A 57671-nucleotide genomic window follows, 5' to 3' on the forward strand; every position below is an offset into this window, starting at 1 on the left:
ATGCTCAGGTTGGAGGAAGTTTTCGACAGCCCGGTTTTCAGGCGCGACAGCCAGGAGCGTTTTTGTTCCGCCGCGACCGGCGCTGCAACGATTTCGGTTTCCGCTGCAGGCTCCACTTCCGGCGCGACCACAGGATCTGACGTCACGCCCGCCTCAGCCGGCGCCGGCGCGCTTGGCGCAACAACTGGAATGGCTTCTACGGCTTCAATCTGCGCCAATTCGGCTGGCGCAGAAGGTTTCGGCTGGGGTATTACTTCGGGTTTTGGTTTTTTCTTGAAGAAGCTAAACATCTGAGGCCTGATCTGTAAGGCGGTGAAATAGGGCGCTGCAGCAGCCTTTCAGGGCCGGCTGCACAAGAGGTACAATCCTAGCAGCCTGCCGGCCTTAAGGTGATCGGCTGCAAAAATAGCTGAGCGGCCCATATTTCACCGGCTTCTTGGTCAATAGCCAGGCTATTGACACTGCGAATCCGGCAAAACCTGGCCTCGCTCAGCTATTTTTTCGCTTCGATCCCTTAAGGCCGACAGGCTGCTAGGCATTCTATCAGAGCACAGGCCATCAAATCAGGGATAGCCCGGTGCACGGATGCGATTGACCGATTTCCAGCAAAATTTCCCTTCTTTATTAAAATTAATGAAAAAACCAAGCAGCAAAAAGCCGCCGAAGACGCCGGTGCACGCCATCAAACCGCCCTTGGCGCGCCAGGTCCGCATCATTGGCGGCGCCTGGAAACGCACGCCGCTCGCGGTGCTGGATAGCGAAGGCTTGCGGCCGACGCCGGACCGGGTGCGCGAGACCCTGTTCAACTGGCTGACACACTTGCTTTATGGCAACTGGAGCACGGTGCGCTGCCTGGACCTGTTTGCCGGCACCGGCGCGCTGGGGTTTGAAGCCGCCAGCCGCGGCGCGCTGGAAGTGACGATGATCGAGCACAACACGCCGGCGGCGCGCCAGCTGGAAGCCGCCAAGGCCAAGCTGGACGCCAGCCAGGTACGGATCCTGCGCAGCGATGCGGTAACCTGGCTAAGTAAGGCTAACATCGAGGCCGACAGCGCCCGCTTCGATCTGATTTTCCTCGACCCGCCCTACCAGCAGGGCTGGCTGGAAAAGGTGCTGCCCCTGTGCCAGGATTTGCTGGCGGACCAGGGTTTGCTGTACCTTGAATCTGAGTTCGCGCTGCAGGAAGACGATCTGCCGCCCTGGCTAGACGGCTGGCAGCTGCTGCGGGCGGACAAGGCCGGTATGGTGTTTTATCACTTGCTGAAAAGGCAAGACCATTCTGCCTGATGCAAATTCAGGCATAATGCGCGATCTGATTGGGGGAAGAAAGATGGTCACAGCAGTTTATCCAGGTACGTTCGATCCGCTCACGCGCGGCCATGAAGATCTGGTGCGTCGTGCATCCGGGCTGTTTGACAAGCTGGTGGTCGGCGTTGCCGACAGCAAAAACAAGAAACCGTTTTTCTCCCTCGAAGAACGGCTGTCGATCGCCAACGAGGTGCTGGGCCATTACCCCAATGTGCAGGTGGAAAGTTTCTCCGGCCTGCTCAAGGATTTTGTGCGCCAGCATGACGCCAACGTGATCGTGCGCGGCTTGCGCGCGGTATCCGATTTCGAATTCGAGTTCCAGATGGCGGGCATGAACCGCTACCTGCTGCCGGATGTGGAAACCCTGTTCCTGACGCCGTCCGACCAGTACCAGTTCATCTCCGGCACCATCGTGCGCGAGATCGCCACACTGGGCGGCGATGTCTCCAAATTCGTCTTCCCTTCGGTCGAAAAATGGCTGAAGGAAAAGCTGGACGCCCAGCAGCCCTGAGGGCATGCGCAGCGGCGAATCTCCAACAGGCATAAAATGGCGGCAAGGCGGGATCTTCTGCTCCCGCGGCAACTTGAGTAGAGTAGTGCAATGGCTTTATTGATCACCGATGACTGTATTAATTGCGACGTATGCGAGCCAGAGTGCCCGAACGGTGCGATTTACATGGGGCCGCTGATTTACGAAATCGACCCGCACAAGTGCACCGAATGCGTAGGCCATTTCAACGAACCGCAGTGCCAGCAGGTCTGTCCGGTTAGCTGCATCCCGCTGGATCCGGCCTGGCACGAATCGAAGGAACAGCTGCAAGCCAAGTACGAGCGCTTGCAGGTAGAACTGGCGGCGCCTGCCGTCAAGCCGCAGTAACTCCGCAGTAATCCTCTAGAACGCCAGTTCACCCTCGATGTCCTGCCCGATGCGCAGGACTGCGCCATTCCCCTCCCGCACTATCATGTTGACGCCGAAAGTGACGGCGCCCTCGACGCGCGGATTGGCGCGGTAAGTCAGCAGAATATCCATCGGATCGGGGCCGATTTCTCCGCTGGCCTGGTCGATGGCCGGCATTGGGCAGCGCGTGCATGGTTTTACAGGTTGCAGGCAGATCGGTCCGGCCCGCAGCGTTTCCAGAAAATCCTCTTCAAAAGCATCCACGCCATCGATCACGATGTTCGGCCGGAAACGGTTCATCGGCAATGGCGTCCGCCCCTGCGCCTGCAGTTTCCGGTTGAGGTCGTCCAGCGACCCCTGCGATATCAGCAGCATCGGATAACCGTCGGCAAAGCGGGTCGGCGCATCTGCATCGAGCGTCCACTTTTTGCTGGCCAGGCGCCTGGCCGCAGGGTCGAAGCGCACCAGCCTGCAGGGTTGGCCCAAGACACGCGAGAACCAGGCGGCAGCGTCGTCGCCGCAGTCATGGGCGCTGAGGTGGTCGTCCCAGACGGTCACCTCCAGCGATGCCGCCTGCGCGCGATCCAGCGGCGCGGTCGGGACCAGCAGCGGCGGCATGCCGGGCGCTTGCACGGTCATGGCGCCGTCCTGCAAGGCTGGCGCGATCAGGGCCATGGCAGGGTGGCTGCGCTGCGACAGGAATTGTCCGTCGCTGTCGATCACCATCCATTCACGGTCGTGCGCGTGCAGGTGGCTGAGGCCGGCGGCGGTCACGGTGGCTGCCTGCAGGGCAATGCCGGCGCAGGATTTGATCGGGTACAGCGTGAGCGTAGTGATGGTTGGCATTGGCATTTATTCCGTTGAGTCTGACAAGATGGCGCCCAGCCAGTCCTGGAATTCGGCGATCGTGGCTGCCTTTTCGGTATCGAAGGGCGAGACCGAAAAATAGTCGCCGCGCGCCGGGGCGGTGATATCGAACAGGCGCACCAGGCGGCCGCTGGCCAGGTGGTTGCGCACCAGGCAGCTGCGCGCGAGCGCGATGCCTTGGTCGGCCGCGGCGGCGTCCAGCAGATGCATGGGATCATCGTACACCGGGCCTGCCTGCGGTTCGCCCTGTCTGATGCCGGCGGCGGCAAACCACGGTTCCCAGCCGCCATGGTGGGCAAAGCGCAGCAAGGGATGGCGCACCAGTTCCTGCGGCGTGATGGCGGGATGGCAGGCAGCGAAGCGCGGGCTGCATACCGGGAAAATCACTTCCTTCAGCAGGCGTTGGTAGCGGAAATGCTTGTTCCCGGCACGGCCGTACCAGATGGCGACATCGGCATCGCTGAAATCGAGTTCGCTCAGTTCGTGGCTGCTGCGCAAGCTGATGTCGATATGCGGATGCTGCTGGTGGAACGCCGCCAGCCGCGGCACCAGCCAGGCGCTGGCGAACGATGGCGGCACGCTGACGCGCAAGGCTTGCGCCGCGCGCCGGCTTTCAACCCGGCCTATGTGCAGGGCGCGGTCCAGCGCCAGCAGCGCCTGCCGTACTTCTCCCGCCAGCAGGCGGCCGCCGTCGGTCAGCACCATCTGCCGGCCTTCGCGCTGGAACAGCTTGCGTCCGCTGCGCTGTTCCAGCGCGCGGATCTGGTGGCTGATGGCGCTGTGCGTCAGGTGCAGCTCTTCTCCGGCGCGGGTATAGTTGCCCAGCCGCGCGGCGGCTTCAAACGCACGCAAGGTCTGGGTCGGCGGCAGTCGCTCAAACATGAGTGTTCATTTTTAATCAATCGGTTAATTCCATTCACATATAAGGATAAAACACTTCGTTGGCCTCCGGGCAATTTGCTGTCTACTATCGTCATATCCAGTTCTTTTAGTGACCGACCATGAAGCTAACTACCCGCGTTTTCCTGATATTTTCTTCCGGCTATTTCATTTCCTACCTGGCGCGCGGCATCAACCTGCCGCTGGCGCCCTTGCTCAGCAGCGAGCTGGGATTGTCGCCGGCGCAGCTGGGGCTGCTGACCAGCCTGTATTTTTTCGCTTTCGCTGCTTGCCAGCTGCCGCTCGGCATCTTGCTGGACCGCTTCGGCCCGCGCCGGGTCCTGGCTTGCCTGTTGCTGCTGGCGGCAGCCGGCGCGGTGGTGTCGGCCAATGCCCATGGCTTCAGCGCCCTGCTGGCCGGCCGCCTGCTGCTGGGGGTAGGCACGTCGGCTTGCCTGATGGCGGGCCTGAAAGCGATCGTCGCCTGGTTTCCGCACGATCAGCTGCCTTTGATGAACGGCGCCATCTATGCGATTGGCGGCCTGGGCGCGGTCGCCACCGGCACGCCGATTGCCTGGGCCCTGGGCATCACTACCTGGCGCGTGCTGTTCGTGGTGGTTGCGGTATTGATCCTGATGATCGTGCTGGCCTTGTTTACGCTGGTGCCGGAAAAAGATGAGCAGCATCCGAAAAGCAGCCTGGCGGCGCAGTTGCGCGATATTGACGGCATTTTCCGCAGCGCGGTGTTCTGGCGCACGGCGCCCCTGGTGATGGCGAGCCAGGGCGTGTTCCTCGGCGTGCAGGGTTTGTGGGCCGGACCGTATCTGCGCGATGTCAGCCGGCTGTCGGCCGCCGCCGCGGCCAATATCGTGGCGCTGGCCGGCGTGGCGATGGTGCTGGGTGCGGTCGGCTCCGGCTGGCTGGCGCGCCGCTTGCAGCAGCGTGGAATTTCCCTGCATACCACCGCAGGCGCGGGAATGTTCCTGTTCATGCTGGCGCAGCTGCTGATCGTGCTCGGCGCGCCCTTGCCGGACTGGCTGCTGTGGGGTTTGTATGGTTTGCTGGGCACTTCCGGCGTGTTGTCGTATGCAGCGCTGGTGCGCGAATTTCCGGCGCATCTGGCGGGGCGCGTCAGTACCGGGCTGACCCTGGCGCTTTTTGCCGGCGCGTTTGTGGTGCAGTATGGTTTCGGTTTGCTGCTCAATGCCTGGCCGCACTATACCGGCAGTTATGCGGCGGCCGCGCACCGGATTTCATGGGCGATCGCCTTGCTGGTGCAGCTGGCGGCCGGCGCCTGGTATTGCCGGCGCCTGAAGAAGCCGGCTGCAGGAACAAGCTCGGCGGCTAACGCAGCATGAAAGACATCGCCGACAAGCTGTTCAATATCCTTACGGCGTACTGCACCGACGGTGCGGTGAATTCGACGTTGACGCCGTCGATCCGCTGCAGCAAAGGCAGCTGACAGAACAGGTCGGCCAGCGCCGGACTCTGGATTTGCAAGCGGCAGGTGATCGCTGGCGGCAGTACAAAGGGAAGAGCGGCTGGAAGATTGGCGAGCGCCGCCTTGGCGCCCTCGCTCAACAAGCTTAGTGAACGCTGCGGCGATAGCGAGGCGCCGCTGTTGCTGCCATCCGCGGTCTTGACGCTGACCAGCGTGGCTTGCGGAAACAGCGGCCGGTTCTCTTCCACGAAAACGTCGTCGCCGCTGCCGAAAATCACCGGCACGCCGAATTCGCCGGCGAGCGCGCCGTAGATGCCGGCTTCGCCCAGTTCCTGGCCGTTCAGCCAGACGCGCGCGAAAGCAAAACTGTTGATGGTGTGGGCCAGGATGCCGCGGCTTTGCGAGCGGCCATGGTAGCCGACCATCATCACGCCGGCGACGCCGCTGTCGACGCCGCTCATCATGCCCAGCAGGCGCGGCTTGCCGAGAATGGCGCAAGCGGCGGGATGCAGCAAGTCCGGCAGCAGGTTGCGGAAACCGCCATGCGAGTCGTTCACCAGGATCTGGCTGGCGCCGCCGGCCAGCGCGCCTTCGATGACGGCATTGGCTTCCGCCGTCATCAGGCGCCGCGCGCGTTCGTATTCGGGATTGCCGGCGCGCGTCTGCTCCGGATGGAATACGCCGGCTACGCCTTCTATATCAACGGAAATCAGGATTTTCATTATGCTGTTCTGGTAAGTGAATCAAGACTGGCCGGTGGCGGCATCGCGCAGCGACAGGCGCCGATGGCCATCGCGTCCGCTGACGCTTTCCGCCGCAAACAGCGCATTGACGATGGCTTGTTCGGTGCTGTCGACCACTGCTTCAAACAGCGGGTCGAGCAGGTTGTCGTGCAGGCAGGCGCTTTGCCGTAGTGCGCTGTCCGAGCGATGCGGCACGGTTTGCGCAGTGGAAAACGCCAGCGCCAGGTCGCCGCTGCCGTGGCCGTAGATCGAGCCGGTGCGCCCCAGGCCGATGCCGCAGCGGGTCGCCAGCCGTCCCAGCTGGCGTGCATCGAGCGGCGCGTCGGTCGCGATGATCATGATGATCGATCCCATCTCGGGCGCTTCCGGCACGGTTTTCCGCAAACGCCGCAGGCCGTTTCCGATATGCTGCCCAGCCAGCGTCAGCGCCGCCAGCTTGCCGAAGTTGGCCAGCACCAGCGCACCGACGCAATATGGCATGCCACCGACGCTTATTTGGCGCGAAGCCGAACCGATGCCACCCTTCAGATCGAAACACGACATGCCGCGCCCGGCGCCGACCGCGCCTTGCCCGAACTCGGGCGCGGCGCTGGCCAGCGCTTGCCGGTAGTGCTCGGCGCTGACCGCCATGGCCTGGATATCGTTCAGGTAGCCGTCATTGCATTCGAACACCAGCGGATTGAGCGTCGGTTCGCTGCGTCCGATCTCGGGATTGGCCTGGATCGCGGAAATCACCTGGGCAGTGGCGACGCTGCCGACCGACATGGTGTTGGTCAGGGCAATCGGAGTTTCAAGCACGCCCAATTCCTGCACCTGCACCAGCCCTATGCTCTTGCCGAAACCGTTGAACACGACCGCAGCGGCCGGCACCTTGTCGCGGAACGGATCGCCGCCGTGCGGGCGGATCACCGTCACGCCGGTCTGGATGGCGCCTTGCGCCAGTGTGGCGTGGCCGACCGTGACGCCGGCGACATCGCTGATGGCGTTCAGCGGGCCGGCCGGCAACCTGCCTATGTGAGGGAGGACAAGGGTCATCGTCTGTCGATTTTAGGGTCGAGCGCGTCGCGCAAGCCGTCGCCCAGGAGATTGAACGCCAGCACCGTGAAGAAGATGGCCAGGCTAGGAAAAATCGCGATATGAGGCGCGGTCATCATGTCGGAACGCGCTTCGTTGAGCATCGCGCCCCATTCCGGCATCGGTGGCTGCGCGCCCATGCCGAGGAAGGACAGGCTGGCGGCGGTGATGATTGAAGTGCCGATACGCATGGTGAAATACACCACTACCGCCGACACCGTGCCGGGGAAGATATGGCGCAGGATGATGGTGCGGTCGTTGGCGCCTATGCTGCGCACCGCTTCGATAAAGGTCAGGTGTTTCAGCGCCAGCGTATTGCCGCGCACCAGCCGCGCAAACGTCGGGATGCTGAAAATCGCTACCGCGAAAATCACGTTCGACATGCCGTTGCCGAGGATCGCCACGATGCCGATCGCCAGCAGGATGCCGGGAAAGGCGAACAGCACGTCGCAGATGCGCATGATGATGCGGTCAGGCCAGCCTTCGTAATAACCGGCAATCAGGCCGGCCAGGGTGCCGACCACGGCGCCTACTGCAACCGACGAAAAGCCGGCGGTCAGGGAAATCCGCGTACCCATCAGGATGCGGCTGAAGATGTCGCGGCCGAGGGAATCGACGCCGAACCAGTGCGCCAGCGACGGCCCGGCGTTCAGGGCATCGTAATCGAAATAGTTTTCAGCGTCGTAAGGCGTCAGCCAGGGCGCGGCAACCGCCACCACGATCAGGAACAGCACAAAGCAGCCGGCCGCAACCGCCAGGTGCTGCTTCTTGAACTTGCGCCAGAATTCGCTCCAGGGCGTGCGTATGGTGCTCGGCAGCGGCGCGGCGGCAATCGCGGCGACAGGATTGGATGGAGTAGACACAGGCGGCCTCACTTGTAACGGATGCTAGGGTTGATGACGGCGTACAGCACGTCCACCACCAGGTTGATGAAAATGAATTCCAGCGAGAACAGCAGGATTTCGGCCTGGATGACGGGATAGTCGCGCATTTCGACGGCGTCGATCAGCAAGCGTCCCATGCCGGGCCAGTTGAACACTTTTTCCACCACGATGGAACCGCCCAGCAGGAACCCGAACTGCAAGCCCATCATGGTGACCACCGGGATCAGGGAGTTGCGCAGGCAGTGCTTGAGCACCACGATGGTTTCCGACAGGCCCTTGGCGCGCGCGGTGCGCACAAAATCTTCCTGCAGGATTTCGACAAACGAGGAACGGGTAAAACGCGCCATGACGGCGGCCACCGCTGCGCCCAGCGCCAGCGACGGCAAGATATAGTGGCGCCAGCTGTCGGCGCCGATGGTAGGCAGCCAGCCGAGCTTGACCGAAAACAGTTCCATCAGCAGCATGCCCAGCGCAAACGACGGAAAGGAAATGCCGGATACCGCCAGCGTCATGCCGAGGCGGTCCGGCCATTCGTTGCGCCATACCGCCGAGACGATACCGATGACCAGGCCGAACAGCACCGCCCACACCATGCTGCTGACGGTGAGCCAGAAAGTGGGCCAGAAGCGTTCGGCGATTTCCATGCTGACCGGACGCTTGGTGCGCAGCGAAGTGCCGAAGTCGCCGTGCAACGCTTTGCTGAAATAGTTGACGAACTGCTCGTGCATCGGCTTGTCCAGGCCCAGGTCCTGGCGAATCAGCTCAACCGTCTGCGAGTCGGCTTCAGGTCCGGCCACCAGCCGCGCCGGATCGCCCGGCAGCAGGTGGACAAACAGAAATACCATGACCGCCACGATCAGCAAGGTCGGTATCAGGCCCATCAGGCGTTTTAATATATAGGGAAACATGGCATCCAGTCTGTTGCGATAAAACGCAGGCCGGACCGGAGCGGCCGGCCTGCGGGTCTTGCTTGTATTTTGCTTGTCTCTTGCTTATACCTGCTTGTGTCTCTGCTTATTTCAATTCGATTTCGTCGAAGTTGAAGGAACCGTCAGGCATGACATAAATACCTTTCAGGTTCTTGCTGCGTACGTACAACAGCTTTTCAGTCACCAGGAAAGCCCACGGCGCATCTTTCCAGATTTCGGTTTGCGCATCCTTGTAGAGCGTGGTTTTTTCCATGCGGTCGGTGGTGGTCAAGGCCTTGGCGATATCAGCGTCGACTTTTTCGTTCTTGTAATAGGCCGTATTGAACAGCTTAGGCGGGAACGATTCCGACGCCAGCAAAGGACGCAGGCCCCAGTCGGCTTCGCCAGTCGAGGATGACCAGCCGGTGTAGTACATACGTACCGGTGCGTTGGCCGCTACCGGTGCGCTTTCGACTTTCTCTACACGCACGCCGGCTTCCAGCGCCATGACCTTGGCCTTGATGCCGACCTGCGCCAGCTGCTGCTGCACGAACTGGATGATTTTTTGCGCGGTGGTGTGATTGTAGGCAGACCACAATTCTGTTTCGAATCCATTCGGATAACCAGCTTCAGCCAGCAACTGCTTGGCTTTCTTGGGATCGTATGGCCATGGCCCGGTCTTCAAGGCATAGTCGACGCCTTGCGGCAGCACGCCATCCTGCGGCGTTGCGTAGCCGCTGAAGGCTACTTTGACGAGCGCTTCCTTGTTGATCGCATAGTTGATCGCCTGCCGCACTTTCGGATTGTCGAAAGGCTTTTGCAGGGTATTCATCGAAATGTAGCGTTGCACGATCGACGGCGAGGAGATCAGATCCAGATTTGGCTTGCTTTTCAGCAGTTCGGCTTGCTCGAAAGGGATACGGAAGGCGAATTGGGCCTCGCCTGTCTGCATGACGGCGCTACGGGTATTGTTGTCGACTACCGGCTTCCAGGTGATGCTGTCGATCTTCGGATAGCCTTTTTTCCAGTAGCCGTCGAATTTCGTGACCTTCATATAGTCGGTCTGCTTCCATTCCACGAACTTGAACGGCCCGGTGCCGACAGGGTGGAAGCCGATATCCTTGTTGCCGTACTGTTTCAGCGCGGCCGGTGAAATCATGGCGGCGGAAGAGTGGGCCAGGGTATTGATGAATGGCGAGAACGGCTCTTTCAGCGTGATCTTGACTTCATAGTCGTTGACAATGTCGACCTTGGAAATGCGGTTGAACAGGTTGAAACGCTTGAGCTTGTTGTCCGGATTGATGACCCGCTCCAGGCAGATCTTGACCGCATCCGCCTTGAAGTCGGTGCCGTCCTGGAACTTGACGCCCTTGCGCAGGCGGATAGTGTAGACCAGGCCATCCTTGCTGACTTCGTAACCCTCGGCCAGCACATTGACTACCTTCAGGTCCTTGTCGAAACCGAACAAGCCTTGGTAGAACGACTTGATCGCCGCTTGCGACAAGGTGTCGTTGCTGTCGTACGGATCGAGCGTAGTGAAGGTCGAATCCACCGCCAGTGTGACGTCCTTGGCGGCAAAAGCGTGGCCGGCGGCAAACTGGGCGGTCAGTGCAACGGCAATGCTGGCTAATAGCTTGTGTTGAGTGGTGCGCATGTGTTACTCCCCTGGTTCAAAAAGTCATCGAAGATAAACAAACAGATAAGGCAGAAAACAACGTTAAAAAGCAGCTGAAATCCGGTGGGTTGCAACAAAGTGGCCCGGCCCCACCTGTTTCAGCGGTTCGACTATCGGCAAGTCGTCGATATTGCGGATCGGGCTGGGAATTTCTTCCGGCAGCATCTCGCGCAGGCGGTGGCGCTGCTTGGGATCGGCCACCGGCACCGCCGCCATCAGTTTCTTGGTATACGGATGCTGGGGATTTTCAAAGATCGCGCGGCGCGGGCCGATCTCGACGATCTGCCCCAGGTACATGACCGCAACCCGATGGCTGATACGCTCCACCACGGCCATGTCGTGCGAAATGAAAATGAAGGAAATCCCCAGTTCCCGCTGCAGGTCGAGCAGCAGGTTGACGATCTGCGCCTGGATCGAGACGTCCAGCGCCGACACCGACTCGTCGGCGATCACGATCTTGGGATTCAGCGCCAGTGCGCGGGCGATGCAGATGCGCTGGCGCTGGCCGCCGGAAAATTCGTGCGGATAACGCTGCGCATGCTCTGGCAACAGTCCGACCCGTTCCAGCAGCGCCGCGACTTTTTCCTGCGCGCCTTCGGCCAGGCCGTGCACCAGCAGCGGCTCCATGATCGAATAGCCGACTGTCAGGCGCGGGTCGAGCGAGGCAAACGGGTCCTGGAAAATGAACTGGATTTCGCGCCGCAGCGAACGCAGCTCCGAACGCGGCAGCTTGGCCAGGTCGCGTCCGCCGAATTCGACGCTGCCGCTGGTGATGTCGACCAGCCGCAGCAGCGAGCGGCCGGTAGTCGATTTGCCGCAGCCGGATTCGCCCACCAGCGCCAGCGTTTCGCCCGGATACAGGTCGAAACTGATCTGTTCCACCGCATGCACGCGCTGCTTGACGCGGCTGAAGATGCCGCTCTTGACGTCGAAGCGGGTAGTCAGGTTGCGCACTTTCAGCAGCGGCTGTTGCTGCGGATCGGAGCCAGGAATGCTGCGCACCAGCTTGGCTTCCGCTTCCATTTCAGGCGTGATGGCGGCACCGGCGATGGCAATCCGCTCAGGCAGGTCGGTGCCGTGCATGGCGCCCAGGCGCGGCACGGCCGCCAGCAGCGCGCGGGTGTAGGGATGCTGCGGCGCCTCGAAGATCGCATGTACATTGTTTTCTTCGACTTTTTCGCCGCGGCACATGACCACTACTCGGTCGGCGATCTCAGCCACCACGCCCATGTCGTGGGTGATGAAAATCACCGCCATCTGCATTTCATCCTGCAGCGCGCGTATCAGCTGCAGGATCTGCGCCTGTATCGTCACGTCCAGCGCGGTGGTCGGCTCGTCGGCGATCAGCAGCGACGGTTTGCAGGACAAGGCCATGGCGATCATCACGCGCTGCCGCATGCCGCCCGACAGCTGGTGCGGGTGGCGGTCGAGGATGCGGCGCGCTTCCGGGATGCGCACAGTTTCCAGCATGCGCAGAGCTTCGGCGCGTGCCGCTGCCATGCTCTTGCCCTGGTGCAGGCGTATCGATTCGGCAATCTGCTCGCCCACCGTGAACACCGGATTGAGCGAAGTCATCGGTTCCTGGAAAATCATGGCGATTTCCGAACCGCGGATGTGGCGCATGGTGCTCTGGTCGGCGCTGGCGAGGTCGACCGTGCTGCCGTCGCGCCGCTGGAAATTCATGATGGCGCCGCTGATGCGGCCGCCGCCGTAATCGATCAGGCGCATGATCGATTGCGACGACACCGATTTGCCCGAACCCGATTCGCCGACGATGGCCAGGGTTTCGCCGGCATCGATATGGAAAGACAGGTTGCGCACCGCTTCCACCTTGCGCTCGGAGGTGGTGAAGCCGACGCTCATTTGTTCTACCGTGAGCACGCGGCGGCCGGTTTGTCTGTTCATGGAATTGCTTCCTGTGGTTGGCTGCGTCATTTGTAGATCGCCGTTAGCGGCGCCGCGCCGACCTTGGCATAACCGCGATACATGCCTTCGGTATTGAACGGCAGCGCCACGTTGCCTTCGGCGTCGATGGCGATCAGGCCGCCGCGGCCCTGGTAGCGCGGCAGCAGGTTCATTACTACCTGTTCGGCGGCGTCCGCCAGGGATTGACCGGCATATTCCATGCGCGCCGAAATATCGTAAGCCGCCACCGTGCGCATGAACGCTTCGCCGGTGCCGGTGGCAGAAACGGCCACGGTACGATTGTTGGCGTAGCAGCCGGCGCCGATCAGGGGCGAGTCGCCGACCCGGCCGACGCGCTTGTTGGTAATGCCGCCGGTCGAAGTGGCCGCCGCCAGGTTGCCATGCATGTCGACCGCGACGGCGCCCACGGTGCCGAATTTGTTGTCCGGATCGATAGGTGCAATTTCGGCCGCCTTGCTGGTGGCGTCGTGATCGAGCAACAGCATGCCTTCCTGGTCGCGCGCGCGCAGCCACTGGGCATGGCGGGCTTCGGTATGGAAATAGTCGGGCTCGACCAGCTCTACGCCATGCTGGGCCACGAAGGTTTCCGCGCCGGCGCCTACCAGCAGGATGTGTTCGCTATGTTCCATCACCGCGCGTGCTCCCAGTATCGGATTGCGCACATGGCCGACGTTGGCGATGGCGCCTGCATCCAGCGTGGCGCCGTCCATGATCGCCGCATCCAGTTCGTGGGTGCCTGCATGTGTATAGACCGCGCCTTTGCCGGCGTTGAACAGCGGGCAGTCTTCCAGCATGCTGACGGCGCAGGCGACGGCGTCCAGTGCGCTGCCGCCGGCGGCCAGGATTTTCTGGCCGGCGCTGAGGATCTCTGTCAGGGCATCATGGTAGGCCTGCTCCTGCGCGGTATTCATGGCGCTGCGCAAGATGGTACCGGCACCGCCGTGGATGGCGATGGTGGCGACGTTGGCTGGAGTGTTGGTGCTGTTGTTCACGTTATATCGCTTTCGTTGCAGATTTCCTGGAAGCCGCTTTGTTGGCCTTGTTGCCGCTCTTGTTTGGTGTGCCGGGCTGGCGCCGGCCGTCCGGGTGATGCAGCCAGGGCAGCACCGCTTCCGTCATTTTCGACGCCGCATGCACCGAACGGTTGGCGCGATGGGCGACGGCGTCGCATACCGCCTGGATCAGGGCCAGCGCCGCCGCATCCGAAGTCGGCGACAACAGGCGCTCAGTCTGCGCGTACAGGGTGACATCGGCCAATGGCACCAGCGGCGAAGTCGGTGCATCGGTAAACGCCAGCACTTGCGCCGCACGCTCCTTGGCGCGGCCGGCCAGCGTCACGGTATCGGTGACATAACGCGGGAAGGCCAGCGCGATCACCAGGTCGCGCTGGTCCAACTTGAAAAACTGGCGTGCGGCCTGCGAGGGACCGCCGGGACTGGCCACCGACAGCACCGTGCGGCAATAGGGTTCCAGCGCGTGCGCCATGATGCCGGCCAGGAAAGCGCTGGCGCCGAAGCCGAGGATGAAGATCCGCTCGGCGTTGAGAATCATACTGACGGCCTGGTCGCAGTGCGCGGGCGACAAGGCGCGCTGGGTGGCTTCCAGGTTTTGCATGTCGGCCCGCAGCGCTGCGGCCATGATTTCTGCGCTGCTGGCGGGGCGCAATACTTGATCGCGCAATTTCTCGACCGGCGCCAGCGACGAGGCGAAATCCAGCACCAGCGCCGCGCGGAATGCCGGATAGCCGTCGAATCCCAGCGCATGGGCGAAACGGTTGGCGGTCGCCAGCGAAACGCCGACCGCATCGGCCAGTTCGTCGATAGTCATGGTGGCGGTATGGAACACGTTTGCGAGCACATAGTCGGCGGCCTTGCGGTGCGCTTTCGATAGTTCCGGATAGGCTTTGCCTATGCGCGCTGCGACCGCGCTTTCGCGTTGCCATGCGGTGATTGCTGAGTGTTGCACAGAGTGTTGCACCATCGGCCCCTTGGATTGATTTTTATAATTTGTGTAAATATATTTTCATTTTCTCGGCAAGTAAAGGAAATTTATTTTCTTTTTTTGAGGTGTGTATTTTGTGCCATCGAATGTGTGCGCAACTGGTGCGCGGATGGCGTGAAAATGCGGCTTTGCACCATTTTTGCCTGGCCTTTGTCCGCAACGGTGCATCGGAAACGAGAGGGGAAATGCGGGGAAACAGAGTTGCGTGTATTCTGCTGTGCAGGCGCAAAATGCAATTTATGACGTCGCCATAACGGAGAAAAAATGAGTGAAAAAGAAGAGATAAGCGCAGAAGGTCTGAGCCGACGGCTGATCCGCAATTTCAATGCCGTATCGCTGGAGCACGATGTGCGCGAGCCTTTGTACGATACGCTGTGCGCGCGCCTAGGGACGGGCACAGCGGCCCAAAAGCTGGGCGCCAGCGTGGATATCGTCGCCCCCGGCAAGGTATCTTGCCCCTATCATTTCCATTACGCGCAGGAAGAGATGTTTATCATCCTGGAGGGCAGCGGCACGCTGCGGGTAGCGGGGGAAATGCTGCCGCTGCGCAGCGGCGATGTGGCCTTCATCCCGCCCGGCCGGGAATATCCGCACCAGATAGTGAATACTTCCGACCAGCCCTTGAAGTACCTGTCGATCAGCACCAGAGAGCAGCCTGAGGTATGCGAATATCCCGATTCCGGCAAGTTCGCGGCGATGGTGTCGATTGGTGGAGAACGGGTTTTCGATGTGATACAGCGCAAATCGAATGGCCTGGATTACTGGGACGGCGAGCCTTAGGGTGGGCACCTGTGCCCACGCATGACCGCGATAACCGGAGTACATACTTGCGTGGCACCGGAATGGCATACACGTGATGTGAGTTTACGCGTGGGCAAAAACTTGCCCACGCTACTGGATCAGGCAGCCGCGTTGCTGTTCTGGTCGAGGCCGACATCGCTGTTGGCTGCATTGTAGATTTCCAGGTCCAGCAAACCTTCCTCCTTGGCCACCAGCACCGGCACCAGCATCTGGCCGGTGACGTTGGTCATGGTGCGCATCATGTCGAGGATACGGTCGATGGCGACCAGGTAGCCGATGCCTTCCAGCGGCAGGCCGGCCGAACTCAGCACCAGGGTCACCATCACGATCGCGGTGCCCGGCACGCCGGCGGTGCCGAAAGAGCCGAGCACCGAAGCCAGCATGATGATGAAATACTGCGACAGGTCCAGGTGCAGGCCGAAATACTGAGCCACGAAAATCGACGCGATCGCCGGGTAGATGGCGCCGCAGCCGTCCATCTTGATGCTGGCGCCGAGCGGCACCGCGAACGCGGCATATTCCTGTTTCACGCCGAGGTTATGCACCACGCTGCGCAAGGCGATAGGCATGGAAGCGAAACTCGACGAGCTGGTGAACGCTACCTGCATTGCAGGAAACGCGCCGCGGAAGAAGCGGATCGGGTTGAGGCGATGCGTGAGCAGCAGGCCGCCGTACACCACCACGATGTGCAGCGCGCAGGCGAGATACAAGGTGAAGACAAAATTCCCCAGCGGCAGCAGGCGCTCGAAGCCGTAGGAGCCGACCAGCGCAGCAATCAGGCCGAAGGTGCCGAGCGGCGTCATTTCCAGCACAAAGCGGGTGATCTGGATCATGGCGCTGCTGGCTTCGCCCATCAGTTCGCGCACCTGCTTGACCTTGTCGCCCAGCTTGACCAGCGCCATGCCGAGCAGCGCGGCGAAGAAAATCACTTGCAGGATCTTGCCTTCGGTCAGCGCCTTGAACGGGTTCGACGGCACCACGTCGAGCAGCACCTGGATCGGCGTCGGCACTTCGCGCACGGTGTAGTCGGCGGCTATCGCCAGCTGGCCCAGGTTCTGGCCGGGATTGGTGAAATTGGCGACCAGCAGGCCGACGCCCACCGCCAGCACCGCGGTGACGGCAAACCAGAGGAAGGTCTTGCCGCCCAGCGCCGCCACGCTTTTCATGCCGTGCAGGCTGGAAATGCTGTTGGTGACGGCGAAGAACACCAGCGGCACGGCGATCATCTTGATCAGCGTGACGTACAGCTTGCCGAGCGGGCCGAACCAGGTTTCGGCGGGTGCGCCTACCAGCCAGCCGGCCAGCGCGCCGAGTACGAAGCCGCCCAGCACGCGTTGCCAGAAGGGGATACGGAACCAGAGAGAAAAGATGTTCATAGGATAATCAGGAAATAAGGACGCGTCGTGCTGCGACACGAATGGCGAGAGTATGGCAGGCCTGGGGCAGGCGCGTAAACCGGGTGAGCCCGGAGTATCCGGGCTTGCCGGGCCTGCGTCCAATATATTTTTGCTCTATCCATATGCCTGGATGTTCTATTGATAACAATATGCGGCTATATTCTGGACACGGTCCTGATCGCTGTTTCCTCGCCGTTTCCCTATAATGAGGCAATCTTTTGCCTTCCGCCCGAGCCGTTGAAAAAATCCCGCCAGCCTCTTTACCAGCGTTTTGCCGAGCAAATGAAAGCTTCGCTGCAGAATGGCGTGCTGCGTCCCGGCGATCGCCTGAGTTCGGTGCGCCAGGCCAGCCAGCAGCACGGGCTGAGCATCACGACCGTAGTGCGCGCATACGAGCTGCTGGAAAGCAGCGGCCTGGTCGAAAGCCATCCGCAGTCGGGCTATTTTGTCAGGGCCCGCTTTCCCGCCGCCATGTCGCCGGCCCAGCAGCGGGACTCGCCAGACGAACCCGGGCGCTCCATGCCCTTGCCGGTATCGGCTGAAGTCGATGTCAGCCGCCACGTATTGGCGACGCTGAAATCGATACACCAGAACGACGCCAATCCGCTCGGTTCGCCCTATCCCGATCCAGCCCTGTTTCCGGCCCGCCGCATCAGCCAGTACAACGGCGCTATCTTGCGTAGCGGCGGTCCGCTGGGGGTGCTGGACGATTTGCCGCCCGGCCATCCTGAGCTGATCCGGCAGATCGTCAGGCGCCACCTGGAAACCGGGCTCAGCGTCGATCCCGGCGATGTAGTGGTCACGGTCGGCGCCACCGAAGCCATCAACCTGTGCCTGCAGGCAGTGGCGAAAGCTGGCGATACCATCGCGGTCGAGTCGCCGACGTTCTATGCGATGCTGCATGCGATCGAGCGGCTCGGCATGCGCGCTATCGAAATACCGACCGACCCACGCCTCGGAATGGATGTCGCCGAACTGAAGAAAATCATGCAGAACCAGCCGGTTGCGGCTTGCATGGTGATGCCGAATTTCCAGAATCCGCTAGGTTTTGAAATGCCGGAGGAAAGCAAGCGGCAGCTGGTGGAGCTGGGCTCGCGCTACAACATGCCCATCATCGAAAACGGCGTCTGCAACGAGCTGTATTTCGGCGCCGCCCATCCAAGTGTGCTGAAGGCTTACGACAAGCGCGGCATCGTGCTGTACTGCTCGTCGTTTTCCAAGAGCCTGACCTCGGCTTACCGCATCGGCTGGACCCTGCCGGGCCGGTACCGCGAGCAGGTGGAAAAACTGAAATTCCTCAATACGCTCAGCACCTCGACCTTGCCGCAACGGGCGATCGCGGCCTACCTGACTGCCGGCGGCTACGACCGCCACCTGCGGCGGGTGCGACGCACCTTGCAACAGCGCTGCGACATCATGAGCGCTTTCGTCGGCCGCTTTTTCCCGGCCGGCACACGCATCACGCGGCCGGCCGGCGGTTATGTGCTGTGGATAGAATTGCCGGCGGCGATAGATTCCATGGCCTTGTACCGGCAGGCGCTGGCGGAGGGCATCACGATCGCGCCGGGGCGGCTGTTTTCCACCTCCGACGCCTATCGCAGTTTCATCCGCATGAACTACAGCTACAGCTGGACGCCCGAGATCGAGCAAGCGATACGGCGCCTGGGCGAGATGCTGGCCGCGATGCTGGAATAGATCAGGCGGTTGCTGTTGCCTGGCTCTCGTCCAGGGCATCGAAAATCGCCATTCCGAACGGCGTCAGGATTGCGCGGCCAGTGCCGTCTTCGTTGAGTATGACGCTGACGATTTCGGCGCTTTCCAGCGCGCTCAGGTGGCGCCGCAAAGTGCTCATCCGCTGTTCCACCCGCTTGCTCAGTTTTGCCAGCGACATGCCGGGTCCGGCGCTGTGAGCGCGCTCATCGCCGGTCTCGGCATGCAGCGCCGACAAGATCGCCAGCACCGCGTCGTCAAGTTGTTCGTCCCAGTCCATCATGCGCAGTCGTTCATGATGTCACGCCGCCAACTGCATGGAACGGCGCAGCAGCACCGGGATCGATTTCGAAGTCGGTGTGCGGGCTTTGTCGGCAAAGCTGTTGAGCGGCACTAGCGGGTTGGTTTCCGGATAGTAGCTGCTGATGCAGCCGCGCGGGATATCGTATTCGACCAGCAGGAAACGGTCGGCGCGGCGTTCGATGCCGTCGTCCCAGACGCCGACCAGATCGACCCAGTCGCCCGGCGCGAAACCCAGCATCTGGATATCGAGCAGGTTGGCGAACACCACGCGCCGCTGGCCGAACACGCCGCGATAGCGGTCGTCCAGCCCGTAGATGGTGGTGTTGTACTGGTCGTGCGAGCGGGTGGTCATCAAGGTCATCAGTTCAGGACCGTATTTGCGGCGCGCCTGGTGGATCGGCGTGTCCTTGGGAATCGCGTGGACCATGAACTGGGCGCGGCCGCTGGCGGTTTTCCAGACCCGTTCGCGCGAGGCCACGCCGAGGTGGAAACCGCCCGGGTGCTTGATGCGGGCGTTGTAGTCCTTGAAGGCGTCGTACACTTTTTCGATATCGTCGCGGATCAGGGAATAATCCTTGACGTAGTCCAGCCACTGTATGCGGCTGCTCTTGAGCGTGGCATGCGCCAGGCGCGCCACGATATCGATTTCCGACAGGCAGGTCTTGGCCACCGGCTTGTTGATGCCGTAAGAGATGTGCACCATGCTCATCGAATCTTCCACCGTCACGCCTTGCGCGCCGGTTGCCTGCATGTCGATTTCAGTGCGGCCCATGGTCGGCAGGATCAGGGCTTCCTTGCCGTGGATCAGGTGGCTGCGGTTCAGCTTGGTGGTGATGTGCACGGTCAGCGCGCAAGACTGCAGCGCCTCCCAGGTGCGCGGCGTATCAGGCGTCGCCATGGCGAAATTGCCGCCGAGGCCGATGAAGACCTTGACCTGGCCTTGCAGCATCGCTTCGATCGTGCCTACGACGTCGAGGCCGTGTTCGCGCGGCGGCTTGAAGCCGTACACTTTTTCAATGCGGTCGAGGAAAGCGGCGGTCGGTTTTTCATCGATGCCGACAGTGCGGTCGCCCTGCACGTTGGAGTGGCCGCGCACCGGGCACAGGCCGGCGCCGGGGCGGCCGATGTTGCCGCGCAAGAGCATCAGGTTGGACACCATCTGGATCGTCGCCACGCCGTGCTTGTGCTGGGTCAGCCCCATGCCCCAGGTGGCGATGACGTTCTTGCCGCGCACATAGACCTGCGTCAGCCGTTCGATGTCGTCCCTGCCGACGCCGGACTCGGTGACGATGTCGTCCCAGCTTTCGGCGCGGATGTCGGCTGCGAATTCTTCAAAATAAGCGGTATGCTCGGCGATGAACTGGACGTCGATGACGCGCTCGCCATTGTCTTGTTGGGCCAGGTCGTCAAGCTCCAGCACGCGCTTGATCACGCCCTTGACCAGCGCCAGGTCGCCGCACAGGGTAGGGCGGATGAACATGTTGCTGATGCTGGTGCCGGAGCGCGACAGCATGTCGGACGGGTGCTGCGGGCTGGAGAAACGTTCCAGGCCGCGCTCGCGCAAGGGATTGATGGAAACGATGGTGGCGCCGCGCTTGGCGCATTCGCGCAGCTCGCCCATCATGCGCGGGTGGTTGGTGGCCGGATTCTGGCCGAAGATGAGGAAGGTGTCGGCCAGGTCGAAATCGTCCAGCGTCACCGTGCCCTTGCCGACGCCTACGGTCTCGGGCAGGCCGACGCTGGTCGGCTCGTGGCACATGTTGGAGCAGTCGGGGAAGTTGTTGGTGCCGTACTCGCGCACGAACAGCTGGTACAGGAACGCTGCCTCATTGCTGGTGCGGCCTGAAGTATAGAACGACGCCTGGTTCGGATCGTCCAGTGTGTTCAGGTGATCCGACATCAGGCTGAATGCGTCCTGCCACGAGATCGGCTGGTATTTGTCGCTGGCGGCGTCATACACCATGGGCTCGGTCAGGCGGCCGTGTTCTTCCAGTTCGTAATCCGATTGCAGCAGCAGCGCGCTGACGCTGTTCTTGGCAAAAAAATCGGCAGTGACGCGTTTGGAAGTGGCTTCCGCCGCTACTGCCTTGACGCCGTTTTCGCAGAATTCGAAGGTTGATGCGTGATCGCGGTCCGGCCAGGCGCAGCCGGGGCAGTCGAAGCCGTCCGGCTGGTTCTGCGCCAGCAGGGTGCGCACGCCGCCGCCCGGCACTCTTTCCTTGAGCAAGTGCAACGCCACATATTTGAGGGCGCCCCAGCCGCCGGCGGGGTGGTTGTACTGCTCGATCTTCTGGTTGCTCATTGTTGTTCCTTGCAGCGCTGCCGGACGCCATGGCCTCGCGCAAAACGCGCAGGGTCAGGTCGAGTGTAGCCAGGGCTTTGCTGCAGTAGCACATACAGTAGGTGCAGTAGATTTAGAGCACAGTTACAAATATTGACGATACTGTACTTTGCATGCTTTTGCCTGAACCGGCAGGGGAGGCGATCTAGTCAGACAGGGGAAGCGCAGGAGGCAATGGACTGGCCCGCAGATCCGGCGGCAGCAAAGTGGCGATCCAGTCGATAAATACTTGTACCCGGCCCGACAGGTGGCGGCGGTGCGGATACAACGCATAAATCGGCATGGCGCCGGCGCGCGCCTGCGGCATGACTTCCAGCAGTTCGCCGCTGTCGATGTGGTCGCGCACATCGTAAGCCGGCACCTGGATCAGGCCCATGCCGGCCAGGCAGCAGGCGATATAGGTCTCGGCATTATTGACTGCCACCCGGCTAGGCATTTCCAGGTTGACGATGACGCCGTCCTGGCTGTACTCCCAGAGCGCGGTACGGCCCGTGGTAGGGGAAATATAGTTGATGGCCCAATGCCGCGCGAGGTCGGCGGGGTAGTTCGGCATGCCGTGTTTTTCCAGGTAGGCAGGGCTGGCGCAATTCATCAGTTCAAACTGGCCCAGCCGGCGCGCCACCATACTGCTGTTTTCCGGCTGGCCGACGCGCAATACGCAGTCGACGCCTTCCTGTATCAGGTTGATGGCGCGGTCGGTGCAGCGCAGTTCCAGTTCGATGTCGGGATACAGTTTAAAGAATCCCGGCAAGGCCGGGGCGATCATGCGCCGCGCCAGGCGGCTGGGCACGTCGACCTTGAGCTTGCCGCTGGCCTGCGCCGGCGCTTGCTTGAAGAGTCCTGATATTTCTTCAAAGTCAGACAACAACTGATAACAACGTTCAAGCAAGGCGCTGCCATCCTGCGTCAGATGGACCCGGCGCGTGGTGCGCTGGAGCAGCCGCGCACCAAGGCTGGCTTCCAGTTGCTGCACTGCCGCGGACACGGTCGCGCGCGGCAGGCCAAGGTTATCCGCGGCTTTGGTGAAGCTGCCGGTCTCGGCCACGCGCACGAATACCTGCATGGTTTCTACTCTATCCATGATCCCTCTTTAATGTATGGATGCTGGATAGTCTAGAGAATTTCGATGATTTTGTACTGTGTTTCCCGAACAATGACCGCTTTTCTGACATTTGTTCACAATAAAAGCGCCGTCATTGCCGAGTTTGCCTCTGTGGCGTTGCCAATGGGAATTGGTCCTGATTCATGGATAGTCTATGCGGATAGTTCGTCTTTATCCGCACCCAGGCTGCCGATAAACTCTTTGCAACTATTCAATTATTGCGCCGCGGCCTACTGCGGCCTGGGTAGTGTTTTATTCATTGATGAGTCGTCACGCAATCTAAAGGATAGAAAATGGATCACAGCTTGAAAGATAAAGTCATACTGATAGGCGGCGGCGCTAAAAATCTGGGCGGCCTGATTTCCCGCGATTTGGCCCAGGCGGGCGCCAAGGCCATCGTCGTCCATTACAACAGCGATGCCACCAAGGCAGCTGCCGATGATACGGTTGCCGCGGTCAAGGCCGCCGGCGCCCAGGCGATTTCGGTGCAAGGCGATCTGACCCAGCCGGCCAATGTCGCCAAACTGTTCGATGCCGGCATCGCTGCTTTCGGCGGTATCGACATCGCGATCAATACCACCGGCATGGTGATCAAGAAACTGATCGTCGATGTGACCGAAGAAGACTACGACAAGATTTTCGACGTCAATTCCAAAGCTGCTTTCTTCTTCATGCAGGAAGCCGGCAAAAAATTGCGCGACGGCGGCAAGATCTGCACCATCGTCAGTTCCCTGCTGGCGGCTTATACCGATTCATACGCCATCTATCCCGGCTCAAAAGCGCCGGTGGAGCATTACACGCGGGCGGCTTCGAAAGAATTCGGCAGCCGTGGCATTTCCGTGACGGCGGTAGGCCCGGGACCGATGGAGACGCCGTTTTTCTATGGCCAGGAAACCGCAGATTCGGCTGCCTACAACAAGGCGGCTGCGGCGTTGGGGAAATATTCCAAGACCGGATTGACTGATATTGAAGACATCTCTCCGCTGATCAAATTCCTGGTGACTGACGGCTGGTGGATTACGGGGCAGACAATTTTTGCCAATGGCGGTTACACCACCCGCTAAGCGCTTGCGGGAATGGGCGGCAAGGTATGTCCAAACCAAAGCCTGCCGGGCAAGCTTGCCTGGCAGGCTGGTGCGGAAGCGCTCCCGATACTCCAGCGATTAAAAGAATTGATAGCCGGCGCGCACGAAGAACGCGCGGCCGATCGCGTCGCCATAGCGTGCATCGTAGCCGTACTGGAAATTGTCGGTGACGTTGGAAGCCGGCGGGTCGGTGTTGAACAGGTTCTTGATGCCGGCCGTCAGCGTCAGGTTCTTGAAGCCGGTGTAGCTGCCTGATACGTTGTAGCGCGTATAGGAGCCGATCTGGCGGTTGCGGTAAGCTTCGGCAACCTGGCTGCCGTTCTGGTCGCGGTAGCCGGTGGTGTAAACCTGCTGCACGGCGGCGCTCCATGGACCTCGGCTCCAGTTGAAGGTGGTCGCATGGCGCCAGCGGAAAATCACGCCGCCGTTGGCGTAGAGCGCCAGGTTGTTCAGGTAGTCGCCGCCGGCTTCGGTCTGATAATCGTATTGGCTGACATAAGTGCCGTCCAGCGACAGGCCGAAATTGCCCCAGGCGGTCTTTGGCAGGCGCCATGCAAAGCCAAGATCGAAACCCGAGGTATGCACATTGCCGAGGTTGACGTTGGTGCCGATGATGTGACTGAGCGAGCCGTCCGGATTGCGCACGAACTTGTCGGCGTACTTGACCGGGTCGGCAAAAATGTCGTTTTCGGGAATCACCGAAATCTGGTTCTTGATCTTGATATTCCAATAGTCGGCAGAAGCGGTGACATTTGGCAGCGGTTCGATCACCAAACCGAGCGTGAAAGAGTTGGATTTTTCGGGCTGCAGGTTTTTATTGCCGCCCTTCATTTTGAAAAATTGCTGCCCGCAATCGCGTGCGGCAATCCCGTCCGGCGCAACGCTTCCTCCGGGGCAGAGAAGCGGATCGTTGTATGGCGCAGCTGTATATGTTTTTGCATTCGGATCGTTCAATTCATACAGGCTGGGGGCGCGGAAACCGGTGCTGTACGAGCTGCGGAACATGATCTCCCTGGCCGGCTGAAAGCGCAGCGCGACCTTGGGATTGACGGTGCTGCCGACATCGCTGTAGCCATCGTAGCGCAAAGCCAGCTGCGCTTCCAGAGTCTTGGCCACCGGGACGTTCAGTTCGGTGAACAACGCTTTCACGTTGCGGCTGCCGGATGCCGACTTGGAATCTTGGGAACCCGTGCTTTCCACCAGATCCGAAAGTGCGTGATTGACATTGAAGTTGGCCTGTTCCCTGCGTAATTCTCCACCCAGCGCGAAACCGACAGGCCCCGCAGGCAGCTGGAACAGTTCGCGGCTGGCCGTGAAGTCGAGCGAGGTCACCTGTGTCTTGGCGTCCAGGGTGACGCCGCGCACCTGCGCACGGTTCAGGTAGTCGATGCCGGCGGCGCTCTGTGCACCGAAGGGATTGAGGATGCCGTTCAGCAGTCCCTCGCGCACCATATTGCTGTCCAGGTAACCGCTGACCAGGGCATCGCTCGCCTTGCTCATGGCATACGCCAGGCCGGTCTTGTAATCCCAGCCGCCCAGCGTGCCATCCAGGCTGAGCAGCAAACGATCGGTGCTGTTTTTGGATTCGCCGACGCGCTGGCCCGCATCCACCGAACGCCAGTTAACCGACAATGGGCCGCCGCTGGCGCTGCCAGGGGTAATGCCGTTGCCGGGATAATAGGGGCTGTTGGGATTGATGAGGTAGTCGCTGCCGTCGCCGCTGCCGTCGCCGCCGAATACATCGCTTGCGACATAGGTTTTTATCTTGTTTTGCGCATGCAGGTATTCAATCGATGCGGTATTGTCGGCATCCAGCTTGAAAGTGCCTTTGCCTATCACGGCGATTTCTTCGGTCTTCGGCACGATGCCGATCACCGCCTGGCTGTTGTAGCGGCAAACACCGCCCTGGGCAAACGCATAAGGCGGCTTGCAGCCGGAACCCGCATACGGGTTGCCGGACTGGCCGGCATCAATGTCGTAGTAGTTGGCCGGATAGGAATTGCCGCTGCCGATGTTCATCCCCAGGCCAGGATTCCGTCCGCCCGGTGCGGCGAAGCTGCGGTCGCTGGCTTTCACCGCATTCTGGCTGTGATAGTCGACCACGCCGAAGAAGTTATAGCCGTCCTTGTCGAGGTCGCCGATGCCGCCTGACAGGTTGAAACGCTTTTCCGCGCCGCCGCTTTGTTCGGGCGCGATGCCTTCCACGCTCAGGTTGAGGCCGGTATAAGAACGCTTGGTGATGAAGTTGATGACGCCGCCGATGGCGTCGGTGCCGTAGATGGCGGAAGCGCCGTCGCGCAGGATTTCAACGCGGTCCAGCGCGGCCACGGGGATCACGTTCAGATTGACTGCGGAGCCGTCGAACGCGGCGTTGGCGAGGCGGCGGCCGTTCAGCAGGACCAAAGTCTTGTTCGGACCCAGCCCGCGCAGGTCGGCCGCCGCGCCAACCGTCCGGCCGGCGCCGACATTGGCGCTGGTCGTGTAGTTGGTCTGGTTGCCTGAAATATTGGACAGCACTTCGGCCGCGGTGGTGGATCCCAGTTTGGTGAAATCGTCGGCCTTGATGACAGTGACCGGCAGCGCTCCTTCTGCGGCTACGCGCTTGATCGACGAGCCGGTAATCTCGACGCGCTGCATCTGTTGCGGCGCTTCCTCTTCCTTCTCGCTCTCCTGCGCCTGCAACGGCTGGGCCAGCAGGCCCAGGCCGACAGCCAGGCTGCCTGAAAACATCATGCGCAGCGAGTGCTGCAGTCTCCGTTCCTTCATCATGATCAGACCCTCCCCATGGATTAAATTCAGAGTTGAAATCGTTCTTGTTTTGTTCCTCGGGCTGGCAGGTCTCCCGGACAGTCGAGTCGTGGCGAGAAGTATTGCAATTGAGTGCTTTTATGGCAATAAATACTGGAAAGTTAAGCTGAAACTTAGAGGGGGAGCAGGGGAGGGGGAAACAAGGCCTGGTTCAGGCGAGTAATGGCAGCAGAAGGGATAGCGGAAACAGACCGGGCGCTACTGGAGCGCCCGGATTTGCAAATCAATGCATGAGGATGGCGGTTGCCGTTTAGACGTTGAACAGGAAATTCAGAACGTCGCCGTCCTTGACCACGTATTCCTTGCCTTCGGCGCGCATCTTACCGGCTTCCTTGGCGCCTTGCTCGCCCTTGTGGCTGATGAAATCGTCATAGGCGATGGTCTGGGCGCGGATGAAGCCGCGTTCGAAATCGGTGTGGATCACGCCCGCCGCCTGCGGGCCGGTGTCGCCGACATGGATGGTCCATGCGCGCACTTCCTTGACGCCGGCGGTGAAGTAGGTCTGCAGGCCGAGCAGCTTGAAGGCGGCGCGGATCAGGCGGTCCAGGCCTGGTTCTTCCATGCCCATGTCGGCCAGGAATTCATGCTTGTCGGCTTCGTCGAGGTCGGCGATTTCCGATTCGATCGCAGCGCAAATTGCCACGATGGGCGCATTCTGCGAAGCAGCGTAAGCGGTCAGCTGGTCCAGCAGCGGGTTGTTGGTGAAGCCGTGGTCGGAGACGTTGGCGACATACATGGCAGGTTTTGCGGTGATCAGGCACAGCGGCTTGATCAGGGCCATTTCTTCGGCGTCGAGGCCGCAGGCGCGCACCGGCTTGGCCTGGTCCAGTTCCGGCATTAGGCGTTCCAGCAGGGCCACCAGCTTGGCGGCATCCTTGTCGCCGGAGCGGGCTTTCTTGTTTTCGCGGTGGATGGCTTTTTCAACCGTGCCCATGTCGGCCAGCGCCAGTTCGGTCTGGATCACGTCGATGTCGTCCAGCGGATTGATCTTGCCGGCCACGTGGATCACGTTGTCGTCTTCAAAGCAGCGCACCACGTTGACGATGGCGTCGGTTTCGCGGATATGCGCGAGGAACTGGTTGCCCAGGCCTTCGCCCTTGGAGGCGCCAGCCACCAGGCCGGCGATGTCGACGAATTCCACCGTCGCCGGCAGGATGCGCTCCGGCTTGACGATCTCGGCCAGCGCCTTGAGGCGTGGATCCGGCACCTCTACCATGCCGACGTTCGGCTCGATGGTGCAGAAAGGATAGTTCTCTGCAGGAATGCCAGCTTTGGTCAGGGCATTAAAAAGGGTAGATTTGCCGACGTTCGGGAGGCCGACGATGCCGCATTTGAGACTCATGGAAAAACTTTCTAGATCAATTGATTACAGGTGTTGATAGGGGTTGCGGCTCAAGATTTATTGGGTCCGCAAGGGCAAGACCTGTAGTTGTTAGACTCGCAACAAAGCCAAAGAAATCGGGAGTGTTCCCACAAATTCGTATGGATTTTGTTCAAAAAAGATGACTATTGTAACTCTGTCGGAACGCCTTCTACAAAGGCTAATCAATAGTCTCGACCGGCGCGTGCTTTAAAGCCGGGGAAGCATCCTTCTGCGGCAAAAGTTCAGCGGCTGGATTTCGCATGGAAAGCAGATAGGCAGGCAGCCTGTTTACAGGTTTGAGCGCAAATATCTCGACCCGGCGGAAAATAACAGCCGCGGTAATGCTGACCGCAATTGAAACCAGAATGATCAAAGAGATATGGGGGCCGTCGAGGGTTCCCAGCTCGGAAAATTTAATGGTTAAAAAAGAGGTGAGCGAAATAATCACACTGAAATGCACGAGGTATAAAGGGAACGAAATTTCACCCAGGAAGCGGGAAAATTTCGACGAAAAAAAGCCGACGGTCCAGTTCGATGTGTAAAAACAGAACACGAGGGCCGCTGCAGTCACGGCGTTTATATTGATGTATTGCCAAAAATTCGGATATTTTTGTGAAAATGTGTAGGTAATCGCAATGGCTATCAATATTGCGATGACAGCGAAATTCCAGCTTCTGGACGCCCGCAGCCGGTCGAAGACGCCATTTGCGCGGTACTGCGCGAACAGTATCCCGATAAAAAAAAGACAGTAAAACGATTGGGCGACAAGCAGGAAAACAATCAGTGCATACAATATCCTGATCGGGGCTTTGAGCCGGGTAGAAAGATACAGGTACAGGAAGACCAGCAGTGAGCCGACCAGCTCGATGGACATCGTCCAGAGAAACGGATTGTATGAAACGCTATTTGAATGACCGGCGTAAACTAGGTAAAACGAATAGCGCAGCAGGGAAATCAGATGTGGCTCAAAAAGTATGAATGCACCGAGCCAGTCTTCCCTATGGATAATCTTCGCCGCGGCGACACTGTAGTTGGCCCCGGCCAGCATCAAGACATACACGATTGCACAAGAAAGCAGAATCGGGACGGTCAGGCGAAAGTAGCGTTTGATGAGCAGCGAGTCCAGCAGCCTGAAATCCGTTTTTTTTAAGAAGCTGGAGGAAAGCGCATCGCCGGAAAGAATAAAAAAGACCGTCACGGCCAGGCCGCCGTTGAGCAGAAAATACAGAAAATGACTGCGAAACATCGGCACCAGATTCCCGAATGTCTCGTTGGTCAGGTGGAAAAATAACACAATGAGTGCGGCCCACCCTCGGATGCCATCAATTTCTTGAAGTCGATTTTTCATATCGTAAGCAACCGCTCCGGCGGGCGGCGATGGCGTCATTTGGCGGTATGCAGCTGCATGGTCGCGGCTTCGAATTTGCCTTCGCACAGCAGGGGAATGATTTTCAGGCTGTCGGCAATCGCTTCTTCGATTGGCACTTGCTCGTCCTTGCGTGGCCGGTGCAAAACGAAATCGACGACCGCCTGCTGCAGGCTGAGCGTGCGCGGATGGCCTATGCCTAGCCGCAGGCGCCAGTAATCCTGGGTGCCGAGCGCGGCCGTGATGTCTTTCAAGCCATTGTGTCCGCCGGACGATCCGCCTTTTTTCAGCTTGGCGCTGCCGGGCGGCAGATCGAGCTCGTCGTGCACCACCAGGATTTCATCCGCGGCAATCTTGTAGAAGCGCGCCAGCGCGCCGACCGACTGGCCAGAGCGGTTCATGAACGTCTGCGGTTCCAGCAGCCAGACTTCCTGGCCGGCGATATTGGTCTTGGCGGCCAGAGCGTTGAAGCGCGCTTCCCGGGCCAGCTTGCGGCCGAGGTCGTTGGCCAGGTTGTCGACCAGCCAGAAACCGGCGTTGTGGCGCGTTTGCTCGTATTCGGGGCCGGGATTGCCGAGGCCGGCGATGAGGCGGATAGACATGTGTTATTGATTTTCGTATGGATGGCTTGCGCAAATTATAGAAGAAGACAGCCTCCAACAATAAAAAACCCGCCACGAAGGCGGGTTTCAGGTAGCTGACTACGGCCAGAAAACCGCTCTGGCCGATAGGTTTGCTATTACTTCTTGTCGGCAGCCGGTGCGTCAGCAGCTGGTGCTTCAGCAGCAGCAGGAGCGTCAGCTTCGACCTTGCCGGCCGGGATCGATGCAGTAGCGATCGTCACGTTTTCCTGCGATACGGCAGCAACGCCCTTAGGCAGCTTCAGGTCAGCCAAGTGGATCGAGTGGCCGACTTCGATGTTGGTCAGGTCGACTTCGATGAACTCTGGCAGGTCGGCTGGCAGGCAAGTCACTTCCAGTTCAGTGAAAACGTGGCTGATGATGGCGCCGGACAGTTTCACTGCAGGAGCGATTTCTGCATTGACGAAGTGCAGAGGCACTTTGACGTGAATTGCTTGTTTTGCATCGACGCGCTGGAAGTCAGCGTGCAGGACCAGTTGTTTGTATGCGTGGACTTGGAAGTCGCGCAGCAGGACTTTCTGCACCGCGCCATCGATTTCGAGATCGAGGATCGAGGAGTGGAAAGTTTCTTTTTTCAGCGCGTGGTACAGCGCGTTATGGTCCAGCGAGATATTGACCGGCGCGTCGGAACCACCATAAACGATACCTGGTGTTTGGCCAGCATTGCGCAGGCGGCGGCTCGCTCCGGTCCCCTGCTCTTTGCGTACAAATGCGATTACTTTCATTTTGAAGCTCCATTGTGTGCCGGATAGAAATCCGGCGGTAAAAACCCTCCGCGACCAGAGGGTTTTGTTAGCCCGCTACGTCCGCCTTTCGGCTGGCGTGGCAGGGAATACGAATTCAGTCCACTAGGACTCGGCAAACAGCGACATCACCGAATCGCCCTTGGTAATGCGCTTGAACGTCTCAGCCAGCAAGCTGGCGCACGACAACTGGCGAATCTTGCCGCAAGCCTTGGCTTCCGCCGACAGCGGGATGGTGTCGACCACCACCAGCTCGTCCAGCGGCGAATTGACGATGCGCTCGAGGGCAGGGCCGGACAGCACCGGGTGCGTACAGTAAGCCACTACCTTCTTGGCGCCGCGTTCTTTCAATACTTCGGCGGCCTTGGTCAGGGTGCCGGCGGTATCGACCATGTCATCCATGATCACGCAGTTGCGGCCTTCGACTTCACCGATGATGTTCATGACTTCCGACACATTCGCCTTCGGCCGGCGTTTGTCGATGATCGCCAGGTCGCAGTTCAGGCGTTTTGCCAGCGCACGGGCGCGCACCACGCCGCCGACGTCCGGCGATACGACCAGCAGGTCGTCGTAGTTCTTGCTCACCAGGTCGCCCAGCAAAATCGGCGAGGCGTAAATATTGTCGACCGGGATGTCGAAGAAGCCCTGGATCTGGTCAGCATGCAGATCCATGATCAGGACACGTTCGACGCCGGCTTCCTGCAACATGTTGGCGACTACCTTGGCTGAAATCGCAACCCGCGCCGAACGCGGACGGCGGTCTTGCCGCGCATAACCGTAGTAAGGAATCGCGGCGGTGATGCGGCCAGCCGAAGCGCGCTTCAGGGCATCGACCATCAACATGATTTCCATCAGGTTGTCGTTGGTCGGCGCGCAAGTCGATTGCAGCACGAATACATCCTTGCCGCGCACGTTCTCGTTGATCTCGACCATGACTTCGCCGTCGGAGAACTTGGTGACGTTGGCTTTGCCTAGCGGGATGCCGAGTTGCTTGGCAACTCCAATAGCTAGTTCCGGGTTTGCGTTACCGGTAAAAACCATCAGGTTTTCGTTTGCCATGGAGTTCCCTGGATACAGTCGTTAAAAAGTTGAAAAGCCGACAATGCCCGACTATTCTAGTCTTGCGTTGGCGGCTTAGGTATTCGCTGTGTGCTGTTGTTGTATTTCTGAAGCGGCTTGCTGCTGCTGCCGCTGTAAGAACTAAAGTAACACTATTTCCTGCAGGACACTCTCGTCCGTATCTAATGGCAGGGGAAGAAGGATTCGAACCTTCGAATGCTGGAATCAAAATCCAGTGCCTTAACCAGCTTGGCGATTCCCCTACGCAACTTGTTGTCTACCATAAATCCGCGCTGCATTTGATGACGGCGCTTGAATCTGATGCTAAACCGAATTCTGTCTTACTTTAACGATCCAGCAACCCTGCGAGCGGATGTTCCTGCATCGCCTTGGCTTTCCATGCTTTCCAGCGATTCGGCACCAGTTTCAGTACCTCATCTGCCTGTTCTTCTTGCGTAAAACCGCAAAAAACACATGCGCCGGATCCGGTCATTCTGGCATCTCCATGCTTGCCTAGCCATTTTATGGCATCTGCAACTTCCGGGAACTGCCTGGCGGCCACGGGTTCCAAATCGTTTTTTCCGAAGAGCTTTTTGCTAGCTATCGAAAAGTCCGTCATTTTGACGGGTTTCGTACTCCTTGTCAATTCCGATGATGAAAAAATTAATGCGGTCGGAATTGTTACGCCGGGCTGAATTATAACGAACCATAGCCCCGGAGTGTCAAGCTTTTGCAGGCTTTCTCCGATTCCTTCTGCAAACGCATTTCGCCCGAACAGGAAAAACGGCACATCGGCGCCCAGCTGCAGGCCCAGAACCATCAATTCTTCGCGCGACAGGCCGCCTTGCCACAGGTGGTTGAGGGCCATCAGCGTGGTGGCGGCGTCGGAAGAACCGCCGCCCAGCCCGCCGCCCATGGGCAGGTTTTTTTCGATGGCGATATCTGCGCCGGGCGCTGCGGCCCCGGTTCTGTCATGGATCGCATTTTGCAGCAGCCTGGCGGCGCGCACGATCAGGTCGGACTCTTGCGGCACGCCCGGGATTTCCGTGGTGCGCCGGACCTGGCCGTCGGCGCGTACTTCAAAATGCAAAAGATCGCTGAAGTCGACCAGCTGGAACACGGTTTGCAGCAGGTGATAGCCGTCCGGGCGGCGCCCGGTGACGTGCAAAAACAGATTCAGTTTGGCCGGCGCCGGGCAGTTATTGAGCGTGCGGGTCGTGGCAAATTCGGGCAAATTCATTGCAGGTTTCAGTGTGGTTGGCGGCTGTCGATGACGATACGGATGGCAACCTCACCCGCTTGTGCGGTATTGCGCGCCAGGTCTATCCGTTTCGGATAACTTTCGGCGCCATTGTTCTGGTCCTGCCAGTTGGTGTACTGGATCAGCCACTTATCCGCGGTAGTGACGCTGAAGCCGTCGTCGGCGGCCGGGGCTGCGCTGAAGCGCTGGCCGGCGGCGTTCTGGCCGAAACCTTGCAGCCAGTCGCGCAGGCCGGCGACCGGCAAGGGCCAGCCCAAGGCCTGCACCGTCAGTGCGTCGACATCGCTGGCGCTGCGCGCAGGCTGGCCGCTTTGCTTGAGGGTGGCCTGGTCGGCCGCGATATTGATGGTGGCCAGGGTTTGTCCCAGCGGCGAGAGCAGGGTGATGACGGTTTCCTGCTTGCCTTGCGCCCAGGTGAAGCTGCCGTGCACCGCCTGCTCCTTGCCGTCTTGCTGATAGCGTATCGACAGGCGGCCGCTGACATCTATGGCCTGGTGGTATTGGCGCGCCGCACCGCTGGCGACGCTAGCGGTGTTGGACGACTGCGGCAGCGTGCTGCAGCCGCTGAGCGCCATGATCGCCAGCGCGGCGGCAAGCAGCGCGCCGCGCCGGATTGCCGGCAATATGTGCCCCGGGTTCCCGCCTGGCGCCCGCATCATAATTTGGCGCCCAGTCGCACCAGGGTGTTCTTTAGGGCGTCGTTTTGCGGATCTTTCTGCAGCACTTCGCGCCACAGTTTTTGCGCATCGGTTTTTTGTCCCTTGACCCACAGCACTTCACCCAGGTGCACCGCGATTTCCGGGTCGGGCAGCAAGCCGTAGGCGGTGCGCAGCCGGGTCTCGGCTTCGCCCAGGTTGCCCAGGCGGTATTGCACCCAGCCCATGCTGTCGACGATGAACGGGTCCTGCGGCGCCAGCGTCAGCGCTTTCTGGATCAGCGTCAGCGCTTCCGGCAAGCGGATATTGCGGTCGGCCAGCGAATAACCGAGCGCGTTGTACGCCTGCTGGTTATCCGGCGCCAGCGCGATCAGCTTGCGCAGCGCGGTTTCCATGGTGCTCAGGTTGTTCAGTTTTTCTGCCGCCATCGCATAGTCGTACAGCAAGTCAGGGTTGTCGGGCTGCGTCTTGAGCGCGGTTTCCAGGACCTTGAACGCTTCTTGCGGACGGTTGGCTTCGCGCAGCAATTGGGCTTCGACCTGGGTTACCTGGGTTTTTTCGCGTTCGCCGTTGGTGTCGATTTCGGCCAGCACCCGCCGTGCGCCGTCCAGGTCGCCGCGCTTGGACAGCAGTTGGGCGCGGCGCAGCTGGGCGTCCAGGTAAGCGTCGCCCGGCTCGACTTGCGCCAGCCATTTCAATGCGGCGTCGGTGTCGTTCCGGTCTGCCGCAATCTGCGCCAGGATCAGCAATGCCTGGGTGTTGTCGCGCGCTTCGTCCGGATGTTTGCTCAACTGATCGATGTAGCTGACCAGGTAGCGTTCGGCAGCCTTTGTGTCGCCGATCTGCGCATTCAGCAGGCCTAGCGCGAGCAGGGTGGTGGCGTCCTGCTTGTCGTTCTTGAGCAGGATTTCAAACTGGCTGCGGGCTTTTTCGTACTGCTTCTGGTCGATCAGGGTGCGTGCATAGGCCACCCGTACTTCGCGCGAGTTCGGATATTTCTTGAGGAACTCGGTAAGGACGCGTTCGACTTCGGTGCTGTCCGCCGCGACTTGCGCGCTGGTCAGGATCGCCAGTTCGGAATCGGGTTTCAGGTTCAGCGCAATTTTCGCTTCTTCCTGGGCGCGCACGCTGTTGCCGCCGCTGAAGGCTTGCTGCGCCAGCGCCAGGTGCGCTTCCGACATCGCTGTGTAAGGCGTGACCAGCTGCTCGAGCAGCGTAAACGCGCCGGCCTTGTCCTGCGCCCGCGCCAGCAGGCGCTGGATCTGCAGCATCATGACGCCGCGCGCTTGCGGCGGCGCATCTTGCAGGCGCTTTTCAAGGATAGGCTTGGCTTCCGCCAGGTTATTGCTGAGCATGATGAAGCCGAGGTAATACTGGGTCGCCTCTTCGGAATCGGGCGCCAGTTCACGCCACAGGCGGATGGCGACCAGCGCCTCGTTGGCCTGTTTGGCGCTCAGCGCCATTTCCGCTGCGCGCCGGGCCAGGCGCGGATCGCGCGTCTGCTGGGCGGCTCCCAGCAGGGTGACGTAAGCGGATTGCCAGTTGCCGCGCTGGAAAGCGACTTCGGAGCTAAGCACCTTGAACAGGATTTCCTTGGTCAGCGGCACCGCCGGCAGGTGTTCTTCCGGCGGTTTGACCGGCGTTATCCGGGTTGCTAGCTTGCGGCTTGCGATCTGCTCGGGACTTGCTGCAGGAGTCGCCGCAGAGGGCGTGCCGGCGGCGGCAGCAGGATTTGTGGCATCGTTGCCTGGCGTTATACCGGCGCAAGCCGACAGCAAGGAAGAGAGCGTTACAATGGCAAGGGTTTTTTTCAAGGGATATATCCTGGCTTTCAAAGGTAATCTTGATTTTACGCCCAACCAGAGAGCAATGCGCAGTGGCTGCCTCTGGATTTGTTTCAAAAAGTACATAGAAAGTACATTAGCCGATTATGCCATTTCATTCCGGACGCGCTGTTCCAACGATGCCTGACGATGCCAGAATTACCTGAAGTCGAAGTGACCCGCCGCGGCGTTGCGCCGCATCTCGACGGCCGCATCGTGACGGCCGTCACCTTCCGCCACCGCGGCTTGCGCTGGCCGTTCCCGCTCGAGCTGCCGGCGCTGCTGGTGGGCCGCGAGGTGCGCGGCACCGGCCGCCGCGGCAAATACCTGCTGCTGCGTTTCGACCACGGCACCGTGATCATCCATCTGGGGATGTCGGGCCACCTGCGCATCCTGGAGCTTGGCGTCGAGCCGCAAAAGCATGACCATTTCGACCTGGTAGTCGGCCGCCGGCTGCTGCGGCTGACCGACCCGCGCCGTTTCGGCGCGGTGCTCTGGCATGCCGATGCCGACGGGCCGCTGGAGCAGCATGTGTTGCTGGCAGGCCTGGGCCTGGAGCCGCTGGAAGATGTTTTTTCGGCGCAGATCCTTTATCAGAAGACACGCAACCGCAGTGCGCCGATCAAACAAGTGCTGCTGGCCGGCGACATCGTGGTCGGGGTCGGCAATATCTATGCTTCGGAAAGCCTGTTCCGCGCCGGCATCAATCCGAAAACCCCCGCCCATCGCATCAGCCTGGCCCGCTATGAACGGCTGGTTGATGCCATTCGGATAATTTTAGCGGCGGCAATTGAGAAGGGCGGCAGCACTTTGCGCGATTTTATTGGCGCCGATGGCCAATCTGGCTACTTCCAACAGAGTTATTTCGTCTATGATCGTGCTGGGTTGCCATGTAGAAATTGTGGCGCCCTGATTACGCAGATCAAACAGGGGCAGCGTTCGACGTTTTATTGCAAAAAATGTCAGAAATAATATTAGAGAACATAGGCGAGAGAGATAGTGAGCAATCTAGTCCAAAAATTCCAGGAATACAGTGAGTGGCGCACCGGCGTCGCCGGCGCATTGCGGCGTTACCAGACATGGGCCAGCGCCTCGAAATTGTCGGACGTGGCCAGCGAGCAGCGCATCAGCCGCGCCTTGGCGCGCCTGACCGACGACAAACTGTCGATCGCGTTCGTGGCGGAATTCTCGCGCGGCAAATCGGAACTGATCAACGCCATCTTTTTCGCCGACTACGGCCAGCGCATCCTGCCGTCGGCCGCCGGCCGCACCACCATGTGCCCGACCGAGCTGCTGTACGACGCTTCTTTCCCGTCCTGCATCCGCCTGCTGCCGATCGAAACCCGGGCCGAATCGCAGTCGACCAGCGACTACAAGGGCGCGCACCATGTCTGGACCGTGCTGCCGCTGGACATCTCGTCCACCGACGGCATGCTGGAAGCGTTCAAGCAGGTCAGCCTGACCAAGTGGGTGCCGGTGGAAGAAGCCAAGCGCTACGGCTTGTACGACGAAGACGATCCGGACGCCGCGCTGGCGATCGACGTGCTGGGACGGGTCGAGATTTCCCAATGGCGCCATGCCATCGTCAACTTCCCGCATCCCTTGCTGAAAGAAGGGCTGGTGATCATCGATACGCCGGGCCTGAACGCGATCGGCACCGAGCCGGAACTGACGCTCAACCTGATTCCCAACGCCCATGCGGTGCTGTTCATCCTGGCGGCGGACACCGGCGTCACCAAGAGCGATATCGACGTCTGGCGCCATCACATCGGCAGCGGCGCCGGCCGCATGGTGGTGCTCAACAAGATCGACAGCATGTGGGACGAATTGCGCTCGCCGTTCGAAGTCGAGCAGCAGATCAGCAAGCAGGTCTCGAGCGTGGCGCATACGCTGGGCTTGTCGGAAGCGCAGGTGTACCCGGTTTCGGCCCAGAAGGGCCTGGTCGGCAAGATCAACGGCGAGCCGGAGCTGCTGAAGAAAAGCCGCTTGCCGGCCCTGGAAAACGCCTTGTCGCGCGAACTGATCCCGGCCAAGCGCGACATCATCCGCTCGCAGCTGATCGGCGACATCCATGACCTGACGGTCACCAAGCAAGCGCTGATGTCGGCGCATATCCGCAGCGTGGTCGAGCAGTTGCTGGAGCTGAAGAGCTTGCGCGGCAAGAATACTTCCATCATCAGCCACATGATGAAGCGCATCGATATCGAGAAAAAGGAATTCGACGAAAGCCTGCTCAAGCTGCAAGGCACGCGCATGGTGTTTGCGCGGCTGTCGGCCGGCGTCTTCACCACGCTCGGCATGGGCTTGCTGAAAGAAGAAATCCGCAAGACGCGCGAAACCATGGAAGGCAGCATGTTCACCGCCGGCTTCCGCCACGCGGTCAAGGAATTCTTCGACAAGTCGCAGGAAAACCTGATGCTGTCGGGTCAGAAGACCGACGAAATCTCGGAAATGATGACCATCATGTACCGCAAGTTCTCGACCGAACACGGGCTCGCGCTGTCGACGCCGATGTCGTTCTCGCTGGACAAGTACCGCAACGAGATCAAGGTGATCGAAACCGCCTATCACCGCCAGTTCGGCACCGTGACGCTGGTGAAGACCAGCCAGGTAGTGCTGATGCAGAAGTTCTTCGATTCGATCGCCTCGCGCGTCAAGCAGAGTTTCCTGCAGGCCAACCGCGACGTCGACGCCTGGCTCAAGGTGGTGATGGCGCCGCTGGAAGAACAGATCCGCGCCCACAAGTCGCAGCTCAAGCAGCGCACCGATTCGATCGAGCGCGTGCATGTGGCGATCGACAGCCTGGAAGAAAAAATCCAGTCGGTGGAAATGCTGCAGAAGGAATTGACGGCGCAGAGAAATACGCTGGTGGCGCTGGAAGCCGATTTAAGAAATGCGCTGGGCTCGGAAATGGCGCCCACGAAAGTTGCGGTATAGATGAAACGTGTAGTTATCGACAGTAGCAGCGAAGCGGCCGGCCAGTTGGCCGACCCGTCTTTTTCGGCAGCGGTGATCGGGTGGCAGAAGCAACATGGCCGCCACGCCTTGCCGTGGCAGCAGACGCGCGACGCCTACCGCGTCTGGCTGTCCGAAATCATGCTGCAGCAGACCCAGGTGGCTGCCGTGATTCCCTATTACCAGCGCTTCCTTTCGAGTTTCCCCGATGTGCAGGCGCTGGCAGCGGCGCCCAGCGAAGAGGTGATGGCGCACTGGAGCGGGCTGGGTTATTACACGCGGGCGCGCAACCTGCATCGCTGTGCGCAACGGGTAGTGGCTGAACATGGCGGGATCTTTCCGCGCGATCCGCTGCTGCTGCAAGACTTGCCCGGCATCGGCCGTTCCACCGCGGCCGCCATCGCCGCATTTTCTTACGGCGTGCAGGCCGCCATCCTGGATGGCAACGTCAAGCGCGTGTTTGCGAGGGTGTTCGGCATCGACGGTTATCCCGGCGCCAAGCCTGTCGAAGATGCGATGTGGCGCCGTGCCGTGGCCTTGTTGCCGGAGCAGGGAGTGGAATCGTACACCCAGGGTTTGATGGATTTGGGAGCGACGCTCTGCACACGCAGCAAGCCGTCTTGCCAGACCTGCCCGCTGGCGCAGCGTTGCGTCGCGCTGGCAACCGACCGGGTCGGCCAGCTGCCGGTGCGCAAGCCGAAAAAAGCGATTCCCGAAAAACATACCGGCATGCTGGTGATCTTTGACCGGCATCAGGTTTTGCTGGAGCAGCGTCCCGACAGCGGCATCTGGGGCGGCTTGCTGTCGTTGCCGGAAATGGCGCCGGGAATTTTATCGAAAGCCGATTTCGATGCTGCTTTAAATCGCGCTACCGCGGCCTTCGGTCCGGTCGCATCGTGCGAGCCGCTGCAGCCGTTCACCCACGTATTCACGCATTTCAAACTGCAGATATCGCCTTTCCAGATTGCGCTCGAACGGCGGCTTGACGGCGTTGCCCAAACCAACTACGTCTGGTATCCGGTGGAAAAGCTGGCGAGCGCGCCGCTGCCGGCGCCGGTCAAGAAACTGCTGCTGGCAGTATTCCGCGAAGCAGACCTGTTCGCCTGATCAGATGATGTTGTGCTGTAGCAGGTATTGATGGACTATGCCGAGCCGTTCGCGGCCGTCGGTCAGCTCTAGCAGTTTCTGCCGCGCTTTCAGGGGAATCGGCAGGATTTCGCACCAGCGGTTGGCGACCCAGCCGGCGTTGTCGAACTGCAGCGGCAGCGCAAACGGGCTGGCGAAATTCTCGCCGTGCGCGCTGCGGCCTTTCTTGTTGATGTCGTCGATCACCAGTTTCAGCGTGCCGGCGCATTGCAGATGGGTTTCGTCAGGCGTGGTCGCCGGATCGGCGTCAATCAGCGTCACCTGCGCCTCCAGGCGCTGGTCGGCAAGCACACGCTGCTGCACGATGCGGAAGCGCTGGCTGCCTTCGGTGCGCAGCATCATCACTCCCAGGTCCTGCATGTCCCACTCGATGATCCTGGTCAAGCAGCCCACGCTCTCCGGTTCGGCGGCATTGCCGACTTCCTTGCCCGATTTGATCAGCACCACGCCGAACGGCTGCTCGGTCCGCATGCATTCGCGCAGCATGTCGAGATAGCGCGTTTCAAACACCTTGAGCGGCAGCACGCCGCCGGGGAACAGCACCGCGTTGAGCGGGAACAGCGGTATCCAGGAATTATTTTCGGGCATAGGGTGACGTCAACTGCGGAGGAAGTGAGCTGCGGATAAGAGGGGATGCTAATTGTCGCCGGCGCGCCTGAGCAGTTCGCGGTGGCGCCGCACCACGCGTTCGGAGACCTGGAAATATTCGGCCAGCCGCTCCACCATGTAGACCGAGCGATGCTGGCCGCCGGTGCAGCCGATCGCCACCGTCAGGTAGCTGCGGTTGTCGTCCTTGAACGAGGGCAGCCATTTTTCGACAAAATTGCGGATGTCGCCCAGCAGGTCGCCGACTTTGGGCAGGGCTTCCAGGAAGTCGATCACCGGCTGGTCGCAGCCGGTCAGCGGGCGCAGTTTGGCGTCGTAATGCGGATTCGGTAACATGCGCACGTCGAACACCAGGTCAGCGTCCAGCGGCACGCCGCGCTTGAAGGCGAACGATTCGAACAGCAAGGTCAGCGGCGCCGGTTCGGTATCGACCAGTTCCTTGATCCAGCTGCGCAAGCGGTTGGCGCTCATGTTCGATGTGTCTATGGTGTGGCCGATGCTCTCGATCTCGGCCAGCATCTCGCGCTCATTCAGGATGCACTCGGTCAGCGTCAGGCGGTCGGCCGGATTCTGGCCGGGGCGCAAGCGGTGCGACAGCGGATGGCTGCGGCGGGTCTCGGAGAAGCGGGCGATCAGCGATTCGGTCTGGGCGGTCAGGAAAAACACCTTGACGTCGTGCCCTTCGGCTTTCAATTGCTGGATGTCGGAAGGCAGGCCGGCCAGCGAGTCGGCGCTGCGCGCATCGGTGGCTACCGCCAGCATTTGCGCGCCTTCATCGAGGCGGGTGGCGACCAGGCCGCGCAGCAGGATAGGCGGCAGGTTGTCGACGCAAAAATAACCCGCATCTTCGAGCACGCGAAGAGCGACCGATTTGCCGGAGCCGGAAATGCCGGTGATGAGGATAATGCGCATTAGCGAATGATACCGTAAGTCGAGGCTTTTATCGGAAGCCCCGCAAACGGATGTCAGAGATCGCTGTCGCTGTCCATCGCAATACGCTGGCGGGCGATGAAATCTTTGAGCGTGTCGATGCCGCGCAACTGCAGGATCGTGTTGCGCACCGCGGCTTCCAGCAGCACCGCGATATTGCGGCCGGCGGCTACCGGGATGATGACTTTGCGGATCGCCAGCCCCAGCACTTCCTGGGTATGGGCGTCGAGCGGCAGGCGCTCGTAGTTTTCTTCCAGCGTGGCGCGCCGCACCAGGTGCACGATCAGCTTGAGGCGCATCTTGCGGCGCACTGCGGTTTCGCCGAAGATGGTCTTGATGTCGAGCAGGCCCAGGCCGCGCACTTCCAGCAGATTTTGCAGCAGGTGCGGGCAGCGGCCCTCGATCATGTTGGGTGCGATGCGGGCGAACTCGACCGCATCGTCGGCCACCAGGCCATGGCTGCGCGAGATCAGCTCCAGCCCGAGTTCGCTTTTGCCGAGCCCGGATTCGCCGGTGATCAGGACGCCGACTCCCAGCACATCCATGAACACGCCATGCATGGTGATGCGTTGCGCCAGTTTTTTCGACAGGTAGACGCGCAGGTAATCGATCACCTGTGCGGCCGGCAGCGGCGTCGAAAACAGCGGGATGTTCTTTTCGTCGCAGATTTCGAGGATGTCCGGCGGTGTCGCCAGTCCTTGCGCGATGATGAAGGCAGGCGGCGCGCCGGCCACCAGTTCAGCGGTCTGGTAGACCCGCGAAGTGGCCGAGAGGCGCTGGTAGTATTCTGTTTCCTGGTGGCCGAAGACCTGGATCCGGCCTGGATGGATCAGGTTCAGGTGGCCCACCTGGTCGGCGGCCGAAGCCGCATCGCCGGAAATCAGCCGCTCGCCGCCCGGGAAACCGGCAAACCAGCCCAGCTGCAGCGATTCGCGGTTTTCGTCGTACAGCTGCTGAATCGAGAGGGGCGTGGAAACTGGCATGGTCGGCGTCTGACGTGGTTAGTAGGTTAGATCGCCCTGAGGGCGACTCAGACAGGATGATGTCTTATTCTAAATTATGTCGCATTTTCCGTGCCCATGGGCTGCCAGGCCACGATGTGCGCATGCACCGATGCCGGATCGGGATCGCTGCTGAGGAGGGCGCGGAAGGCGTCGCTGGAAAACATCTCGGCGATTTCCGACAGGATTTCCAGGTGCTGCTGGGTGACGTTGTCGGGAATCAGCAGGAATACCAGCAAGCTGACCGGTTCGCCATCAGGCGATTCAAACGGGATCGGTTCGGCCAGGCGCACAAAGGCAGCCAGCGGCGCTTTCAAGCCTTTTACGCGGCCATGCGGCACGGCGACGCCGTGGCCGAGGCCGGTGGAACCCAGCCGTTCGCGCGCAAACAGGTTGTCGGAGACGGTAGAGCGGGCAATGCCGCAATTGTTTTCGAAGAGTAAACCGGCTTGTTCGAAGGCGCGTTTTTTACTGGAGACTTCCAGATCCAGCGCTACATTTTGTGCAGGCAGGATTTTTGCAAGATTAGTCATAATACAAATTGGTATGCGGCACAATACGGGTGGTTGTGTCTAAGTCATTGTAAGCCACCACTAATATAGCCGCAGCATTTCGGAAACATGCCAATTTCGGGTCTGAGCGCTGCTGGCCGCCTAGCGCGACCGCAACTGTTATGGCTGTCATGACAGCGTCTCCCCGATTTCGGCCCAAGTCAGCATAGCCCGGGCTACGGTCTTAATGGCACCCAACCCGGATTATAGACTTGATTCAGGCCAACAACACCAACTTGCGGTCATGGTCTTGCCTAGGGCCTGTTGACCTTCAATTTGGGAGATGCGTTCAAACCAAAACGTGTGCTGGCAAGGCGTGTGGCGCAGCTGGGGCTGGTGCCCCAGCAAGCCATGCAACGCGGCCAGCGCACGTTTTGGTTTGAACCCTCCGGGAACGGCTGCAGGCGTCGCATGCCGTTGTTGCAGGGGGCGGCCATCCGCATCCTTGCCGTAGCACCGCTACGTCGCGTCGCTGCGCCTAGGCACGCAACGCCTGCCGCGCGTTCGCACTCCCAAATTGAAGGTCAACAGGCCCTGACCGGATTATGGCGTTTACTTAACTTCGAAGCGCGCAAATATCAGCCAGACGTCGCCATTGCCCTTGTTCTGCGACAGGCGAGGCACGTAGGATCCCATCAATTTGGCTCCCTTGACGCCCAGCGACACCACCGGCAGGGCTATCGGGAACGGGAAGCCGCCGAAATAATCCTGGCGGCTCATCAGCATGGCGGTATAGCCGGCGCCGACCTCAACCGGGGTCTTGGGCACATTCCAGATCCATTCATAGGCATAACCGGCCATGATCTGCGGCTTGCGGTGCGAGTCGCGGATGGCGAACAGGTATAGCGATTCATCGTTGCCGTCGGCGTTGCGGATGGTGCGGCCGCCGCCCAGGCCCCAGGCTTTTTCGTTCAGTTCCTGGAGCTTCTCTTCGGTATAAGTACGGCGGCCATGATAGGCGTAGCCTGACAGATATACCTCCATATCGCCATTGTTGGCGATATTGCTCAGCCGGTCCTGGGTTTGGGTGAGGGTTTTGCTGAACCAGCCGGTAGTGTCCGGGGTTTCCTGCGCTTGGGCTGGGGCAGCCATGGCGACCAGTGCGGTCATGCAGGTGAGCAATGCGGTCCGCTTGAGCGCGGAAAAACGATAAAAAGTTGTCATAAGCAAAAGAATCCTTTACGGCGAGGTCGTACGGTAGACGTTGATCCCCTGGACGTCAATATTCCCGACCCAATTATTGTTATTTAGTTATTTAAGTGATGTCTTTTCGCTACGCTTTGTAGCAAAGCGTAATATCTGTAGCAAATCGTAAATTATTGCCTTGCCTGGCGCCAATTCAACGGTGGCTGCGATGTGGAGAAATTGCTGCGCCAAGGATTGATGTCGAGACCACCGCGCCGCGTATAGCGCGCATATACAGACAGCTTTTGTGGCCGACAGTTGCGCATCAGGTCCATAAATATGCGTTCTACGCATTGTTCGTGGAATTCATTGTGGTCGCGGAAGCTGATCAGGTACTTGAGCAGGCTTTCCTGGTCGATGGCGGCGCCGACATAATGGATCTGCACGCTGCCCCAGTCCGGCTGGCCGGTCACCAGGCAATTCGATTTCAGCAGGTGCGAGACCAGTGTTTCTTCGACCACAACCTGGTCCGGGTCGCTTTTCAGCAGCGCCGGATTCGGCTGGTATTCGTCGACTTCGATGTCCAGGCGGTCCAGCAGCAAACCTTGCGGTTCCTGCAGCTTGAGTTCGGCGAAGGTGTCGGCGGTGGTCAGGGCGACATGCACCGGCGCGCCGAAACCGGCCGAGATATCGGTGCGCAGCAGCTGCAGCAGCGCATCCTTGTCGGCCAGCCTGGTCTGGTTGAAGGAGTTCAGGTACAGCTTGAACGACTTCGATTCGATGATGTTGGGGGAGTCCGCCGGCACCGTGAAAGTAGCGATCGCCACTTGCGGCTTGCCGCGCAGGTTGAGCCAGGACACCTCATACGCATTCCAGATATCGACGCCGAAAAACGGCAATGTGCCGCTGATGCCGATTTCTTCGCGCTTGCCCAGGCGGGCAATCGGAAACAGCAGCGAAGGCTGGTACTGGGACTGGTAGGCGGCGGGTTTGCCCAGCGGCGAGGCGTCGGGCGTGTTCGGGATAGTCATGGCTTCTGCTTGTGCTTAAAAGCAGTATTTTGCCAGATAAGCAGGCCGCCCCTGATAAGCGCCGCTTAATGACGCGTATCAAGGGCATGGCCGAGCGCGTCAGCCGAGGAACAGTTTATAGACCGGATTGCTGGTCTCGTCCCAGTAACGGTAACCGAGGCTGGAGAGGAAACTGCGGAAGATCTTCATCTCTTTTTTCGGCACCTGCAGCCCGACCAGGATGCGGCCGACATCGCCGCCCTGGCTGCGGTAATGGAACAGGCTGATGTTCCAGTCGGGCGCCATCGAATTGAGGAAACGCATCAGCGCGCCCGGACGTTCCGGGAACTCGAAGCGGTACAGCAGTTCGTTTTCCGCCAGCGGACTCTTGCCGCCCACCAGGTGCCGCACGTGGACCTTGGCCAGTTCGTCGTGGGTCAGGTCGAGCGTGCTGAAGCCATGCTTCTCGAAATTCTTGGCGATCAGCTTGGCTTCTTCGCCGCTGGAAGTCTGCACTCCGACAAACACGTGGGCGACTTTCTCGTCGCTGATGCGGTAGTTGAATTCGGTGACGTTGCGCGGCCCCACCAGTTCGCAGAAACGGCGGAAGCTGCCGAACTGTTCCGGGATGGTGACGGCATACACCGCTTCGCGCAGCTGGCCGATGTCGGCCATTTCGGCGACGAAGCGCAGGCGGTCGAAATTCATGTTGGCGCCGGAGGCGATGGTGACCAGGGTCTGGTCCTTGACCGGCTTGCGCGTGGCCTTGGCGCGTTCGACATAGGCCTTGGCGCCGGCCACCGCCAGCGCGCCGGACGGCTCGAGGATGCTGCGCGTGTCCTGGAATACATCCTTGATCGCAGTGCACACCGCATCGGTATCGACCAGGATCACTTCATCGACGTACAGGCGCGCCAGGCGGAAGGTCTCTTCGCCGACCAGCTTGACCGCGGTGCCGTCGGCGAACAGGCCGACGTCCGGCAAGGTGACGCGGCGGCCGCTCTTCAGGCTGCGCGCCATGGCGTCGGAATCGGTGGTCTGCACGCCGATGATCTTGATCTCGGGCCGCACCGCCTTGACGTAGGCGGCGATGCCGGCGATCAGTCCGCCGCCACCGATCGGTACAAAAATCGCGTGGATAGGGCCGGCGTGTTGGCGCAGGATTTCCATGCCGATGGTGCCCTGGCCGGCGATCACGTGCGGATCGTCGAAGGGATGGACAAAGGTCAGCTTGAGTTTCTTTTCCAGCGTCAGCGCGTGGTTGTAAGCGTCGGTGTAGGAGTCGCCGAACAGCACGACCTCGCCGCCGCGCGCCCGCACCGCGTCGACCTTGACCTGCGGCGTGGTGGTCGGCATCACGATCACGGCGCGGCAGCCGAGCTTGGCCGCCGACAGCGCCAGTCCTTGCGCATGGTTGCCGGCCGAGGCGCAGATCACGCCGCGCTTGAGCTGGGCCGGGGTCAGGCTGGCCATCTTGTTATAGGCGCCGCGCAACTTGAAACTGAACACGCTTTGCATATCCTCGCGCTTGAAATAAATCTGGTTCTCAATCCGCTTCGACAGCGTGGGCGCCAGTTCAAGAGGGGTTTCGACCGCGACGTCGTAGACGCGGGCGGTGAGGATCTTCTGCAAATAATCTGTGGTCATGTCGTTGTCAAATTGGAGTGCCGAGCGGGCTCGGCAGCAGGATCAGGCCGGGAGAAACAGCGGATCATTATAATGGACGGCTTTTAATCGTCACCAGGTTTTGTCGGCGCCAGTGTAATAAACGATATGGCCTGCGCTGTATATGACTGGCGCGCCGCATCTGCCGTCTCTTGAATTGCTCCCTATGATCGAATCCGCAGTTTTATGGTTGCTCAAGACGCTCGCCGTGCCCACGGTCGGCCTGACTTCCGTCTTCATCATCAGTTTTGTCGCCGCCACCTTGCTGCCGCTCGGTTCCGAGCCGGCCGTGTTTGCCGTGATCAAGGCCAACGGCGCGCTGTTCTGGCCGGTGATTTTTGTGGCTACGGCGGGCAACACGCTGGGCGGCATGGTCGATTACTGGATGGGTTACGGCGCCAAGCAGGCATTTTCCCGCGAGCGCGGCAGCAGCTGGTTCAGCTGGCTAGAGCGCTACGGCGCCAAGACCATGCTGCTGGCCTGGGTGCCGGGCATAGGCGATCCGATCTGCACCCTGGGCGGCTGGCTCAAGCTGCCGTTCTGGCCCTCCGTCATGTATATGGCGATCGGCAAGTTTGCCCGGTATGTATTGGTCGTCTGGCTGCTGCTGAACGTGCCGGACGGATTCTGGCGCCAGGTCGCAAGCTGGCTGGCCTGAGCGAGGGGCAACAAGGCGCTGGATTTTTGCGTTGCATTATTATATTATTTCCCCATGGAAACATTGACTTGAAAACTGCTCGTAAGCTTCTTGGAAATCGAAATATATCGAGGATAGAAAGCTATGCACAGACTGGACATCAGGGAGATTTGCGAGCGCATTGCGGTACAGGCGCCGTATTTTGCATTTACCGAACTGCAGGGGGTGCCGCACCGGATGGTGAGCGGGACGTTTGTGGCGGAGCAGCCGCTGGGTTTTGAAAACGGCCCGGTGGCTTCCGCCGAAATCGGCCGCCACCTGGCGATCCTGGGTTCCTGCGCGGCGGTCGCCTGGCAAGCCGCGCCGCAGATCTACTACCTGGCGACCAAGGCCCGCTACAGCAAGCTGCACGATGTGGCGCCGCGTGCATCCGGCGCCAGCTTTCAGGCCAGTGCGGAAGTACTCATTCACGACCGGCGCTCGCTCACTGCGCAGGCTATCGTTTCAGCGGAAAGGCCGTTTGCGCATTTGTATTGCGAATACCAGGCCTTGTCGGAGTCGCTGTTCCTGCGCCTGTTCAAGGATTACCGGGTGCCGTCGCCACCGCTGGCCGACAGTTCGCCATACCGGCAGTCGGTGCAGCTGGATTTCGAGGCGCCTGTCGGGCCGTCCATCATTGCCCGCAGCCAGCCGCTGGCGCCGGCCCGCTGCGCCGGTCACTTCCTGGATTATCCGGCCTGGCCAGTGGCGATGATCGTGCACACCGTCGCCCAGACCACCAGCAGGCTGCTGCACCACATCGTCGACAAGGAAGTCAGCTACACCGTCGTCAAGTGCGACCTGGCGGCCCACCAGCTGGTGCCTGCCTGCGAGCCGCTGTCATTCCATACCCGCTGCGTTTCGGCGTCTTCTTATCTGTCGCACTACGTTTTTGAAACCAAGGTAATGCGCAACGGTGAGATAGCGGCCGAGATCGCCACCGAGTTGCGAGTTTGAATCAAAGAGTTTGAATCAAAGCGCGGACAGGCCGGCCCAGAACATCGCCGGCGTCAGCAGCAACAGGATCAGGTAGGGCAACATGCGCAGCGGCCATGCGCGCTGGCGCAGCAGGTAGGACATGCCGAAATAGGGGTTTCTGCGCGATAGGGAAACGGGTGTCATGATAATAATGCCTCCGGAGTAGGGTGAATCAGCCCTTGCAGTGGCCGTAGTGGGCTAATGTGCAGGAAATGCTGTCCAGGATTTCGCTGATGATCTGGCTAAACATGATGGCTCCTGAGAAAGTGGATATGGATCCATTGTAGGCAAACACTATCGATTTATGAAAATTGATTGTATTTATTGATTTCATTGGGTTTGCCTATCCGATAGCGTTCCGGATGTTCTGTGCCTTGCACTGCACAAATCGGCATCTTGCCTTCGTGAAGCAGCGCGATAAGCTAAAATGCGGGTTCAGTAGCAGCAGTCAACGCAGTAGCCCACTTTCATAGACCAATGAACGCCCCAGTCAAAATCCAGGCACTATTGTCAGACGCGCCACATGGCGCCACTCCCACGCGCTTGCGCGAAATCCCCTATAACTACACCTCGTTTTCAGACCGCGAGATCGTGATCCGCCTGCTTGGCGAAGCTTCCTGGCGCCTGCTCGACGAACTGCGCAGCAAACGCCAGACCGGCCGTTCCGCCAGGATGCTGTACGAAGTGCTGGGCGATATCTGGGTAGTGCGGCGCAATCCGTATTTGCAAGATGACATGCTGGACAATCCGAAGCGCCGCCAGGCCCTGATTGATGCATTGCATCATCGGCTCAGCGAAGTCGACAAGCGCCGTATCGTCACCGACGAGGGCGATGTGAGCCGCGATGCCGCTAGCGATGAAGAAGCGAAAAAGCGTAGCGAGAATGTCGAAGCGCTGCTGGCCGCGGCGCGCAAGGCGATCGCCGCCTTCTCCGACGAATTCCGCCAGACCTACGATCTGCGCAAGCGCGCCAACAAGATCCTGGGCCGCTACACCGCCAAGGACAACATCAAGTTCGACGGCCTGTCGCGCGTCTCGCATGTGACCGACGCCACCGACTGGCGCGTTGAATATCCGTTCGTGGTGCTCACGCCCGACAGCGAAGATGAAATGGCCGGCCTGGTCAAGGGCTGCATCGAACTCGGCCTGACCATCATCCCGCGCGGCGGCGGCACCGGCTACACCGGCGGCGCGATTCCGCTGACGCCGTTGTCGGCGGTCATCAACACCGAAAAACTGGAGCATCTGGGCGCAGTCCAAATGGCTGTGCTGCCGGGGCTCGATAAAGAGTACGCCACGATCTATTCTGGCGCCGGGGTAGTCACCAAGCGCGTTTCCGACGCTGCCGAAAAAGCCGGTTTTGTGTTCGCGGTCGATCCGACCTCGGCAGAAGCGTCCTGCGTCGGCGGTAACATCGCCATGAACGCCGGCGGCAAGAAAGCCGTGCTGTGGGGCACCGCGCTGGATAATCTCGCCAGCTGGCGCATGGTCGATCCGAACGGCGACTGGCTGGATGTCACGCGCCTGGACCACAACCTCGGCAAGATCCATGACACGCCGCTGGCGCGCTTCCAGCTGGAATGGCGCCACCCGGCCGAAAAAGGCCGGCCAAGCGAAAAGCCGTTCAAGACCGAGATCCTGGAAATCGCCGGTCGTGTATTCCGCAAGGAAGGCCTGGGCAAGGACGTCACCGACAAATTCCTGGCGGGTTTGCCGGGCATACAGAAAGAAGGCTGCGACGGCCTGATCACCTCCGGGCGCTGGATTTTGCACAAGATGCCGAAGCACACGCGCACCGTCTGTCTGGAGTTCTTCGGCCAGGCGCGCGATGCGATTCCTTCGATCGTCGAGATCAAGGATTTCCTCGATGCCGAAACCAGGAAGGGCGGCGCAATCCTGGCCGGCCTGGAGCACCTGGACGAGCGTTACCTGCGCGCGGTCGGTTACACCACCAAGTCGAAACGCGGCGTGCTGCCGAAGATGGCGCTATTCGGTGACATCGTCGGCGACGATGAAAACGCGGTAGCGCAGGCAGCCTCGGAAGTGGTGCGCATGGCCAACAACCGCGTCGGCGAAGGCTTCGTCGCGGTCAGCCCGGAAGCGCGCAAGAAATTCTGGCTGGACCGCGCCCGCACGGCCGCCATCGCCAAGCACACCAACGCTTTCAAGATCAATGAAGACGTGGTGATTCCGCTCAACCGCATGGGCGAATACACCGACGGCATCGAGCGCATCAATATCGAGCTGTCGGCCAAGAACAAGCTGCAGCTGCTGGATGAGCTGCGCGCGTTCCTGCTCAAGGGCAATCTGCCGCTGGGCAAGGGCGACGACGCCGACGGCGACGATATTCCCGCCGCCGAAATCCTCGAAGACCGCGTGCACCAGGCCGAGCTGCTGCTGGCCGAAGTGCAGGCGCGCTGGACTTATCTGCTGGCGAATCTGGACAAGCCGCTCAAGGATGCGAAAGACGAACTGAGCGCACTGGGCCTGGAAAAGCTCGACCTGGTGTTCGAGCAGCGCCTGCTGCAGCAACCGGACGCGACCGTGTTCGACGTGGTGCAGGACCGCACCATCCGCATCTCCTGGAAGCAGGAAGTGCGGGCGCTGCTGCGCCAGATTTTCAACGGCGCCTCCTTCAAGCTGATCCTCGACGAATGCAGCGCGGTGCACAAGCGTGTCTTGCGCGGCCGCGTGTTCGTCGCCCTGCACATGCATGCCGGCGACGGCAACGTCCACACCAATCTGCCAGTCAATTCCGATCACTACGAAATGCTGCAGGATGCGCACGCCGCGGTGGCGCGCATCATGACCCTGGCGCGTTCGCTGGATGGCGTGATTTCGGGCGAGCACGGCATCGGCATCACCAAGCTGGAATTCCTGACCGAAGACGAAATCAAGGATTTCCGCAGCTACAAGCTGCGGGTCGATCCGGAAGGCCGCTTCAACAAGGGCAAGCTGCTCAACCTGCCCGGTTTCGAGGCCGACCTGAGCAATGCCTATACGCCGTCGTTCGGCCTGATGGGGCACGAGTCGCTGATCATGCAGCAAAGCGATATCGGCGCCATCGCCAACAGCGTCAAGGACTGCCTGCGCTGCGGCAAGTGCAAGCCGGTGTGCGCCACCCACGTGCCGCGCGCCAACTTGCTGTACTCGCCGCGCAACAAGATCCTGGCCACTTCGCTGCTGGTGGAAGCTTTCCTGTACGAAGAGCAGACCCGGCGCGGGATCTCCATCAAGCACTGGGAAGAATTCGAAGACGTGGCCGACCATTGCACGGTCTGCCACAAGTGCGTCACGCCTTGCCCGGTCGACATCGATTTCGGCGACGTCTCGATGAACATGCGCAACCTGCTGCGCAAGATGAACAAAAAATCGTTCAATCCCGGCACCACGGCCGCCATGTTCTTCCTGAACGCCACCGATCCGGCCACCATCAACATGACGCGCAAGGTCATGACCGACTGGGGTTTCAAGGCGCAGCGCCTGGGCAACGACATCCTGAAGAAATTCGCCAAGAAGCAGACCAAGAAACCGCCTGCGACCGTCGGCAAGGCGCCGATCAAGGAACAGGTGATCCACTTCATCAACAAGAAGATGCCCGGCAACCTGCCGAAGAAGACCGCGCGCGCCCTGCTGGATATCGAAGACGACAAGATCGTGCCTATCATCCGCGATCCGAAGAGCACCACCGCCGATACCGAAGCCGTGTTTTATTTCCCGGGCTGCGGTTCCGAGCGGCTGTTCTCGCAAGTCGGCCTGGCTACGCAAGCCATGCTGTGGCAGGTCGGTGTGCAAACCGTGCTGCCGCCGGGTTACCTGTGCTGCGGTTATCCGCAGCGCGGCTCGGGCGATTTCGACAAAGCGGAAAAGATCATCACCGATAATCGCGTGCTGTTCCACCGCATGGCGAATACCCTGAACTATCTCGACATCAAGACCGTGATCGTTTCCTGCGGCACTTGCTACGACCAGTTGCAGGGCTACCAGTTCGACAAGATCTTTCCGGGCTGCCGCATCATCGATATCCACGAATACCTGCTGGAGAAGAACCTCAAGCTGGAAGGCGTCAGCGGCACCCGCTACATGTATCACGATCCGTGCCACAGCCCGATGAAACTGCAGGACCCGATGAAGACGGTGAATGCCTTGATCACTACCGACAACGGGACCAAGATCGAAAAGAACGAACGTTGCTGCGGCGAGTCCGGCACTTTCGGCGTCAGCCGTCCGGACGTCTCGACCCAGGTCCGTTTCCGCAAGGAAGAAGAGATGAACAAGGGTGCGGACAAGCTGCGCGCCGACGGTTTCGGCGGCGACGTCAAGATCCTCACTTCCTGCCCGTCCTGCCTGCAGGGTTTGTCGCGCTACAACGACGATTCCGGCACCACAGCCGATTACATCGTGGTGGAAATGGCGCGCCATTTGCTGGGCGAGAACTGGCTGCCGGATTACGTTGCACGCGCCAACAACGGCGGCATCGAACGGATTCTGGTGTGACCATGGCTAACCATTCGGCTGATTGCGAACTGTGCAGCGGCGACGGTGGAGAAATTCTCCTCCGTGCGGAGAGATTCCGCGTGGTGCTGGTCGACGATGCGCAGTATCCGGGATTCTGCCGCGTCATCTGGCATGACCATGTCAAGGAAATGACCGATCTGCCGGTGGCGGACCGCAGCACGCTGATGGCCGCTGTGTGCAAGGTCGAGTCTGTCGTGCGCGCCGTGATGCAGCCGGAAAAAATCAACCTGGCCAGCCTCGGCAACATGACGCCGCACCTGCACTGGCATGTGATCCCGCGCTATCCGGACGATGCGCATTTCCCCAGCCCGGTCTGGGCCGAGAGCCAGCGGCAGCCGGCGCCGGCCAGCCTGGCGCAGCGGCAGGCGTTGCTGGGCGCGCTGCGCTCGGCGATATCCGAACAGTTTTAACCTTACTCGTACATTCCCATGACCGGCTCCAAACAATCAGCGCCCGCACCTGTCCCGGTGTCATTCACTGTGCATAAGCAATCGTGCAAGCTGGAAGTTGCCTTCGACGACGGCGCGGTTTTTTCGCTGCCGTTCGAATTGATGCGCGTCTATTCGCCATCGGCCGAAGTCAGCGGCCATGGTCCCGGGCAAGAAGTGTTGCAGACCGGTAAACGCAATGTCGAAATGGCGGCGCTGGAACCGGTCGGCAATTACGCCGTCAAGCCTACCTTCTCGGACGGCCACGTCAGCGGCATTTATACCTGGGCCTACCTGTACAAGCTGGGGCGCGACCAGGAAGCGATGTGGGAAGACTACCTGAAACGCCTGGAAGCGGCAGGCCATACGCGCGAAGGCGGCCGCGACCTGCCGATGACGGCCAAGAACGCCGGCGGCCACGGCTGCGCATGAGCTGAGCGGATTCTGCTTTTGCAGCATCTGCTCATTGGACCATCTTAAGAGTTGCTGGCGTTCCTTGCCTTGATTCCCATCTCCCGCAGCGCATCGCCTATCGCATGCACTGCCTGCCGCATTTCCTCCGCACCGATAGAACCTATGCAACCGACGCGGAAAGTTTCCGCCTGGGTCAGTTTGCCCGGATACAGGATGAATCCTTTGTCGCGCACCCGGTTGTAGAAATCCTTGAATTCATAACTGGCGCTGTTCGGCGCGTGCATGGTGACGATGATCGGCGCCTGGATTTTTGCCGGCAGAAACTGGATCAGCCCCAGTTCGCGCATGCCTGCCATCAGGGTGTCGTAGTTCTTGGTATAGCGCGCCAGCCTTGCCGGCTGGCCGCCTTCTGCAAAGAACTGGTTCAATGCTGCGTGAAACGCCACCACGATGTGGGTAGGCGGCGTGAAGCGCCACTGTGTGGTTTTTTCCATGTAGGTCCACTGGTCGTGCAGATCGAGCGACAGCGAACGTGAATTGCCTGCGCTCTTTTCTAGCACGCTCTTGCGCACAATCGCAAAACCCATGCCCGGCGGCCCTTCTATGCATTTGCCGCTGGCGGCGATCAGCGCATCGAAACTGATCTTGGCGGCGTCGATCTCCAGCGCGCCGAAGGAGCTCATGGCGTCGATGATCAGGCTCTTCTTGTGCTGCGCCACTACCTCGGCAATTTCATATAGGGGATTGAGGATGCCGGTGCTGGTTTCGCAATGGATCACGCCGATGTGGGTGATGCTGCGGTCGTTGCTCAGCACACGTTCGACGTCGGCGGCGGTGGTCGGCACGTCTTCCGCCGTTTCGAACACCGAGACCTGGCGCCCCATCATCTCGACGATTTTCGCCATGCGCTTGCCATAGGCGCCATTGATCAGCACCAGCATATGGCCGTTGCGCGGCAGCAGGGTGTTGATCGCGGCTTCGATCGAAAACGTGCCGCTGCCTTGCATCGGCACGCAGACATGGCTCTCGTGGGCGTTGGCGATGTCCAGCAGCTGCTTGCGCACCTTGCCGGTGATGGCGTTGAACGAGGCATCCCAGGAACCCCAGTCCTGCAGCATGGCGCTCTTGGTGGCGAGCGAAGTGGTCAGTGGTCCGGGAGTCAGAAGAATCGGGTCGCGGCTTGGCAGGCTCATGATATTTCCTTTGGTCTGGTGCGGGTTCAGTTGTAGTTGCGGTTGCGCTTCAAATGGTTCAGGTCTGGCACCAGCTTTGCGCCTTCTTCAGCAGCACGCGCGTGGTCAGCGCATACAGGATGCAGACGATGGTGGACGTCAGCACGATCAGGGTTCCCATCGCCGCCGCCGGACCGATCTTGCCCTCGGCTTCCAGGTTCAGCAGCGCCACCGAGGCCAGCGTGGTGTCAGGAGAGTAGAGAAACACCACCGCCGAAATGGTGGTCATGGCGTTGATGAACAGGTAGCGGCCGATGTCCAGGATCGCCGGCAGGCAGACCGGCACCGTCACCCGCAGGAAGGTTTTGTAGAAGGGCACCTTGAGCGAAGCCGAGACCGCTTCGAACTCGTTGTCGATGGCTTTCAGCGCGGTGACCGCGGTCAGGTAGCTGGAGGTAAAGTAGTGCACCACCGTCGACAGCACCAGGATCGCCATGCTGCGGTACAGGAAGTTAAGCGGATTGTCGGGGTGGTTGAAAAACATGATGTAACCCAGGCCCAGCACCAGTCCCGGCACGCCCATCGGCAGCATGGCCAGCAGCCGGATCACCGGCCGCGCCGCTTCCATGCCGCGAGTCTTTTCCACCAGGTAGGCGCTGCCAAAGATCAGCACGATGCCGCTGGCGACTACGTAGGCTGCCAGGCGCAGGCTGTTGAAATACGATTCCAGGATGCCGTCCTGGATCAGTCCGAAATAATAGTGGTCCCACACCAGCGTCAGGTTGTAAGGCCAGAGCTTGATGAAAGAGGTGTACACCGCCATGCCCAGCACCGACAGCAGCAACAGGCAGACCAGGCCGCAGTAGCTGAACATCAAGGCGTCGAACAGCCGGTGGCGCTTGGGCACGAACGGCACGGCGCGCGCCGACAGTTGCGATTGCAGCTTGCGCCGTATGGTGAAGTCGATGGCGAACGCCATCAGTGCCGGCAACAGCAGCAACAGACTGACCACCGCGCCCTTGTTGAAATTCTGCTGGCCGACGACCAGCTGGTAAACATCGATGGCCAGCACGTTGAAATCGCCGCCGATGACCTTGGGCACGCCGAAATCGTTGACAGTGAAAGTGAACACCACCAGCGCCGCGCTGATCAGGCCGTACTTGGCGCCGGGCAGGGTGATGGTCCAGAATTTGCGCAGGCGGCTGGTGCCCAGCGATTCCGCCACTTCATACAGGCGGCCGTCGGCCAGCGACAGCGCGGTAATCAATATCATCAGTGCATGCGGAAACACCGCATAACACTCGCTGATGACGATGCCGATCGGACCGTAGATCGAGGCGCCTCCCAGCAAGCCCTTGAGCGCGCCCTGGGTGCCGAACCATTGCACAAACGAGATCGCCGCCAGCAGCGACGGCGCCAGGATCGGGATCAGCGACAGGGTGCGGAAAAAACGCTTGAACGGCATCATGCTGCGCGTCAGGGCATAGGCGAAAGTGAAGGCCGCCGGGATCACCAGCAGCGTCACCGAGACCGCTATGAACAAGGTATTGAGCACCGACTGCCGCAATGCCGAGGTCGACATGTATTCGCCGAACTGGCGCAGGCCGACGAACAGGCCATCCTTGTCCTGCACGCTCTGCACCAGGATCATCAGCACCGGCATCAGCAGGAATACCGCCAGCCCGGCGCACACCAGCAACAGCATGCCGTGCGCGATGCGTTCATGCCAGTGGCTTTGCTGGCGGCCGGCCGCCGCCTGCCTGGCGCCGCCGGCCGGCGACGACATCATGCCGAGCGCGCTGGCCGGCCTGCTCATGCCGCCACCGTCTGCGCTTGTTCGTCGTCCTGGTACACGCGGATGCGTTCCGGCAGCAAGCCGTAACGCAGTTTGCTGCCGACCTGCAGTCCCAGTTCCTTCAACAGGTTGAGCGACATCGAAGCCACCACCGGCTGCTGTTCCATGCCTTCCAGCACCACCGTCAGGTAGCTGAAGGCGCCCAGGAATTCGATTTTCTTCACTTCCGCCATGGCGTGGTTGTGGGTACGCTGCTCGACGCTGCGCGCCACAAAATCTTCCGGCCGCAAATACACTTTGACCGGCTGTCCGGCGGCAATGTGATCGACCCGCGATTCGCAGTGGAAATCCAGCTTGCCGATGCGGAAACGGCTGTCTCCCAGCGAAACGCCGCGCAAGATGTTCACCTTGCCGACAAACGAGGCGACGAACGGCGAGCCCGGCTGCAGGTAGATGTCTTGCGGGCTGCCGCATTGCTCGATGGCGCCATGGTTCATCACCACGATGCGGTCGGCCATGGTCAGGGCTTCTTCCTGGTCGTGGGTGACCATGATGGTGGTCACGCCCAGCCGCTGCTGCAGCTGGCGGATCTCGCTGCGCAGGCGCACCCGCTCCAGCGCATCCAGCGCCGACAGCGGCTCATCCAGCAACAGCAGGCCGGGAGAAGTCGCCAGCGCCCGCACCAGTGCGATCCGCTGCTGCTGGCCGCCGGACAACTGCCCCGGGAATTTCTTGCCGCTGCTCGGCAGACCGGCCAGCGTCAGCAGTTCCTGTACCCGTTCGGCAGTGGCGCTGCGGCTCTGGCGGCGGTTCACCAGGCCGTAGGCGACATTGTCGGCGATGCTCAGGTTGGGAAACAGCGCATAGGACTGGAACACGATGCCGTAGTCGCGCTGGATCGGCGCCAGCCACGAGATATCCTTGCCGCCCTGGACGATGCGTCCCTGGTTCTGGCTTTCGAGGCCGGCGATGATGCGCAGCAGGGTGGTCTTGCCGCAGCCGGACGGCCCCAGGAAGCAGACGAACTCGCCTTCGCCGACTGTCAGGTTGATGTCGCGCAGCGCATGGAAGCTGCCGAACGATTTCGAGATGTTTTCAAGCGTCAGGTAAGGCTTGGGCGCCAGGCAAGGGCTAGGATTCTGCTGAGACATAATTACTGCTCTCCCGGTTGGTCACGAATGGCGCGCGTTACTTCTTTTCCGCCTTGGAGTTGTAGCGTGTGCCCCATTCGGCCAGGATCCGTTCGCGGTTCTTGGCGGACCAGTTGAAATCGTTGGGCTTGATCAGCAGCTTTTCATAATCGTCCGGAATCCCTTCAACTTTCTTGGCGATGCCGGGATAGGCGACGATGGCCCACCAGTTGGAGCTGATCTGGTTGGCTTCCTTGCTGCTCATCCAGTCCACCAGTTTCTGGGCCCCTGCCAGGTTCTTGGTGCCTTTCATGATGCCGCTGGCTTCCACATCCCAGCCTAGGCCTTCTTTTGGAAAAATCAATTCGACAGGGGCGCCGCTGCGTTTCACCTGATGGCCGCGGAATTCGAATGAAATGCCGATAGGGAATTCGCCGGTGCCGGCCATGGTGCAGGGTTTGGAGCCTGAGTGGGTGTATTGGGCGATGTTCTGGTGCAACGCATCCAT

General features: G+C 60.4%; 51 protein-coding genes and 1 tRNA gene (2 of these 52 only partly in view). 15 read left to right on the plus strand and 37 right to left on the minus strand.

The features are described 5' to 3' along the window. Positions 1–290, minus strand: partial view of a signal recognition particle-docking protein FtsY gene (gene ftsY / locus CFU_RS02990; protein WP_014004573.1) — the beginning only. It extends 835 nt beyond the left edge of the window; only the first 290 of its 1125 coding nucleotides appear in the window; the start codon lies at positions 288–290; the stop codon falls past the left edge of the window. A gap of 343 nt (positions 291–633) precedes the next feature. On the opposite strand from ftsY, the gene rsmD reads away from it, so the two are divergent. The 3 genes from rsmD to CFU_RS03005 all read left to right on the plus strand — a co-directional run bounded on the left by rsmD (position 634) and on the right by CFU_RS03005 (position 2185). Next, positions 634–1287: a 16S rRNA (guanine(966)-N(2))-methyltransferase RsmD gene (rsmD, locus tag CFU_RS02995; RefSeq protein ID WP_041741150.1), complete on the plus strand. Its 654-nt coding sequence runs from the start codon at positions 634–636 to the stop codon at positions 1285–1287. Between the two features lie 43 nt (positions 1288–1330). Further along, complete coding sequence (gene coaD, locus CFU_RS03000; protein WP_038485166.1) at positions 1331–1819, plus strand: pantetheine-phosphate adenylyltransferase; 489 nt, start codon at positions 1331–1333, stop codon at positions 1817–1819. 90 nt (positions 1820–1909) lie between these two features. Beyond that, the gene (locus CFU_RS03005) at positions 1910–2185 is read left to right on the plus strand and encodes a YfhL family 4Fe-4S dicluster ferredoxin (protein WP_014004577.1); all 276 of its coding nucleotides are present in this window, start codon (positions 1910–1912) and stop codon (positions 2183–2185) included. 15 nt (positions 2186–2200) lie between these two features. On the opposite strand, the gene CFU_RS03010 is transcribed toward CFU_RS03005, so the two are convergent. Continuing rightward, the gene (locus CFU_RS03010; protein WP_041741151.1) at positions 2201–3052 is read right to left on the minus strand and encodes an MOSC domain-containing protein; all 852 of its coding nucleotides are present in this window, start codon (positions 3050–3052) and stop codon (positions 2201–2203) included. Between the two features lie 6 nt (positions 3053–3058). Continuing rightward, on the minus strand, positions 3059–3955 hold the full coding sequence (gene gcvA, locus CFU_RS03015) for a transcriptional regulator GcvA (protein ID WP_014004579.1): 897 nt from the start codon (positions 3953–3955) through the stop codon (positions 3059–3061). 119 nt (positions 3956–4074) lie between these two features. Here gcvA and CFU_RS03020 point away from each other — a divergent pair, with 119 nt between their 5' ends. Beyond that, complete coding sequence (locus tag CFU_RS03020) at positions 4075–5310, plus strand: MFS transporter (protein ID WP_014004581.1); 1236 nt, start codon at positions 4075–4077, stop codon at positions 5308–5310. On the opposite strand, the gene CFU_RS03025 is transcribed toward CFU_RS03020, so the two are convergent. The 8 genes from CFU_RS03025 to CFU_RS03060 form a co-directional block, all read right to left on the minus strand. Then, a complete protein-coding gene (locus CFU_RS03025; RefSeq protein WP_014004582.1) occupies positions 5297–6115 on the minus strand; it encodes a M55 family metallopeptidase in 819 nt (272 codons plus the stop codon). The two genes, CFU_RS03020 and CFU_RS03025, sit on opposite strands and share 14 nt — an antisense overlap. Positions 6116–6136: 21 nt before the next feature. Continuing rightward, complete coding sequence (locus CFU_RS03030; RefSeq protein ID WP_014004583.1) at positions 6137–7171, minus strand: P1 family peptidase; 1035 nt, start codon at positions 7169–7171, stop codon at positions 6137–6139. Beyond that, entirely contained in the window at positions 7168–8073 is a 906-nt protein-coding gene (gene gsiD / locus CFU_RS03035) for a glutathione ABC transporter permease GsiD (protein WP_041741152.1), read from the minus strand. Before gsiD ends, CFU_RS03030 begins: the two co-directional genes overlap by 4 nt. Positions 8074–8081: 8 nt before the next feature. Next, on the minus strand, positions 8082–9002 hold the full coding sequence (gene gsiC, locus CFU_RS03040) for a glutathione ABC transporter permease GsiC (RefSeq protein WP_014004585.1): 921 nt from the start codon (positions 9000–9002) through the stop codon (positions 8082–8084). A 106-nt stretch (positions 9003–9108) separates the two neighbouring features. Further along, the gene (gene gsiB / locus CFU_RS03045) at positions 9109–10656 is read right to left on the minus strand and encodes a glutathione ABC transporter substrate-binding protein GsiB (protein WP_014004586.1); all 1548 of its coding nucleotides are present in this window, start codon (positions 10654–10656) and stop codon (positions 9109–9111) included. Positions 10657–10719: 63 nt separating this feature from the next. Then, positions 10720–12582, minus strand: a complete 1863-nt coding sequence (locus tag CFU_RS03050) for a dipeptide ABC transporter ATP-binding protein (protein WP_041741153.1) — start codon at positions 12580–12582, stop codon at positions 10720–10722. A gap of 26 nt (positions 12583–12608) precedes the next feature. After that, entirely contained in the window at positions 12609–13514 is a 906-nt protein-coding gene (locus CFU_RS03055) for an isoaspartyl peptidase/L-asparaginase (RefSeq protein ID WP_050808712.1), read from the minus strand. A gap of 82 nt (positions 13515–13596) precedes the next feature. Then, on the minus strand, positions 13597–14583 hold the full coding sequence (locus CFU_RS03060; RefSeq protein ID WP_014004589.1) for a MurR/RpiR family transcriptional regulator: 987 nt from the start codon (positions 14581–14583) through the stop codon (positions 13597–13599). Positions 14584–14868: 285 nt separating this feature from the next. Here CFU_RS03060 and CFU_RS03065 point away from each other — a divergent pair, with 285 nt between their 5' ends. Then, positions 14869–15384 (plus strand): cupin domain-containing protein, encoded by a 516-nt coding sequence (locus tag CFU_RS03065; protein ID WP_014004590.1) that lies wholly within the window; start codon positions 14869–14871, stop codon positions 15382–15384. 119 nt (positions 15385–15503) lie between these two features. Here the strand turns inward: CFU_RS03065 and CFU_RS03070 are convergent, their stop codons facing one another. Beyond that, positions 15504–16781 carry a dicarboxylate/amino acid:cation symporter gene (locus CFU_RS03070; RefSeq protein WP_041741154.1) on the minus strand — a complete coding sequence of 426 codons (1278 nt, stop codon included), beginning with the start codon at positions 16779–16781 and terminating at the stop codon, positions 15504–15506. Positions 16782–17084: 303 nt separating this feature from the next. On the opposite strand from CFU_RS03070, the gene CFU_RS03075 reads away from it, so the two are divergent. Then, the gene (locus CFU_RS03075) at positions 17085–18497 is read left to right on the plus strand and encodes a PLP-dependent aminotransferase family protein (protein WP_050808713.1); all 1413 of its coding nucleotides are present in this window, start codon (positions 17085–17087) and stop codon (positions 18495–18497) included. A gap of 1 nt (position 18498) precedes the next feature. On the opposite strand, the gene CFU_RS03080 is transcribed toward CFU_RS03075, so the two are convergent. From CFU_RS03080 to CFU_RS03090, 3 genes are all read right to left on the minus strand, one after another. Continuing rightward, positions 18499–18795: a helix-turn-helix domain-containing protein gene (locus CFU_RS03080; protein WP_014004593.1), complete on the minus strand. Its 297-nt coding sequence runs from the start codon at positions 18793–18795 to the stop codon at positions 18499–18501. 18 nt (positions 18796–18813) lie between these two features. Next, positions 18814–21117, minus strand: a complete 2304-nt coding sequence (locus tag CFU_RS03085) for an FdhF/YdeP family oxidoreductase (protein WP_014004594.1) — start codon at positions 21115–21117, stop codon at positions 18814–18816. A gap of 184 nt (positions 21118–21301) precedes the next feature. After that, positions 21302–22237 carry a LysR family transcriptional regulator gene (locus CFU_RS03090; protein ID WP_041741156.1) on the minus strand — a complete coding sequence of 312 codons (936 nt, stop codon included), beginning with the start codon at positions 22235–22237 and terminating at the stop codon, positions 21302–21304. A 314-nt stretch (positions 22238–22551) separates the two neighbouring features. On the opposite strand from CFU_RS03090, the gene CFU_RS03095 reads away from it, so the two are divergent. Further along, the gene (locus CFU_RS03095; RefSeq protein ID WP_014004596.1) at positions 22552–23322 is read left to right on the plus strand and encodes an SDR family oxidoreductase; all 771 of its coding nucleotides are present in this window, start codon (positions 22552–22554) and stop codon (positions 23320–23322) included. A 99-nt stretch (positions 23323–23421) separates the two neighbouring features. Here the strand turns inward: CFU_RS03095 and CFU_RS03100 are convergent, their stop codons facing one another. From CFU_RS03100 to CFU_RS03145, 10 genes are all read right to left on the minus strand, one after another. Then, positions 23422–26112 (minus strand): TonB-dependent receptor, encoded by a 2691-nt coding sequence (locus CFU_RS03100; protein WP_014004597.1) that lies wholly within the window; start codon positions 26110–26112, stop codon positions 23422–23424. 289 nt (positions 26113–26401) lie between these two features. Next, a complete protein-coding gene (ychF, locus tag CFU_RS03105; RefSeq protein WP_014004598.1) occupies positions 26402–27493 on the minus strand; it encodes a redox-regulated ATPase YchF in 1092 nt (363 codons plus the stop codon). Positions 27494–27692: 199 nt separating this feature from the next. Beyond that, on the minus strand, positions 27693–28901 hold the full coding sequence (locus CFU_RS03110) for an acyltransferase family protein (RefSeq protein ID WP_041741157.1): 1209 nt from the start codon (positions 28899–28901) through the stop codon (positions 27693–27695). Then, positions 28898–29482 (minus strand): aminoacyl-tRNA hydrolase, encoded by a 585-nt coding sequence (gene pth / locus CFU_RS03115; RefSeq protein WP_014004600.1) that lies wholly within the window; start codon positions 29480–29482, stop codon positions 28898–28900. Before pth ends, CFU_RS03110 begins: the two co-directional genes overlap by 4 nt. A gap of 137 nt (positions 29483–29619) precedes the next feature. Further along, entirely contained in the window at positions 29620–30246 is a 627-nt protein-coding gene (locus CFU_RS03120) for a 50S ribosomal protein L25/general stress protein Ctc (protein WP_014004601.1), read from the minus strand. A gap of 123 nt (positions 30247–30369) precedes the next feature. After that, a complete protein-coding gene (locus CFU_RS03125; protein ID WP_014004602.1) occupies positions 30370–31323 on the minus strand; it encodes a ribose-phosphate pyrophosphokinase in 954 nt (317 codons plus the stop codon). A gap of 186 nt (positions 31324–31509) precedes the next feature. Then, positions 31510–31586, minus strand: a tRNA-Gln gene (locus tag CFU_RS03130). 83 nt (positions 31587–31669) lie between these two features. Beyond that, positions 31670–32563 carry a 4-(cytidine 5'-diphospho)-2-C-methyl-D-erythritol kinase gene (gene ispE, locus CFU_RS03135; RefSeq protein WP_014004603.1) on the minus strand — a complete coding sequence of 298 codons (894 nt, stop codon included), beginning with the start codon at positions 32561–32563 and terminating at the stop codon, positions 31670–31672. Positions 32564–32571: 8 nt separating this feature from the next. Continuing rightward, complete coding sequence (lolB, locus tag CFU_RS03140) at positions 32572–33207, minus strand: lipoprotein insertase outer membrane protein LolB (protein ID WP_041741158.1); 636 nt, start codon at positions 33205–33207, stop codon at positions 32572–32574. Between the two features lie 32 nt (positions 33208–33239). Continuing rightward, on the minus strand, positions 33240–35054 hold the full coding sequence (locus CFU_RS03145) for a tetratricopeptide repeat protein (protein WP_041741159.1): 1815 nt from the start codon (positions 35052–35054) through the stop codon (positions 33240–33242). 159 nt (positions 35055–35213) lie between these two features. Between CFU_RS03145 and mutM the strand changes: the two genes are divergently transcribed. Genes mutM through mutY form a run of 3 tightly spaced genes read left to right on the plus strand, consistent with a single transcriptional unit; the run spans position 35214 to position 39125 of the window. After that, entirely contained in the window at positions 35214–36035 is an 822-nt protein-coding gene (mutM, locus tag CFU_RS03150) for a bifunctional DNA-formamidopyrimidine glycosylase/DNA-(apurinic or apyrimidinic site) lyase (protein ID WP_041741160.1), read from the plus strand. A gap of 27 nt (positions 36036–36062) precedes the next feature. Beyond that, a complete protein-coding gene (locus tag CFU_RS03155) occupies positions 36063–38000 on the plus strand; it encodes a dynamin family protein (protein WP_014004607.1) in 1938 nt (645 codons plus the stop codon). Next, complete coding sequence (mutY, locus tag CFU_RS03160) at positions 38001–39125, plus strand: A/G-specific adenine glycosylase (RefSeq protein ID WP_014004608.1); 1125 nt, start codon at positions 38001–38003, stop codon at positions 39123–39125. It begins immediately after the preceding gene. Here the strand turns inward: mutY and CFU_RS03165 are convergent, their stop codons facing one another. The 7 genes from CFU_RS03165 to ilvA all read right to left on the minus strand — a co-directional run bounded on the left by CFU_RS03165 (position 39126) and on the right by ilvA (position 46034). After that, positions 39126–39752, minus strand: coding sequence for an LON peptidase substrate-binding domain-containing protein (locus tag CFU_RS03165; RefSeq protein WP_014004609.1), 627 nt, complete (start codon positions 39750–39752; stop codon positions 39126–39128). Positions 39753–39800: 48 nt separating this feature from the next. After that, positions 39801–40682: an RNase adapter RapZ gene (rapZ, locus tag CFU_RS03170; protein WP_014004610.1), complete on the minus strand. Its 882-nt coding sequence runs from the start codon at positions 40680–40682 to the stop codon at positions 39801–39803. 53 nt (positions 40683–40735) lie between these two features. Next, entirely contained in the window at positions 40736–41683 is a 948-nt protein-coding gene (hprK, locus tag CFU_RS03175) for an HPr(Ser) kinase/phosphatase (protein ID WP_014004611.1), read from the minus strand. Between the two features lie 74 nt (positions 41684–41757). Continuing rightward, on the minus strand, positions 41758–42234 hold the full coding sequence (locus CFU_RS03180; protein WP_041741161.1) for a PTS sugar transporter subunit IIA: 477 nt from the start codon (positions 42232–42234) through the stop codon (positions 41758–41760). A 570-nt stretch (positions 42235–42804) separates the two neighbouring features. Next, positions 42805–43416, minus strand: coding sequence for a hypothetical protein (locus tag CFU_RS03185; protein ID WP_041741162.1), 612 nt, complete (start codon positions 43414–43416; stop codon positions 42805–42807). A 152-nt stretch (positions 43417–43568) separates the two neighbouring features. Next, complete coding sequence (gene queF / locus CFU_RS03190) at positions 43569–44408, minus strand: NADPH-dependent 7-cyano-7-deazaguanine reductase QueF (RefSeq protein ID WP_014004614.1); 840 nt, start codon at positions 44406–44408, stop codon at positions 43569–43571. A 99-nt stretch (positions 44409–44507) separates the two neighbouring features. After that, positions 44508–46034 carry a threonine ammonia-lyase, biosynthetic gene (ilvA, locus tag CFU_RS03195; RefSeq protein WP_014004615.1) on the minus strand — a complete coding sequence of 509 codons (1527 nt, stop codon included), beginning with the start codon at positions 46032–46034 and terminating at the stop codon, positions 44508–44510. A 184-nt stretch (positions 46035–46218) separates the two neighbouring features. On the opposite strand from ilvA, the gene CFU_RS03200 reads away from it, so the two are divergent. Continuing rightward, entirely contained in the window at positions 46219–46710 is a 492-nt protein-coding gene (locus CFU_RS03200; protein ID WP_041741163.1) for a YqaA family protein, read from the plus strand. A gap of 123 nt (positions 46711–46833) precedes the next feature. Further along, positions 46834–47685, plus strand: a complete 852-nt coding sequence (locus tag CFU_RS03205) for a hypothetical protein (protein WP_014004617.1) — start codon at positions 46834–46836, stop codon at positions 47683–47685. Positions 47686–47700: 15 nt separating this feature from the next. Here the strand turns inward: CFU_RS03205 and CFU_RS24785 are convergent, their stop codons facing one another. After that, complete coding sequence (locus tag CFU_RS24785) at positions 47701–47850, minus strand: hypothetical protein (protein WP_014004618.1); 150 nt, start codon at positions 47848–47850, stop codon at positions 47701–47703. A 333-nt stretch (positions 47851–48183) separates the two neighbouring features. Between CFU_RS24785 and CFU_RS03210 the strand changes: the two genes are divergently transcribed. Genes CFU_RS03210 through CFU_RS03220 form a run of 3 tightly spaced genes read left to right on the plus strand, consistent with a single transcriptional unit; the run spans position 48184 to position 53084 of the window. Continuing rightward, positions 48184–52203, plus strand: coding sequence for a DUF3683 domain-containing protein (locus tag CFU_RS03210; RefSeq protein WP_014004620.1), 4020 nt, complete (start codon positions 48184–48186; stop codon positions 52201–52203). A gap of 2 nt (positions 52204–52205) precedes the next feature. Beyond that, complete coding sequence (locus tag CFU_RS03215) at positions 52206–52634, plus strand: HIT family protein (RefSeq protein WP_041741164.1); 429 nt, start codon at positions 52206–52208, stop codon at positions 52632–52634. 18 nt (positions 52635–52652) lie between these two features. Beyond that, a complete protein-coding gene (locus tag CFU_RS03220) occupies positions 52653–53084 on the plus strand; it encodes a gamma-butyrobetaine hydroxylase-like domain-containing protein (RefSeq protein ID WP_014004622.1) in 432 nt (143 codons plus the stop codon). A gap of 44 nt (positions 53085–53128) precedes the next feature. Here CFU_RS03220 and CFU_RS03225 read toward each other — a convergent pair whose 3' ends face one another. The 4 genes in view from CFU_RS03225 to CFU_RS03240 are tightly spaced (at most 58 nt apart) and all read right to left on the minus strand, a layout consistent with a single transcriptional unit that may run on beyond the window. After that, on the minus strand, positions 53129–54259 hold the full coding sequence (locus tag CFU_RS03225; protein WP_014004623.1) for a 2-aminoethylphosphonate--pyruvate transaminase: 1131 nt from the start codon (positions 54257–54259) through the stop codon (positions 53129–53131). Between the two features lie 58 nt (positions 54260–54317). Further along, positions 54318–56054, minus strand: coding sequence for a putative 2-aminoethylphosphonate ABC transporter permease subunit (locus tag CFU_RS03230; protein ID WP_014004624.1), 1737 nt, complete (start codon positions 56052–56054; stop codon positions 54318–54320). After that, on the minus strand, positions 56051–57184 hold the full coding sequence (locus CFU_RS03235) for a putative 2-aminoethylphosphonate ABC transporter ATP-binding protein (RefSeq protein WP_014004625.1): 1134 nt from the start codon (positions 57182–57184) through the stop codon (positions 56051–56053). The genes CFU_RS03230 and CFU_RS03235 overlap by 4 nt, the downstream gene beginning before the upstream one ends. A gap of 37 nt (positions 57185–57221) precedes the next feature. Further along, positions 57222–57671, minus strand: the 3' portion of a protein-coding gene (locus CFU_RS03240; RefSeq protein WP_050808458.1) for a putative 2-aminoethylphosphonate ABC transporter substrate-binding protein. The gene runs 615 nt beyond the window's last position; 450 of the gene's 1065 nt are visible here — the last part of the coding sequence; its start codon lies beyond the right edge, outside the window; its stop codon occupies positions 57222–57224.

Source organism: Collimonas fungivorans Ter331, assembly GCF_000221045.1.
Classification (GTDB): Bacteria; Pseudomonadota; Gammaproteobacteria; order Burkholderiales; family Burkholderiaceae_D; genus Collimonas; species Collimonas fungivorans_A.

Coding starts and splice junctions, on each gene's coding strand:
- hprK (WP_014004611.1), bottom strand. CDS start 41,683: ATGCCAGTTTCCACGCCCCTCTCGATTCAGCAGCTGTACGACGAAAAC.
- CFU_RS03230 (WP_014004624.1), bottom strand. CDS start 56,054: ATGAGCAGGCCGGCCAGCGCGCTCGGCATGATGTCGTCGCCGGCCGGC.
- ilvA (WP_014004615.1), bottom strand. CDS start 46,034: ATGACCACAGATTATTTGCAGAAGATCCTCACCGCCCGCGTCTACGAC.
- CFU_RS03220 (WP_014004622.1), top strand. CDS start 52,653: ATGACCGGCTCCAAACAATCAGCGCCCGCACCTGTCCCGGTGTCATTC.
- CFU_RS03110 (WP_041741157.1), bottom strand. CDS start 28,901: ATGACGCCATCGCCGCCCGCCGGAGCGGTTGCTTACGATATGAAAAAT.
- CFU_RS03010 (WP_041741151.1), bottom strand. CDS start 3,052: ATGCCAACCATCACTACGCTCACGCTGTACCCGATCAAATCCTGCGCC.
- CFU_RS03065 (WP_014004590.1), top strand. CDS start 14,869: ATGAGTGAAAAAGAAGAGATAAGCGCAGAAGGTCTGAGCCGACGGCTG.
- CFU_RS03095 (WP_014004596.1), top strand. CDS start 22,552: ATGGATCACAGCTTGAAAGATAAAGTCATACTGATAGGCGGCGGCGCT.
- CFU_RS03185 (WP_041741162.1), bottom strand. CDS start 43,416: ATGACAACTTTTTATCGTTTTTCCGCGCTCAAGCGGACCGCATTGCTC.
- gcvA (WP_014004579.1), bottom strand. CDS start 3,955: ATGTTTGAGCGACTGCCGCCGACCCAGACCTTGCGTGCGTTTGAAGCC.
- mutY (WP_014004608.1), top strand. CDS start 38,001: ATGAAACGTGTAGTTATCGACAGTAGCAGCGAAGCGGCCGGCCAGTTG.
- mutM (WP_041741160.1), top strand. CDS start 35,214: ATGCCAGAATTACCTGAAGTCGAAGTGACCCGCCGCGGCGTTGCGCCG.
- CFU_RS03080 (WP_014004593.1), bottom strand. CDS start 18,795: ATGATGGACTGGGACGAACAACTTGACGACGCGGTGCTGGCGATCTTG.
- CFU_RS03100 (WP_014004597.1), bottom strand. CDS start 26,112: ATGATGAAGGAACGGAGACTGCAGCACTCGCTGCGCATGATGTTTTCA.
- CFU_RS03215 (WP_041741164.1), top strand. CDS start 52,206: ATGGCTAACCATTCGGCTGATTGCGAACTGTGCAGCGGCGACGGTGGA.
- CFU_RS03075 (WP_050808713.1), top strand. CDS start 17,085: ATGAAAGCTTCGCTGCAGAATGGCGTGCTGCGTCCCGGCGATCGCCTG.
- rsmD (WP_041741150.1), top strand. CDS start 634: ATGAAAAAACCAAGCAGCAAAAAGCCGCCGAAGACGCCGGTGCACGCC.
- gsiB (WP_014004586.1), bottom strand. CDS start 10,656: ATGCGCACCACTCAACACAAGCTATTAGCCAGCATTGCCGTTGCACTG.
- CFU_RS03025 (WP_014004582.1), bottom strand. CDS start 6,115: ATGAAAATCCTGATTTCCGTTGATATAGAAGGCGTAGCCGGCGTATTC.
- CFU_RS03210 (WP_014004620.1), top strand. CDS start 48,184: ATGAACGCCCCAGTCAAAATCCAGGCACTATTGTCAGACGCGCCACAT.
- CFU_RS03090 (WP_041741156.1), bottom strand. CDS start 22,237: ATGGATAGAGTAGAAACCATGCAGGTATTCGTGCGCGTGGCCGAGACC.
- CFU_RS03020 (WP_014004581.1), top strand. CDS start 4,075: ATGAAGCTAACTACCCGCGTTTTCCTGATATTTTCTTCCGGCTATTTC.
- CFU_RS03060 (WP_014004589.1), bottom strand. CDS start 14,583: ATGGTGCAACACTCTGTGCAACACTCAGCAATCACCGCATGGCAACGC.
- pth (WP_014004600.1), bottom strand. CDS start 29,482: ATGTCTATCCGCCTCATCGCCGGCCTCGGCAATCCCGGCCCCGAATAC.
- CFU_RS03120 (WP_014004601.1), bottom strand. CDS start 30,246: ATGAAAGTAATCGCATTTGTACGCAAAGAGCAGGGGACCGGAGCGAGC.
- CFU_RS03200 (WP_041741163.1), top strand. CDS start 46,219: ATGATCGAATCCGCAGTTTTATGGTTGCTCAAGACGCTCGCCGTGCCC.
- CFU_RS03050 (WP_041741153.1), bottom strand. CDS start 12,582: ATGAACAGACAAACCGGCCGCCGCGTGCTCACGGTAGAACAAATGAGC.
- CFU_RS03030 (WP_014004583.1), bottom strand. CDS start 7,171: ATGACCCTTGTCCTCCCTCACATAGGCAGGTTGCCGGCCGGCCCGCTG.
- CFU_RS03180 (WP_041741161.1), bottom strand. CDS start 42,234: ATGACTAATCTTGCAAAAATCCTGCCTGCACAAAATGTAGCGCTGGAT.
- ychF (WP_014004598.1), bottom strand. CDS start 27,493: ATGAGTCTCAAATGCGGCATCGTCGGCCTCCCGAACGTCGGCAAATCT.
- rapZ (WP_014004610.1), bottom strand. CDS start 40,682: ATGCGCATTATCCTCATCACCGGCATTTCCGGCTCCGGCAAATCGGTC.
- CFU_RS03165 (WP_014004609.1), bottom strand. CDS start 39,752: ATGCCCGAAAATAATTCCTGGATACCGCTGTTCCCGCTCAACGCGGTG.
- queF (WP_014004614.1), bottom strand. CDS start 44,408: ATGACTATCCCGAACACGCCCGACGCCTCGCCGCTGGGCAAACCCGCC.
- CFU_RS03205 (WP_014004617.1), top strand. CDS start 46,834: ATGCACAGACTGGACATCAGGGAGATTTGCGAGCGCATTGCGGTACAG.
- CFU_RS03085 (WP_014004594.1), bottom strand. CDS start 21,117: ATGAGCAACCAGAAGATCGAGCAGTACAACCACCCCGCCGGCGGCTGG.
- CFU_RS03055 (WP_050808712.1), bottom strand. CDS start 13,514: ATGAATACCGCGCAGGAGCAGGCCTACCATGATGCCCTGACAGAGATC.
- CFU_RS03125 (WP_014004602.1), bottom strand. CDS start 31,323: ATGGCAAACGAAAACCTGATGGTTTTTACCGGTAACGCAAACCCGGAA.
- CFU_RS03005 (WP_014004577.1), top strand. CDS start 1,910: ATGGCTTTATTGATCACCGATGACTGTATTAATTGCGACGTATGCGAG.
- coaD (WP_038485166.1), top strand. CDS start 1,331: ATGGTCACAGCAGTTTATCCAGGTACGTTCGATCCGCTCACGCGCGGC.
- CFU_RS03235 (WP_014004625.1), bottom strand. CDS start 57,184: ATGTCTCAGCAGAATCCTAGCCCTTGCCTGGCGCCCAAGCCTTACCTG.
- CFU_RS03225 (WP_014004623.1), bottom strand. CDS start 54,259: ATGAGCCTGCCAAGCCGCGACCCGATTCTTCTGACTCCCGGACCACTG.
- gsiC (WP_014004585.1), bottom strand. CDS start 9,002: ATGTTTCCCTATATATTAAAACGCCTGATGGGCCTGATACCGACCTTG.
- ispE (WP_014004603.1), bottom strand. CDS start 32,563: ATGAATTTGCCCGAATTTGCCACGACCCGCACGCTCAATAACTGCCCG.
- CFU_RS03070 (WP_041741154.1), bottom strand. CDS start 16,781: ATGAACATCTTTTCTCTCTGGTTCCGTATCCCCTTCTGGCAACGCGTG.
- CFU_RS24785 (WP_014004618.1), bottom strand. CDS start 47,850: ATGACACCCGTTTCCCTATCGCGCAGAAACCCCTATTTCGGCATGTCC.